We start from the raw sequence: 57671 nt of genomic DNA on the forward strand, positions 1-57671 counted from the left end.
TCGGCTGCGAGGAGTATGCAGGTGCTGGAACGACCAGCGAAGGGATCAGCTCTGGGCGGAGATCAAGCGGATCCGCGGGGGAAGGGGTCAGTAGCGTACGCTTCGGTCTGTTCGTCGGACGCCGCCAGACAGTCGTCGAGTTCGTCGGTCACGGCCGCTTCGTCGAGGTCGCTACCGATGAACACTAACCGCGTCGCCGGGTCGTCGTCTCCCCATTCGCCGATCGGGCCAGCCTGAACGGACGGACCGGCCTGACTCACCCCGAGAACCGTCTCCGGGCGACTCGCAACCCACGCGAATCCTTTCGCGCGGATAATCTTGCCGTCCCAGTCGTCGAGCCACGCGTCGAACCGCTCGGGGTGGAAGGGACGCTCTCGCCGATAGACGAACGACTCGACGCCGTGGGCCTCGGCCGCCGAAACGGCATCGTCACCGTGGTCGTGACCCGGATGCTCGTTTGCTGCTTCTCCGGACAGCGCTCGCTTCCAGCCTTGTTGCCGCCGTGCCGCTTCGAAGTCGAACGATCCGGTGTCGAGAACGGCACTCGGGTCGACATCGCTGTACGTCGTTCGATGAAGCGTCGCACGCGGCTGGAGTTTACGGATGGCAGCCTCGATAGACTCCCGCGCATCATCGGGAACCATATCGCATTTGTTCAGCAGCAACACGTCGCAGAACTCGATTTGGTCGACTAACACCTCGGTCAGCGGGCGCTCCGGGTCCGGGGCAGCATCCGGGAGGGATTCCCCGGAATCGAACGCTTTCCAGAACCCGTAAGCGTCGACGACCGAAACCGTCGTATCGAGGCGGAACCGGTCCGGAAGGCTGTCTTCGTTTGTCCCCTCCGTGAGCGCACGAGCGATGGGAACCGGTTCGCTGATTCCCGACGCCTCGACGACGAGGTAGTCGAACGAACGCTCCTCGGCCAACCGCGTCGCTTGAGCGACGAGGTCGTCCTGGAGCCGACAGCAGATACACCCGTTCGAGAGGTCGACGACACCTTCTTCCGTCTCGTCGGCGATCAACTCCGCGTCGACGTTGACCTCGCCCATGTCGTTGACGATGACGGCGATTCGCCTCTCGCCGGGGTTGTTCAGCAGTCGGTTGACCAGCGTCGTTTTACCCGCACCCAGCGGTCCACTGATAACGGTGATCGGAATCTCCGATGGAGACGTGACCATTCCGTATGGTATTTCATGTCGACGGATAATGAATCTCCCGTCATCACCGAGAGTGATGGTTCGGCGTCCGCTCCAATAGCGGCGATACAGGGGCCGTTATCGAAGTTCTGTGTTCGCGGCTGGCATCGAGTCAGAACGGGGACACGTGCGCTATAGACTTGTTCGAACCGCCCACAACAGGTGATCTACTTGATGTGTTGTAAAGAACGGGAAAACGTGCCGTTTCGTCTATCCCGATACGGAGAGAGCTCGCGCTCTCGTCGCCTCTGAGCAATTACGCCTGCTTTCGCATGTACTCGACGACAGTCGCCGGTTCCTCGTGCAATCCGCCGCCCTGCGTACCGGTCGTACTGACTCACGCGCGACCATCGAATCAATCCAATCTATCGAGTGAGTAAGACGATACTGAGACATGCGAACGCGATTCCAGCAAATCTCGTTATCGTAACCTCGTCTCCGAGAACGACGATACCGAGGACGGCCGCGACGACGAAGTACATGGCACCGAGGGTAGAGACCAGTGTCGTTGACGCCTGGGAGAATCCGATGTGGCCGATTCCAGCGAAGGATCCGGCCGCGCTAGCAAGCAGTCCTCCTCTCGCAGTAACGGCGATCGATGCATCCGAAACGACGATCGAGCCAAGTGCGAGAAGACCCGCTACGAGATACGTGATCGCGGCCGCAGTCCTCGGATCGATGGACTGCGATGCACCGTTACCGAAGATTATCCAAATACCCCACGACGTCATTGTAATTAAGCCGAAGAGAATTCCCGAATACATTCCGATAAATCCCATCGGTAAGGGCCTCGGGACGCTATTTAGAGAAAAGCCAGGTTCATCATGACTGGTGTTTAAATACTCGCTGCTGAGGTTGTTGTTCCACGTCTAAACAAGGCCCTTCCCACGTGATGTCCTGAGAATTCCGGACTACCTCGTTTCCCATTCGCTCGAACGTGACAGCGTTTCCATCGCCGGGATCGCGGTCAGTTTCGAAGTCCAGGCGAACGTTCTCCGATCCGACATCGAACCCGCCGTGTCCAGGGTCCTCGAACAGGTTTCATCCCGCACCGTACACCGAGTGACTCGCCGTCTGCGCTCGCGTGCAGTAGGTCCGGAGCTCTTCGTCAATGCGACCCGTAACGGCTTCTCCCGCTTCGAAGTCAGGCTCGGTCGCGAGGGTGTGGATGAGTCCCTGTCTCGTTTTCACACGTCGGTGACGACACCGGCCAGAGTCCCGTCCGCTAGATTGCTCATCGAGTCGGTAGTCATAGCGGGGATCTCACCACACACTTTCGTAAACACCACAAACACCACGGTGCTCGTAAAGCGTGAGACGCAGTTCGCCGGCGGAGAGTTACCTCTACCAGAAGATGCAGCCAGTCGGTCAGCAGAAGCGGTGCGAAACGCGACTCCAGATCGGAGAGTGTCGTCGCGGCAATGCCAGATAACGAATCTCGGTGTTCCGAAAAACGGAACTACATACTCGATCGGAGGAGTCTTCTCTTGCGCTTCGGATCAGTTATGAGTTATAGGCCTCCTGGGCGAGCTGGTGGAAGCGGTGGACGGTGTGTTCGTTGGGGCCGAGTTGGGCCTGGGCGAGCGCGCCCGTTCTAAGTCCCTCCCACTGGCGTTCGACCAGTTCGAAGTCTTCTTCCTGAAGCTGGCGGCTGGTGCGAACGAACTCGCGTTCCTCCTCGGAGAGCTCGCTGTCGCGGAAGTAGTAGTCCGCGATCAGCCTGAAGCGATCGGTATCGATCGGGTCGATAATGTAGGTGCCGTAGCCGTCGGCGGTACCGTACATGTTGACCGTGAAGTTCGGCCAGAAGTAGTGGAACTGCGCTTCGTGCTCGTCGTGGATCCGCATCTCNGGTACCGTACATGTTGACCGTGAAGTTCGGCCAGAAGTAGTGGAACTGCGCTTCGTGCTCGTCGTGGATCCGCATCTCGTCGTCGACGTCCTGGGCGTGCGTGTAGTGGAGCACCCAGTGGTAGTCGTTGACTTCGAGTTCGGAGTCGTTGAGCGAGATGCCCTTGATCCAGTCCTGGTGGTTGGCCTGGCAGTGGTCGCACTCCGAGTAATTGCTCGCGAACACCTTCCAGTTGCACTCGACCTCTGAACTGATCCGGGTGGCGAGTTCGTACTCCTCGAGGGGCAACGCCTCGAGGCGGTCTTTCATCACGCCGGCCTGCTCGGCCAGCGGCATCGGATCCTCGCGCAGGTTGACGAAGATCAGCGGGCCGATGCTGTCGACGTGCACCGACTCCGCATCGGCGAGCGCGTCCGGATCGACGTGTCCGGGATCGGTCATCGGCACGTCCTCGAGGAGCGCGTTACCGTCGCGAGCGGAGAAGTTCTCCACGGCGCGGACGTCACCGTCGTCGTCTCGAGCGACGATTAGGTCGCGGCCGCCGATGGTCCGCGTGAAGTATTGGCCGGGCTCACTGATGCTGTTAGCGTGGCCGGCGTAGACCCAGTACTGCCCGAATATCTTCTCTTTTTCCATCTCGAAGACGTCGTCGTCGGTGAAGTACCGGGCCGGCAACGCGTTCGTCTTCTCCGTGATGTCTGCGCTCACTGCCTCGGTCTGGCTTTGGTTCCATTGCGTCATACAGTAGCACAATTGAGGGCATTACGAAAAAGCGTTAACCAGTTATATAGAATCCCATTATATGTCCGGTCTCCAGATCCGGCTAGCGGATCACGCTGCGACATCGATTCGACCGTCTCGAGCCAGCGGCTCGTCGCTTTACGCGCTTGAAGCGCTTCGATACCCGACAACGAGAAGTCGAACACGATAGGGGCCGAATCGTCAGTATACTGAACCGGTGCCGCGCCGGCGGGACCGAGCGGAAGATCAGGAAAACGGATCGATCCGTTCCTGTCTTTAAGGGTATCCACGATCAGAATGATGACGCAGTTACCGAAGCCACCGAGGTTACAGTGAGGTCGACGTCTGCCTCGACCTGTCGCGGCCGGCCTCGTCAACGAACTGTTCGCAGATCTCCATCGGAGACTAACCCACGCGTCTGTTAGTCCCAGAGCGTCGCGTTTACTGCTATCAACGGTCCGGTATATCGATCCGTCATTTAGTACCCCAAGCGTCTCACATGCTACGTTGGCACAAGACGTGGGATGCGATGTTCGAACTGCGAACAGACGATGGTCGAACCGTACGAACGATCCACGCCGATGTGCGATCACTGGGGCACGTGCCGCCCCGTCGTGTCCGATCGGTACCGCCGTATTTGCGCGAGAGTCTCGCGAAACGAAATCGCGAAACACAAAACCTTAGAAATCGTACCGTTCGTGGATGGGGCACGATCTCTCTGGACTACGGTTTCGAACGGAACTACGACTTCGGTGTGAAAGAGGCGGAAATAGAACTACCGCCGGATGCGTACGATCACGAGTGAACGACGTAGTATCACCCGTACGTTTCGAATGCGTAAAAGCGGACGGTGGGATCGCAGTTCCGGTGTCGCAATTCGCCGCGGCTAGCAGGCTACCACGACCTCGGAGACCGCTTTCGGCCGCTACAGTTCGGTAGGCGATGTCGGGAGTCAGCGGAAGATAATAGCCCACCGCACCGATGAGAGGGAGTAGGTCCGTCGACCGATGAGAACGAGCGAATCGTTCGAACGTCGAGCTACCGATCGGGTTTCGGTCGGCCCGCGTGTAATCGGTCTCGACACTGAGACAGCGGGCGTAAACGCAGCTGATTACAGTAGTACGATCGTAATAGGCCAGGCGAAGTGAGTCGACGTACCGTAGTCGGACGGGAGAGACGACCGAATAGGAGGCCGATTGATGGATCGAAAACGGAACCCGGGAGAAGAGTGCAGTGTCGTCCGCCGACCGTTCGCCCGCTCCGCGAGCTCGATTCGACGCTGTGAGTGGCGAGCAGTCTCGGGACCGAGAGTCATTCCACACGTAGGTGTTATCAGGGTGCTTTCGGGCGATCGTGACGTCAGATCGCCAACTGCGAACGGACGGCGGACGGACGGTTTCGAAGATACGAATGGTATCATTCTCTAAATATTGTGGATCGGCGAAATGGCGAGATGAGAGTCCCAGATCCGCCGTGGTTGTTCTGAGAAGCGAAATTCGAACTAGTGTTTCGATTTGCGAAATGCTTAATTAGTGTGGCATGAATTGACATCACATATGACGGGCCAACCGAAGAATCCGACATTGAAAACGCCCGCCCGCTCGCTGGCGCTAATCGATCGAATACGGGACCGCGGCGGCGCGAACCTCTCCCAGCTCGCCGAGGATCTATCGCTCGCCAAAAGTACGGTATACAAGCACGTGATCACCCTGTACGAATGCGGCTATTTGGTGAGAGAGGGCGACGAATACCACATCGGTCCGAAGTTCCTCGACCTGGGCGAACACGCTCGGAGCCGAAAGGTGGGTTACCAGTTCGCGGACGACGCTGTAAGAGAGCTGACGGACGCGACCGACGAAGAGGTCGATTTCGTGATCGAGGACCACGGGCGCGTCGTCACGATCTCGGAATCGTACCACAAGTGGGTGAAATACCCGGACAAGAGCGATTCGAACCGCTACCGTGCTCGAATGGGGACGTATTACCACATGCACGCTACCGCATCCGGGAAAGCGATTCTCGCCGAATTGCCCCGGGATCGTACCGAAGCGATCCTCGACCGATGGGGACTACCGGCGAACACGGATAACACGATCACCGATCGACAGGCCTTCGTCGAGGAACTCGAGCGCGTCGACGATCGGGGATACGCGATCGACGACGAGGAATTTACCGACGGATTGCGCGGCGTCGGGATGGCGGTCGACCGAACGGACAGTCCTCCCATCGGTGCCATGAGCGTCTCGGGACCGAGCTATCGCATTACCGACGAGGTGATCGAGCAGAATATCGTCCCGGTGCTCGAGCGGACCGTCGAATCGTTCGAACGACGGTTGGTGAACGACCGAAGTGACGGTCCGTAGCGGACCGACGTGGCGCGTCGAAGCGGCGTCGGCGTTCTCCGGCGGATCGAGCGCGGTCCCTCTCCCAAGACGACCGGCTTGCGAAGTCGATGATCGACGATACTCGAGGTCCGTTTCCACATTCGAAACTCATCAGAACGGTTACTGTTCAGTTACCAGACATCGATTGTATGGATGGCTAACGAGAAGGACGGAGCCGAGAGTTCCTCCTCGAGCGAGCAGAGGTCCGAGTAGTGCGGACGGCGGACCGATCCACCGCGATCGGGGCCCAACCGGTCACACGGGCACGGACACGGCGTTCGCGAAACCGCGGCGGGTGTGACCTGACACTAAGAGTTATATACTGGAATATGGAATCCTCGGTTGGAATGCGAGAGAAAGACACCCATGCGGATCGAGAGGCGTCCATAGATAGTACGGCTACGGAATCACCCGGCATTCTCGACGCGAAACGCGAGGGTGAGCACCAATGAGCCTTGGCGACTACACGCTCACCTTCCCGATCTGGGTCGAATTCGGGAACGGATCCAGCGAGAACATCGGATCGATCGTCGATTCGCAGGGCTGGGAGAAGGCGCTGATCGTCACGGATCAGGGAATCCTCGACGCCGGCCTGGTCGACGGGATCCGAACGTCGCTCACTGCCGAAGGCATCGAGTACGCTACCTACGACGGCGTCGAGCCCAACCCGACGGCCGGAATGGTCGACGAAGCGACCGAACTGTTGGAGAGCGAGGGGTGTGACTTCATCGTCTCCGTCGGCGGCGGAAGTTCGATCGACGTCGGAAAGGGAGCGTCGCTGATGGCGACCAACCCGGGAGAGATCGCCGATTACGAAGTGACGTCGGCCGAAGAGGTGATGGAGGAACCGATCGAGAACCACCCCCTTCCGCTGGTGACGGTACCGACGACCGCCGGAACCGGCAGCGAGGTCGACTACTGGGCCGTTATCACCGACGAAGAACGCGAGTTCAAGATGGCCCTCGGCCAATCGCCGCTGTACCCGGGCGGACCGTACCTGGGCGCCGAAATATCGCTGGTCGATCCCGCCCTGACGGAGACGCTACCGCCGAGACAGACTGCGGCAACCGGCTTCGACGCCTTCTCCCACGCGCTCGAGAATCACGTGTCGTCCGCCCGCCCGCCCCTCGTCGAACCGCTGACCAAACACGTGATGGGACTCGTCTCGGAGCACCTCCCCGCCGCCTACGAGGACGGTGAGATGGCGGCGCGCGAGCAGATGATGTTCGGCTCTCACGTGGCGGGAATCTGCGAGAACTTCGCCGGGTTCGGAGCGATCCACTCCCTGGCCGAAACGACCGGCGGAATGTATCCCGAAATTCCACACGGTGAGGCCATCGCCGCGTACACGCCCGCAGTGATGCGATACAACATCGAAGCCGTTCCCGGACGATACGCCGAAGTCGCCGAAGCGATGGACGTGGACGTGTCCGGGTTATTCGACGAGGCGGCCGCGATGGAAGCGGTGGACGCCGTGGAGGACCTCATCGACAGGGTCGACCTCCCCTCGAGCCTCCGCGAACTCGGCGTCGCGGAGGACGATCTCCCCGCGATCGCGGAGAAGTCGTTGGACACGATCGAGATCCACGACAACCCCCGAGACGCGGACGCCGACGACCTCTTGGACATCGCTCGGGACGCGTACTGATCGTCGCGGATCGCGAAACGCAGCCGATCGAGGGAGTTGACCCCGGTCACCGTCGACTCGGCCGAGCACGTCCTTTTCCGATACCGCCGGAGTGGTCCCGTTTCCGCCGCCTTCTGGCGGACGGTGAACGCGCGGACCCGGAGACTCGAAGGGAGCGACGGACGACCGGTGGTGCGTCGGTTTCGACGGAAGAGACGAACAGTTCCGAACGGACGCGACTGTGTCGGCCTCACCCCTCCGTCGCGGACGTCGGTCAGCGGTAGTCTCGTCGATCATCGGGAACGGTGTCGCAGGGAGTTTCGTTCGCCGTTCCGGTTTTCGAACTCGAAGCTCTAGCGTCGATGGGCCTATACTAAGATATATGAAGGATGGTAACAAACCACTTCCTGGAAATGGCATCAGAGAACGTTAGCGGCCAGTTACGGGAGAATCACGCGGAAGCGAGGGACCGAGTCGAGGATATCAGCGCGTTCGATTCGTGGATCGACGGGGCTCGATACGAGACCGACGCGGTCGTCGAGACCGTCGATCCCGTCGTCGATGAACCGATCACCGCGATTCCGCGCTGCGGTCCGACGGAGGTCGATACGGCGGTCGACGCCGCGTGGAGCGCGTTCGACGAGGAGTGGTCGGAGACGACCCCTGCCGAGCGATCTCGGCGCATGTTCGAGTGGATCGACGTGCTCCGCGATCACGTCGACGAACTGGCGTTCCTGGAGTGCGTAGACACCGGGAAACCGATGTCGCAGGCTCGAGGAGAGGTCGAAGGGGCGATCGGAACTCTGGAATACTACGCCTCGATCTGCCAGGGCCAGAGTCAGGACGGGAGACAGGTGTCGACGTCCGAGGATCTGCACCTCTACACGCGGAAGGAGCCCTACGGCGTGGTCGGACAGATCACGCCGTGGAACTTCCCGATCTGGGCGGCCGCGTGGAAGCTCGGGCCCGCGCTCGGGACGGGGAACGCGACCGTGCTGAAGCCGTCGGTCGAGGCCCCGCTGACGACGATTCGCATCGCCGAACTGTCCGAGGGCATCTTCCCGGACGGCGTGCTTAACGTCGTCACCGGGACCGGATCGGCGGTCGGCGGCGCACTGACGGAACACGATCGCGTCCGCAAAATCTCGTTCACCGGCAGCGTCGGCGTCGGCCAGCGAGTGATGCAGGCGGCCGCCGAAAACGTCGCTCCGGTCACGTTGGAGCTCGGCGGGAAGTCGCCGTTTATCGTGTTTCCCGACGCCGACTTAGAGAAGGCGGTTTCCGCCGTCGCCGACGGGATCTTTTACAGCACGGGGGAGATCTGCGACGCGTTCTCTCGAGCGATCGTTCACGAGAGCGTCCACGAGGAGTTCGTCGACCGGTTCGTCGAGAAGGCCGAGTCCTACACGCTCGGCGATCCGCTCGACGAGGAGACGACGATGGGGCCGCTCACTACCGAGTCCCAGTACGAGACGGTCACGGAGTACATCGCCGCCGGCGAGAGCGACGGTGCGACCCTGCTTACGGGCGGTGGACCGCCGGACGATTCCGACCTCCGGGACGGCTGGTTCGTCGAACCGACGGTGTTCGATGACGTAGAAAACGACATGCGTATCGCTCGAGAGGAAATCTTCGGGCCCGTACAGACGATCAACACGTTCTCCAGCTACGACGAGGCGATCGAACTCGCGAACGACACCGAGTTCGGACTCGCGGCCGGCATCGCGACCGAGCGGACGTCCGTCGTCCACAACGCGGCGGCGGACATCGAAGCGGGGCTCGTGTACGTCAACGAGTACGGTCCGATCCTGCCGCAGGCTCCGTACGGCGGCTTCAAGGAGTCGGGTATCGGAAAAGACCTGGGAACGGAGGTGCTCGACCACTACCAGCAGACGAAATCGGTCTACGTCAATCTCGACGAGCCGGAACTCTGACGGGAGGATTCGGAGAGGTGGGAACGATACGGCCGCGCTCGAGCGATCCCGAATACGAGAGATGGTTCACGGGACCGAATTCTCCGTCGTTCTCGCCGAAATCGTGTGCGACGACGGTTCTCGTTTCGATGTCCGTTCCGAATGTTTCGACCGAATCGTCGACATGTCCGAAAAGTATAAGTACCGTTCCGTTGGGATAGCAGATGCACTGGTAATACATAACATGAGTCACGCATCGGACTGGGGATCGATTACGGAGACGCGTAGTTCCATCATCGAAAAACAATGAACTTCTGGCACGTATTCGGCCTGGAAAGCGCAGACACCGGTGAGAAACTCCTGTTCTTCATCACGGGAGGGGCGTTGCTGGCGTTAGCAGCGATCGGTATCCGGAGTCCACAGGTCCTCAACGATACGTTCAACGAGGCCTTCGGATGGGTGTTGACCTACTTCGGTTGGTGGTTCATGTTACTCGGGATGGTACTGCTCGTCTTCTCGACGTACATGGTCTTCTCACGATACGGTCACATTCGGATCGGCGGACAGGACGCCGAGCCGGAGTTCGATCTGTTCTCGTGGCTCGCCATGGTGTTCACGGTCGGGTACAGCGGCTCGATCATCATTTGGGGGGTTGGCGAGCCCATCTCCATCGTGAACAGTCCGCCTCCGGAGCCGCTTCCGGTCACGGGGGCCTCGATCGAAGCGCTCGCGCTCGCGTTCATGTTCATCCACGAGGTCTTCCCGGGACTCGCCATGTGGTATCCGCCGTTCGCGTTGGCGTTCGGACTGATCATCTACACGCGCGGCACGGACTCGTACAAGTTCAGTTCGATGCTGAAGGTGTTCCTCGACGACGACCGGTACAAGCTCCTCTACTGGACCGTCGACTTGGCGGCGCTGATCGCCATTATCGGCGGCGTCGCGGCGGCTATCGGGTTCTCCGCGCAGGTGTTCGCCGCCCTCCTAGATACGGTGTTTGGCGTTCCCCCGACGCTGTTCACGTACGGGCTGTTCGGCGTCCTCGGACTGGTCTTCCTCGGAGACGTCTGGTTGGGGCTGCGAAGCGGAATTCGAAACGCCGCTCGAATTACCGTCGTCCTCATGTTGGTCACGTTCGCGCTGCTCCTCGCGGTCGGACCGACGCTCTTTACGATCAACCTCGGACTCGACGCCGGCGGCGTGTGGCTGAACAACATGTTCCGCCTCTCGCTGTACTCCGCTCCGACGGCTGCGGGCAATTGGCCCCAACAATGGACGAGTTTCTGGTGGGCGTGGTGGGCCGCGTGGGGCCTGTTCGTCGGCAGTTTCGTCGCCCGTGTGTCGAAGGGTCGAACCATCCGCGAGACGTTCGTCTGCCTGGTCGTTATTCCCGGCATGTTGCTCTGGATACAGCACTCCATCGTCGGCGGCTGGGTGCTCGCGCCGGGATACGTCGGGCCGGTCAGTGACGCGTTTGCCAGCGGCGGTATCCCCGCCTCGATCGCGACTGCGGTCACTCTCACGCCGCTCGCACCCCTGCTGGGAGTGTTGCTCATCTTGGTGATCGCCGGCTACGTCGTGACGTCTCTGGACTCGGCCGTGTACATCCTCTCCTCGATAACGCTCGGCACGGAGGAGCCGAACGCTCGAAACCGGGCGTGGTGGGGAGTTCTGCTCTCCTTCCTCGGCGTGATGACGCTGGAGCTCCCCGTGTTCGATGCGATGCAAGCGTTCCCCACGGTGCTCGCGCTCCCGTTCACGCTCTTCCTCCTGGCGATCGCCTACGCGAGTTACGTCACCGCTCGCGAATACTATCGGGAAGAGTCCACGCTGGCGAACGAGGACACGTTGATCACGTCCGCGAACACCGATTCCTCCCTCCCACAGGGGCAGGACGACGATGACTAGCGCGTCGGTTCGGTTCGAAGGAGGAAGCGAGGCGTCATCGAGACCGCGACCGGAGACCGGTGACTGCTTTACGGCGTTCGCGAACTCAAGCAGTAACGAACCGATCACGATGTGTTTCGCGAGCGAACGCGATCCGCTCGACTCGTCCGCGAGCTCGACCAGTTCGCGACCAACGCGATAGCGATACCGGCCAGGAGGATTCCCGCGGTATCAGTCATCTGCAAGGGTTCTCCCAGAAAGACGACCGCGATAATCGCCGCGACGACGAGCGTCCCCGCCGCGTAGGAGAGTCCCATCGCCGTCTCCGGAAGGATGGAGTCCGTTGCGAGCCCGGCGACGACCGCCCACAGGCCCCACGCGATCATCGTTACTAACGCGAGCAGTATCAGACGTCCCATACAGTGGGCAGTCTCACGAACCACCATTACCGTTAGCGCACCGACAGACACGTCACGTAGCCGAACCGCGACCGGTTTCCGGGAGTTCGAGTTGAACGGCTCTGCGAGCAGTGTGGGTACCACCCCTCTCTCGGAGCGGAGTGACGATCCCGGTCTCGGGTACGGTCAGTCGGCGTGATTCGCCCGCCCGTCGATCGGAGCAGTCAGCTATTTCCGTCGACGGGAGCGAGAATCGAGTATGGACGACAGGAAACAGGCCACGTTCGGCACCGAAGGCGAGCTCCGGACCGACGAGACGGACGCGACCGACGACGATTCCGACTCCGGCCCCGAGCGCGACGACTTCGGCGACGAACTCGGTGAGAATGCGACCAAGTCCGGGGCGAATCGGTACGTCGTCTCGAGTCTCCTCCAGAAGGCGGTTCGGCGATCCGACGAGGAGGTCGCGGCGTGGGCCGCGTGGGAACTGGTCCGTTCGGGCTACGCCTGGAACTTCTGGGACCGAATCAACCTCTACGTCGTCGAGGACCTGCGCGCCGGACACGAAGTCGCGCTCACGGTGGCTCGCTACGAGGAACTGGCCCGCGAACGCTGGTCCGAGGAGTCCTGGCGCGGGCGGCTCTGTGCGGTCCACGCGGCCCTGGCGGCCGCTCGAGCGCCGTCGTCGCGCGAGGCCGCACACGCCGACGATTACTTCGGCGAACTCTCCGACGAACGCGCTGCCGCACGCGAGGAGGGCCGCGAGCCCCGCTACGACCATCCCGTCGACGAACTCGAGCCCGGCGGGACGTACGACGCCGTCTTCGACCAGCACACCTACGAGGGGAAGCGCCTCGGTCGCGGTGGAGCGTTCTTCAGAACCCACGGCGGGCGAGTCGGGCCCGAGAGCGAACCGGAACTGAGCCGCCAGTGGCGGATCCGGAGCATGCGACTCGAGGACCGCGACTACACCGAAGACGAACTCGTTCGCGCGGTGGAACCGATCGATCCCGACGAGAAGTGGCCCGAGACGGACGCGACCGATCGCGAGGAGTAACCGTCGCGACGAGCGACGGCGGTGAGCGGGAGCCGTCCGGCGTTTCGAATCAAATGCGAGTCAGTGGGCTGGGGACGAACGAAAACGGTTGGTCAGAACGCACCGAGGTGGTCGTCCTGCGGTTCGTATAGACCGCCGGTCATCCGTACGTCGTGGATCTCATCTAACGTCTCGCCGATCGATAGTCCGCGGTCGGACATCACCGCCGCGACGACGCCGATCGGGACGCCGTTCTCGTACTGCTCTTGGAGCTGCCNCGCCGATCGATAGTCCGCGGTCGGACATCACCGCCGCGACGACGCCGATCGGGACGCCGTTCTCGTACTGCTCTTGGAGCTGCCAGACGACGTCCTTGAGATCGTCGCTCGTGACGTCCTCGTCTAACTCCAACTGTGCGCGTTCGAACTCCACGTCGTGTCCCGTCACGCGATAGTGACGGCGGTAGAACTCGACGATCTCGTTCGGTGTCTCGGTTCGTAGATCGACGTCGCACTCCGGACAGGACGCGACGTACGGTGCCTGATCTTGCGTGCTCATAGGTGTCGAATTTCGGATTCCGTTTCGGGTGCTAGCGAGTGCTGGTCGGTGAGCGATGCGATCACGAGTCGTAGGCTTCCTGGGCGAGTTGGTGGAAGCGGTGGACGGTGTGTTCGTTGGGTCCCAGCTGGGCCTGAGCGAGCGCGCCCGTTCTGAGNGTGGAAGCGGTGGACGGTGTGTTCGTTGGGTCCCAGCTGGGCCTGAGCGAGCGCGCCCGTTCTGAGGCCTTCCCACTGGCGTTCGACCAGTTCGAAGTCTTCTTCTTGGAGCTGGCGGCTGGTGCGAACGAACTCCCGCTCTTCGTCGGAGAGGTCGCTGTCGCGGAAGTAGTAGTCCGCGATGAGCTGGAAGCGGTCGGTGTCGATCGGGTCGATGATGTAGGTACCGTAGCCNCCGTACATGTTGACCGTGAAGTTCGGCCAGAAGTAGTGGAACTGCGCTTCGTGCTCGTCGTGGATCCGCATCTCGTCGTCGACGTCCTGAGCGTGCGTGTAGTGGAGCACCCAGTGGTAGTCGTTGACCTCGAGTTCGGAGTCGTTGAGCGAGATGCCTTTAATCCAGTCCTGGTGGTTGGCCTGGCAGTGGTCGCACTCCGAGTAGTTGCTCGCGAACACCTTCCAGTTGCACTCGACTTCCGAGACGATTCGGGTGGCGTGTTCGTACTCCCCGAGGGGCAGCGCCTCGAGGCGGTCTTTCATTACGCCGGCCTGCTCGGCCAGCGGCATCGGATCCTCGCTCAGATTGACGAAGATCAGCGGACCGATGGTGTCGACGTGCACATCGTTCAGGGCGTTCTCTTCGGCGTCGAACTCCTGGACCTCCTCGTCCTCGAGGTCGGGGTTCAGACCGGCTTCGTCGAAGCTCTTGGGCGTGCTTTTGAGCTCGCCCTCGAGGTCGTACGTCCAGAGGTGNCGCGTGAAGTACTGGCCAGATTCCTCGATACAGTTGGCGTGGCCGGCGTACACCCAGTACTGGCCGAACACCTTCTCTTTCTCCATCTCAAAGATTTCCGGGTCAGTGAAATACTTCGCCGGTAACGCGTTCGATTTCTCCGTGATATCTGAACTCACTGCCTGCGTTTGTGATTCGTCCCACTGTGTCATACAAGGCCACAAATGACACACCTATAAAAAACAGTTCACCTGTGATACTGAACATCAATATAAACCAGTGAGAATTCGGGGGTGTGGACGAGCGGACGGAACACGGTCCACAGAGATGGAAGCGTATTCTTGATTCCAGCCCGTGACCAGTCGATACGTTCCGGGCGATCATCAGGAAGGCGTCTCAGAACAGCGCTATCTCGTCAATCGTGACACCGTCACTCACACCGTTCTGATGGTCGAGACGTTTTCGGGAACGTACTCATCTACCCCCGGTAGCATCGACGGGAGAGCGCTATTTGTACTCCCCCGTCGTCTGTGATCGTCACCGCCTGAGATGGCGCTTCAGTTCCAGTTGCGTACCGATGAGTGTCTCGAGTCTTTCGTCGATCAGTCGTCTGCCGTGGCCGCTTCCTCTTTGATGAGTTCGTTCCATCGTTCGACGCCAGCTTCGGCGACCTCGCGGTCCTGGCTCACGGCGCCGCCAGAGACGCCAATCGCGCCGACGACCTCGCCGTCTCGCTCGAGCGGATAGCCGCCGCCGAAGATGACGATCTGGTCGTCGTCGGTCGTCTGGAGACCGTACAGGGAGTTGCCCGGTTCGGAGGGCTCCGCCAGTTCGTGTGTCGGCATCTCCAGGGCAGCCGACGTGTACGCCTTGTTACGCGAGATGCTCACAGAGGCCAGCCAGCCGCCGTCCATGCGGTGCTGGGCGATGAGGTTCCCCTCGCTGTTTGCAACCGTGATCACCATCGGATTATCGATCTCGTCCGCTTTCTCTTCTGCCGCTTCTATCAGCTGTTTCGCTGTCTCCAGCGGAATGGACTCTACCATGCAAGAGAACGATAAGGAGTTGGCGTGAAATAAGTTGCTATTATTTCCTTGGCATGTGGTATGATTTCGGGAAACTAATGGAGAATTATGCCCTGCAAGAGACTCTGTGTGCAGATAACTAGGGTTCGCTTGATTGATTCGGGTAGCTGCAAAGGGAAGCCGCCACCCCGCGATTCAGCGTTACTATCGCCAAAAATAGTATTTGAATTTCATTTTGTGCTTCTCCGTGACTTCGTCGATATCTCTGACATCTCTGACGGCCGTTGGCGTGTCCACACACGAAATTAAGCGTCGCCGCTCGCGATGGTACCGTAGGATAACAGTGATATCACAGTTATCCGCAGCCACCTCGAAACTCTAATTATAATTCTTCGACCACGTTTTGGTGAAGATATGGGTGAGCGATAATTATATTTGTACTCGACTGGCACCACGGAGTGTACAATTATGAACGCAGACGACAGCTTGCCGGACCAAGCAGACACTGTTATTGTCGGTGCCGGTATCGTCGGGTGCAACCTGGCGTACCAGCTCACTGAACTCGGCCGAGACGATGTCGTCGTCGTCGATCAGGGACCGATGCCAACCACTGGCGGGTCTTCCAGCCACGCGCCGGGGATCATGTTCCAGACTTCCGAGTCGAAGATCCTCTCGAAGTTCGCCAAGCACAGCCGTAACGTGTACTCGGACCTGGAGGACGACAACGGGGTCCAGGCCTACAAGGAAGTCGGCGGTATCGAAGTTGCACGCAGCGATGAGCGGATGGACTTCCTCCAGCGCCGCGTTGAGTATGCCGAATCCTGGGGACTCCCGAATCCGGAGATCCTGTCGCCCGAGGAAGTAGAAGAAAAGCTGCCGCTCGTCGACAGCGACGTGATCCAGGGTGGCTACTACTCGCCGACCGACGGCCAGGTGTCCGGCGTCGTCGCCTGCGCTGCCCTCGCCAGAGAAGCCATGGACCGGGGAGCGAAGTTCGTTCCGCATACCCGCACCGAAGACATCGAGACCGAGAACGGGTCGATCAGCTCGGTTATCACCGAAAACGGGACTATCGAGTGTAACGAAGTCGTCATCGCAACGAACATCTGGGCGCGTCAACTGGGCGAGAAACTCGACGTTCACCTCCCGGTGACGCCGGTCGAGCACCAATACACGATGACCGAGCCGCTCGAGGAACTCGCCGACAACCAGATCGACGTCAGCGATCACCCGCTGTACGAGAATTACAAGGACGTCTCCGGCGAGAAGACTGACCGCCTGCTCGCGGGCCCCGACCGGCCGATCCTCCGCGATCAGGACAACGCGATGTACTTCCGGACGCACGGAGACTCCTACGGGATCGGGTCGTACAACCACGAACCCGTCGTACCCGACCCGCGAGAGCTCGGCGGCAACGAGGAAGACGCCGAACAGGGCTCGGTCCACGAGTTCACCGAGTACCACATGAACAACGCGACGCACCCGGACCGGCCGGACAAGGCGCCCCGCCAGGCCAGCGACGAACTGCTGCCCGCCACGGAGGGGAAGGAACTCGAACACAAGTACAACGGGATGTTCGCGGAGTCCCCTAACGGCCTGCCGGTGATGGGGCCGGTCCAGAAGTACGACGGTCTCTGGACCGCGGCCGCCATCTGGGTCACTCACGCCGGCGGCGCCGGCAAGGCGCTCGCCGAGTGGATGGAAAACGGTGTCCCCCGCCTCTCCGACGGACCGATCGATCTCCGGCACTGCAACGTCAATCGGTTCGACGCCCACGAAGGCAGCTGGGACTTCGCGCGAGACATCGGCGGCGAGGAGTACCGCATCGTCTACAACATCATGCACCCGAAGTGGGTCTGGACGGATCATCAGCGCGACATCCGCCGCACGCCGATGTACCACAGCCACAAGGAACTCGACGCCGAGCTGTGGGCCGAAGCCGGGTGGGAGGAACCGCAGTGGTTCGAGTCCAACGCCGACCTGCTCGCCGAGTACGGCGAGCAGATCCCGGACCGTGAGGGCTGGGAGGGCAAGTACTGGTCGCCCATCGAGGGCGCGGAGGCGCTCCACGTCCGCAACAAGGTCGGCCTCCACGACATGACGTCGTTCAACAAGATGGAGGTCGTCGGGAGCGACGCCGGAGACTTCGTCCAGCGCCTCTGTACGAACGACATGGACATCGACATCGGCGACGTCCGGTACACGCTCATGTGTAACGAGGACGGTGGCGTCCGCGCGGACATCACCGTCACGCGCGTCGACGACGACCGCTACCTCCTGCTGACGACGGGTCGCGAGGTCGGAAACAACCACGTCGCGTGGGTCCGCGAACAGTCTCCCGAGGACGTGGTCGTCAACGACGTCACCTCAAGCCTGGCGGCGATGGTCTGTACCGGTCCGAACGCGCGGAAGGTACTCTCCGAGGTGACGGACGTGGACCTCTCCGACGAGGCGTTCCCGTTCTTCACGAGTCAGCAGTTCTTCGTCAAGAACGTGCCAGTCACCGCGCTCCGGGTGTCCTACGCCGGCGAACTCGGCTGGGAGCTGTACACGCCCGCCGAGTACGGCGAGCGGCTCTGGGAGCATCTCATGGAGGCCGGCGAAGAGTACGACATTCGCCCGTATGGGAATGGTGCGCTGAACGCGCTGCGCATCGAGAAGGGCTTCCGGCTGTGGGGCGAGGACCTCCACACCGAGCACAACCCCTACGAGACGGATCTCGGATGGGCCGTCGACCTGGAGACCGACTTCATCGGGAAGGAGGCGGTCGTCGAAGCGGCCGAGGGGAACAACATCGACCACAAGGTCGCGTGCCTGACCCTCGACGACGAAGCGGCGACGATCCTCCCCCACCGGCCGATCTTCGACGGTGACGAACCGATCGGCTACGTACACAGCGCCGAGTACGGGTACACGGTCGGCGCCTGCGTCGTCTACACGTACCTCCCGCCGGAGTACGCGGAACCCGGGACCGAACTCGAGATCCAGTACGAGGGCGAACGGTACGACGCCACCGTTCGCGAGGAACCGCTCCTCGATTAAAAGGAGCGCACTCGACGGCGCAACGCGATCTCGCGTCCGACTTTTCATTTTCTCTCGATGGGAGCGACGCTCTGTCGTGCGATCAGGGAGACCATCGTCAGCAAAACAGGATAGTATATTCACACCTCGATCGGGGACCCTCAGTCCGCCCGGCAGTTGACTGCGAGTTCGTCAGTGACAGTGGGAGCCCGATTCACGACGCAACGTATCAGAGGAGTCCTCAGCAAGGTCGGTACCCGTCTTGTCCAGTTCGCCGAAGCGCGTCGAACGGCCGCCGGCGATTGGGGTCCGCAAGCAGACACGGTCGTCCGCGCGGTGCTGTACGTTCGGAGACGAGATACCTTTTTACACCGCAAGGGGATACGTCAAACCAATGAACCTTCGCGCGCCCGACCGACTCCTCCGCGTGGATCTCTCGGCGGAGTCGGTAGACCGCGTTTCCGTCCCGGACGAGTGGCGACGACGCTACGTCGGCGGCAAGGGGCTCGGAGCGCGGTACCTCTACGAGGAACTCGACGCCGATACCGATCCGCTCGAGCCGAACAACGTCCTGCTGTTCATGATCGGCCCGGTCTCGGGACTCCTTCCGGGAGAGAGTCGCTACGCGGCGATCACGAAGTCCCCGCTGACCGGGGTCTTCCTCGACTCGTACGCCGGAGGGACGTTCCCGGCAGTGCTCGCGGGCGCGTTACACGATGCTGGCGGCGTCCTCGTCACCGGCCGGGCGTCAGAGCCAGTCCGACTCGTCGTGGCGGACGGAGACGTGGATATCGAATCGGCCGAGACCTGGGGAGCAGATACCGTCACCACTGACGAGCATTTTTCCGACGCCGCGGTCGCCTGCGTCGGTCCCGCCGGGGAGAATCAGGTCGCCTACGCGACCATTTCGTCCGACGCCGGCGACCACCACGCCGGTCGGGGCGGCGCGGGCGCCGTGATGGGTGCCAAGCGACTCAAGGCCGTCGTCGCCTGGGGAGATCCCCCGTCGGGCCTCGAGAAGCTGCGCGAACGGTACGCGGAACGCTATCGCGAATCAGACACCGGGAAGTGGCTGCAAGCGAGCGGTACCCTCGAAACGGTCGACTTCGCCAACGAGACCGGCGTCCTCCCGACGCGCGGATGGCGAGACGGGCAGTTCGAGGGCGCAGACGATATCGGCATCGCCGCCGTCCGCGAACTGGCGCGAGAGCGGGAGCACCCGGACGACGAAGATCCCGGTGGGTACCGCGTCGAGACTGACGCGGGCGAGAGCGTTCCCTGCGGTGCGACGGCGATGACGCTCGGCGCGGGTCTGGGCATCGACGATTTCGACGCCGTGGCGGAACTCGGGGCGACGTGTGACCGATTCGGTCTCGATCTGATCAGCGCCGGAAACACCGTCGCGTGGGCCGTCCGTGCCAGCGAGGCGGGCCTACTGGATCACTCGTTTACGTTCGGTGATCCCGACGACGCGCGATCACTGCTCCGCGACATCGCGACTCGAGAGACGACGCTCGGAGACACACTGGCGGAGGGAGTCGACGCGGCGGCCGAGCGGTTCGGCGGCGACGATTTCGTCCCGACGGTCAAAGCGATGGAACTGCCCGCGTACGATCCCCGGGGCGCCGAAAGCATGGCGCTGGCCTATGCCACAAGCGATCGCGGCGCCTGCCACCGACGAGCGATCCCGATCGAGCGAGAGATCTTCGAGAACTGGAGTCCGGGGCGGGCCGCCCGCGCCGTCGCAACTGAACAGGACCAGCGATCGATTCTCTGGTGCCTGATCGTCGACGACTTCGTCGGCGACGTCTTCGAGGATCTCGGCGCCGAGTGGCTGGACGCCGTGGGGTTGGACACCGACGGAGACCTGCAGACGATCGGGGAGCGCATCTGGACGCTCACCCGGTTGTTCAACGTTCGCGAAGGGATCGCTCGAGCGGACGACGAACTACCGATCGCGCTCCGGAAACCACTGGAGTCGGGGCCGAACGACGGGCAGGCGGTCGACGAGGACCGCTTCGAAGCGATGCTCGAGGCCTATTACGCGGAGCGGGGATGGGGAGCCGACGGTCGACCGGCCCGCGAGACGGTCGATCGTCTCGGGTTGGACGAGGTCGTCGACGACGAGACGCCGCTGGCCGAGCAACCCATAGAACGGAAATGAGTGTCACGACGGCCACTGCTCCGTCGGGACGCCGGACCGTCTCGGCCAGCAGTCGCGACCGAACCGTTTCGGCGCTCGTCCGGCACCAGTCCGGACGAAGCCGGTCGTTTGGTACCTACGGCGGCCAGTCGTCGGCAACGTCCAGAAGCGGACGTAGCTCCGCAGCGTTCCGTGTTAGCGTGACTGTGTTCTGGACCTGATCGTACTCGACGATATCCGCGGCTGCTAGTTTCGGAACGTCTGCGTGATAGAGCGACACGTAGACGTCTTTCGCGTCCGCTTTCGAGACATCGGTCGTCCCAGTGTCGTTCTCCAAAGCGGCGACTTCATCTGCCAGGTCCGCTAACGCCATCGGGTTGTCGACCGGTAGCAGGCATCGAAGCACGCACCGACGGCGCTCGTTCGACAGAGCCTCGAGCGCGGTATCCGCTGCTATTGATTCGATATCGGTGGGATCCGGTCCCGGGGCTGCAGTCGAACAGGAGGTATTGTCCGGCATTGCAATTACGTACCTCCGTATTGCACTAAAATATATTGGTGAAATAGATTTCTTATTTATCGATAGAAGAATAAAGTATTGGAGAAGCAGATATTATTGGTATTGTTACATTTTGTAGTCTGCACCACGGAACAGCGTGTGGCCGCGTGGAGCGAGCGGATTCAGTCACGAAATTTCGGCTGTCAAGCGCTCACCGAAGTTCCGTTTGCTCGGCGCACTCGGCTGCGGAATCGGTTATCTCCTCGACAGGGCTGTCGGAACGGTCGGTGAGTACGCGCACCAGCATACCGAACTGAACCGCTGTGGCTTCCCGAAGTTCGTTGTTTCCTCGGTATCGGTGCCGAAATAGTACTCGTGGCCGCCGTTCTCGTGGACAATACCGGTGTACACCGAACGGGGATCGTTACCGGAGACTGCCGCCGCAGCTTCCGTTTTGGCTTTCTGGAATCGGGGGTTCGTCATCATACCTAATAGTAGTTCAGAGATTCCTCACTTCTTTGATAATCTAAGTGAATGATTGGCGGGGGCCGACTTGCGTCGATCCGTTGAAACCAGATTGGCTGTGAGCGGGTACGGGAGAAGGATCTGTAACAGGGACCACCAACAACCCGATTGTGATGCACCCACAATGTCGGCCATGGGTTTAATCCTGACATCACGTAAAAAATAAGTATAGTAATTCGGTCATGAGAGTTTTTATCCCTGCGATTCAACGGTATAACCAATGGAACGAGGCGCAAGTACCGCTGATCGCTCACCGCTCGTCCGTGTCGCGACCGACGTAGCGGCGAACGGTGACGAACAGATTGTGACGGCGATGCGAGACGAAGCCGATTCGATACCGGTGGTCCGCACGGGGCCGGTCGGTGTGCTGGGGAGCGAACCGCTCGTGATGGCGACGCGCGAGGGCCGGACGGCGTTCTTCGCCAAACCGGAGCCGTCGACCGCACGAGACGTCGTCGACACGCTGGAAGACGGACTCATCCCGGCGGATGACGCTGATGCGGTCGTCGAACACGGGCCCGAGACGACGTCGCTCCCGATCCCGAACACGGGCCCGCTCTCGGTCGGTCAGCGGTCGGTGCTCGCCCGGTGTGGATGGGTCGATCCGCTCGATCCGAACGAGTGGCCGATCGTCTCGTCTGACCGAGCCGCCGAGGCGGTGACCGATACCGGACTCCTCGGTCGGGGGCGCGGCGACGCCGCCGCCGATGGCCCCGTCGCCGACGCGTGGGAGACCGCGCGGGACGCGGACGGAGACCCAGTCGTGGTCGCCAATGCGAACGAGACGCGCGACGAACAGCGAGCGGACGAAGTGCTGCTCGGGGGAGCGCCGATAGCCGTCCTCGACGGGATAGCCGCCGTCGCCGAGTACGTGGGTGCCGACGACGCCGTCGTCTACCTGAACGAGGAGGATAGCCACCTGCATCAACACCTCCGCGAAGCGATCGAGGCAGTCGCGGGCGAACTGCCGATCGTTCCGCAGCTGGTGGCCGGTCCCGACGAGTACCGCGCCGGCGCCCCGACGGCCGCGCTCGAGGCGATGGAAGGCGCCGACCGCATCGAACCGCGTCTCCAGCCGCCGTCACCCGCCACGCACGGTCTCTACGGACGGCCGACGGTCATCCACACGCCGCGGACGTTCGCACAGGTACGGCGGGCGATTCGCGATCCGGACGCGTTCGACGCGGACGCCGCCGATCCGGGAACCCGGCTAATCACCGTCGCCGGCGACGTCGCCGATCCGGCGACCATCGAACTCCCGTCAGACAGTAGCCTTTCGGTGGTACGAGACGCCGTCGAACTGACGGGCTCGTTCAAGATGGCCTGCGTCGGCGGCGTTCTCGGCGGCGTTACGCGAAGCCTCGACGTCGCTCCGACCGCACAGTCGCTCGCTGCGGCCGGTCTCGGGACCGACGGCGTGGTCGAACTGCTGAACGACGACCGGTGCGTGGTCGCCGACGTCGGCGAGCGCGCCCGATTCGCGTCCACCGAAAACAGCGGCCGCTGCGTGCCCGGCCGCGAAGGGACGAAACAGCTCACCGAACTGCTGCGAGACGTCTATCAGGGATCGCTCGAGACCGACACGATCCGCGAGCTGGGTCGAGTGATGACACGATCGAGCAACTGCCAGATCGGCGCTCACGCGCCCCGCCCCGTGACGACCGCGCTCGACGAGTTCGAACCGGAGTTCCGCGCACACGCCGACGGTCGCTGTCCCAGCGGCACCTGTACTGAGAAACTATGAGCACTGACGACACACTTCCGGGCGTTCCCGATATCGAAGACTCGCAACCGAATACGCCGGTCTCCGCCACGTTCGAGACAGGGACCGCGAACGATCCCGAGGCCGGCACCCGCAGCGACGAGCCGACGACGGTGACGATCAACGGCAAACCGGTGACTGCTCCACCCGGGTCGACCATTATCGACGCGATGCAGACCGTCGACGACGAGACGGTTCGTGTCGATCCCGGCGCGGACGGCGTTGATGACGACGCCGACGTCCCCGCGCTCTGTTACTACGACCGTGACGGCGACTGCAGCGGCGAGATCGGGCCGCGCAGCGAGTGCCGGACCTGCATGGTCGAGACCGACGAACACGGCCTCGTTCCCTCGTGTTCGTTCCCGGCCGAGGAAGGGCTCACCGTGGAGACAGACACCCCCGACGCCGAGGAGAGCCGCAGCGTCAACCTCGATCTGGTCCTCTCGAATCACAACCTCCGCTGTACGACCTGCAACGGCAACGGCCGCTGCGAACTACAGGACACCGCGATCAGCGAGGGCGTCGACCATCCGCGCTACGGCGTCTTCGGCGACCGCGACGAGTACGAACCGCTCGACGACACCTCGTCGTTCATCCAGATCGACCGGAACAAGTGCATCCTCTGTAACCGGTGTGTCGAGGGCTGTAACGACGTGCAGGTCGAGGGCGTGCTCCGTATCGAGGGTCACGGCGAGGACACGCGCATCGGCTTCCAGTCCGACGCCGAGACGATGGCCGACTCCGACTGCGTCTCCTGCGGTCACTGCGCGACCGTCTGCCCGACGGGCGCGTTGACGGAGAAGGACATCGGCGGCGCTGCGACGCTTCCGCTTCCAGGATTCACTCAGCGTAACTCCATCGGGACGGTTATCGAGCACGAGGAAGTCGAAACGCTCGACGACACGACGGCACCGAATCGCTCGCCCGACCCCGGCGGAGAGAGCCGGATCGGAGCCGGCCCCAGCGTGAGTCCGGACGATCGAAGCGGCGTCGCACGGTTTATGTCACAGAGCAGGCGCCGTGCGATGGACCTCGCCACCGAGTACGGTCACAAAGCCATGTTGGCGGGCGAACACACCGCCGAGAACATCGCGACGAAGGTGCTCCCCGAGGGGAGATTGTTCGACGTTGCGTCGACCGTGAGCGACTACCGCCTCGGCAAGATCGACAAGGAAGAGACGACGTGCGGGTTCTGTGCTGTCGGCTGTCGGTTCGAGATGTGGGGCAGAGACGGTGACGCGATCGGTGTCCAACCCGTCGAAGACCCCGCGAAGGCGCCCGCTAACAACTTCTCGACCTGCGTGAAAGGGAAGTTCGGCCACGAGTTCGCCAACAGCGACGAGCGGATCACGGAACCGCTCGTGCGCAACGAGGACGGCGAGTTCGAGACGGCGTCCTGGGACGAGGCGCTTGATCGCGTCGCGAGCGGGCTGCGCGCGATCCAGGACGAACACGGCGTCGACGCCGTCGGCTGTCTCGCGTCCTCGAAGGGGAGCAACGAGGAGGCGTATCTCGTCCAGAAGTTCGCCCGACAGGTCCTCGGGACGAAAAACATCGACAACTGTGCGCGGCTCTGTCACTCGACGACGGTGGCAGCGCTGCAACAGACCCTCGGGTACGGCGCCATGACCAACCGCATCAACGAGGACATCGGCGAGGCCGACGCCTACCTCATCACCGGGTCGAACACGACGGAGTCGCACCCGGTTCTGGCGACCCGCATCAAGCAAAACGTCCGAGACGGGGCCGACCTGGTCGTCTTCGACCCCCGTGAAGTCGGCATCGCAGAGCACGCCGACCAGTACACGCGGACCAGACCCGGGTACGACGTCGCCTGGCTCAACGGTCTCATCCGGTACATTATCGAGAACGACCTCCACGACGAGGCGTTCATCGAGCGCAACACGAAGGGGTTCGAGAAGGTCGAGGAGAAGGTACAGGCGTTCACGCCCGAGAAAGTCGAAGAACTGGCGGGCGTTCCGCCCGAAGAGCTGAAGTCCGCCGCCAAGACGCTCGCCGACGCCGAGACCGTCGTCTTCGGCTGGGCGATGGGAATGACCCAGTCCAGCCACGGTACGCAGAACCTCCTCGCGATGGCCGATCTCGCCCTCGCGCTCGGCCAGGTCGGCAAGCCCGGCGCCGGACTCTCACCCTTCCGGGGGCAGAACAACGTGCAGGGCGGCGGTGGTGACATGGGGACGCTTCCCGGAAGCCTTCCGGGCTATCAGGACCCAGCGGAACCCGAGGTCGCCGAGAAGTTCGAAGAAGCGTGGGGCGAGCGCCCGCCCGAGGAGCCGGGGCTCAAGGTGCCGGAGATGCTCTCGGAGGCCCACGAAGGTAACCTGCGGGGAATGTACGTCGTCGGGGAAAACCCCGCGCTGTCCGAACCCGACATCCAGCACGCCGAAGCGGCGCTCGAGAAACTGGAGTTCCTCGTCGTCCAAGATATCTTCATGACGGAGACGGCGACTCACGCGGACGTGATTCTTCCCGCAGCGACGTCGCCGGAGAAACACGGCACGTTCACCAACACCGAGCGCCGCATCCAGCGGGTGCGGCCAACTGCGACGCCGCCCGGGGCGGCGCGTCAGGACTGGGAGATCACCCAGGACCTGGCCAACCGGCTCGGGTATACCTGGGACTACGACCATCCGCGGGAGATCATGGACGAGATCAGCGACCTGGTCCCGATCTACGGTGGCGTCAGCTACGATCGCCTTGAGTCGGGCGACGAGCACGGGCTCCAGTGGCCCTGCTGGGACGAAGACCACCCCGGAACGCCGTACCTCTACGATTACGAGGACGGGGAGTTCAACTTCGACGACGGGATGGCGCGGTTCGTGCCCGCGGACGGTGGACACCCCGGCGAGCTGCCCGACGAAGAGTATCCGCTCACGCTCACCTCCGGGCGGGTCCTCTACCACTGGCACACCGGCCAGATCACCCGGCGCGTCGAGGGGCTCATGAGCCACGTCGGCGAGAGCTTCGTCGAGGTCAACCCGTCGACGGCCGACGAACTCGGCGTCGCCGACGGCGAGTACGTCCGGGTCGAGTCCCGCCGCGGAGAAATCGTCGTCAAGGCGAACGTAACCGATCGCGTCGGCGAGGGAACGTTGTTCATTCCGATGCACTTCGCCGCCGGCGCGGTCAACAAGCTCACCCAGGAGAACTTCGATCCGCACACGGGAATTCCCGAGTACAAGGTCTCGAGCGTCCGCGCCGAGCCGCTCGGACCGAACGCCGATCCGGACGTGTTGCGGGCGCCCGACGCCGGAGTCGATAGCGACGGCAGCACCGCCGCCAGCGACGACTGATCGTCGCGGGCGTCTCGCTCGTCGACTGCTTCGGTTCGAGCGAATATCTTGTGTCGGGGCTGTCACGAAGTCGCCGACCCACCGCCCGATTCGGGCGCTCTCGATCGCACGAGCGGAAAACGAACGCTGATTAGCGAACCTCTCGCCGGTCGTATCGCCAAGACTCGGTCTGCCGGTTCGTTCGACGGATTCCCCTGTACGGCCTCGTCTCGCGTCTGGTCGGGGAGTCAGCCCGATTTTTCTCGGCGGGCACGGCCGGCGTGACTGACGACGGAGATCGCCGCGTACGCTCGGAACTCGGATGGGAAACGTCAGCCGAGTCGATCCGTCAGGACGCGCCGTAGCCGACGTCCTCTCGAAGTTCGTCCCACGATTCGTGGAACCCGTACGTCGCCTCCGACTCTGTACCGATGGTATTCTGGTACACGTCGTCGTACTGTAATAACTGCGTCCAGCCGTCGTGGTACCGGTAGCTACAGTATTGGCACATAGACGAGCATATACTGCCAGGGGAAAAAGGGGTATCGGTAAAACCGAGCTACGACTGATGTACCGGAGTCGAACCGAAGCTCGACCGAGTGATTGCGGTGAAATCTCCATACATGCTACGGACAAGCGATCGCACCGATAGTAGCCACTGAAACGAGTTACATACTGATCGCGGAGCCATCCCGCGATCAGGCGTGCAATGACTGTCAGTGGCTACTGTAGTCGACTGGGATTACTCGACTACCGCGAGCGCCTCGATTTCGACTGCGGCGCCTTTGGGAACGCGGCCGACCTCGACGGCGCTTCTGGCGGGCGGCTCTTCGTCGAAGAACTCGCTGTACGCCTGGTTGAACTCGTCGAAGTCGTCGATATCGTCGAGGAACACGGTCGTCTTGAGGACGTCGTCCATCGATCCCCCTTCGGACTGGAGAATCGCGCTGACGTTTTCGAGACATCGTCGAGTCTGTTCGTCGACCGAGGCATCGTCGAGGAGTTCGCCGTCGGTCGTCAGCGGGAGCTGACCCGCGGTGAAAAGCAGCTCACCGTTCGTCGTTGCCTGGCTGTACGCGCCTACGGCTGCCGGAGCATCGTCGGTACTGATTGTGCGCTTCATAGACACCGATATCCGCTCCTGTCTCTTAAAGCCAGGTAGTGCGCGAGTTTACCAGCATATAACGTCAGATATATTATTTTTTGAGGTTGAATATCCGCTGCACGCAAGATACTTACCGTCCATAATCGACGTCTAGATATGGCGTTCAAACAATCGCTCGAGCAGATAGATCCGAATACGGCCGAGGCCATCGACCTCGAGCGTGAACGGCAGGAATCGACGCTGGGGATGATCGCCTCCGAGAATCACGTCTCGAAAGCCGTGCTCGAAGCACAGGGGAGCGTCCTCACGAACAAGTACGCCGAGGGGTATCCCGGCGGGAGATACTACGGCGGCTGCCAACACGTCGATACGGTGGAGGAGCTCGCTATCGAACGCGCGAAGGAACTGTTCGGGGTCGACCACGTCAACGTACAACCCCACAGCGGCACGCAGGCCAACATGGGCGTGTACTTCTCCGTGCTCGAACCGGGCGACAAGATCCTCTCGCTGTCGCTGTCACACGGCGGCCACCTCTCGCACGGCCACAACGTCAACTTCTCGGGACAGCTCTACGACGTCGAACAGTACGAGGTCGATCCCGAGACGGGGTACATCGATTACGACGAACTCGAGAGCCACGCGCGCGAGTTCGACCCGGACATCGTCGTTAGCGGCTCCTCGGCGTATCCCCGCGAGTTCGAGTACGACCGTATCGGCGATATCGCGGACGCGGTCGACGCCTACCACCTCGCGGACATCGCTCACGTGACCGGCCTCATCGCGGCCGGCGTTCACGAGTCGCCAGTCGAACACGCGGAGTTCGTCACCGGAAGCACGCACAAGACGATCCGCGCCGGCCGCGGCGGCATCATCATGTGCGACGAGGAGTTCGCGGACGACGTCGACTCCGCGGTGTTTCCCGGCGCGCAGGGCGGGCCGCTGATGCACAGCGTGGCCGGCAAGGCCGCAGGGTTCGCAGAAGCCGAGACCGACGAGTTCCAGTCCTACGCCGTCCAGACCATAGCTAACGCGAATACGCTCGCCGACGAGTTCGACGACCGAGGCCTCTCGCTGGTGAGCGGTGGAACGGACAAGCATCTCATGCTCGTCGACCTCCGCGACTCTCACCCCGACATCACGGGAGAGGAGGCCGAAGAGCTACTGTCCGACGTCGGCATCATCGTCAATAAGAACACCGTCCCCGGCGAGACGCGGTCGCCCATGGTGACCAGCGGGATCCGCGTCGGCACGCCGGCGCTCACGACCCGAGGATTCGGAGAAAAAGAGATGAAGACCGTCGCCGACCTCATCGTGGACGTGCTCGACAATCCCGAGGACGAAGACGTTCACGACCGAGCCGCCTCGACGGTCGAACACCTCTGCCAGGAGTTTCCCATCTACGGGTAGCGAGAGGGTATCGTCCCTCGAATACCCGCAAGTACGCGCTGCTCTTTTCACGCGGTTCGACCAGTAACGCCGTTACGGTCGGTCTTTTCGAGAGAGGAGACGATCACCAACCACCCGTGACTCCGGACTGCGTTCGAGGCACATCGTGTCCACGATGACTCGAGCCTGCCGCCTCGAGCGACGGACGCTCTGACCGAACTGCGCGACGCTGTTTGCCGCCGTGCAGTCCAGATTATCGTGTCCCGCCGTCGGTAGCGGAGTGAGGTGAACAGGCGGCACCGTCAGTGAGGACAGATAGTCGTGCAACGAGAAGGAGAACCGGGGCGACGTCGTCTGCACTGATGTACCGATGCGTTCCCGTCGCCGCGACCGGACGGCCGACTCTCGATTTCGGCTAATCGTGCCTCTCGGCACTACCGCTCTCGTCGTCAGGCGTGTTTCTGTGAATCCCGGTACAACCGCGAGAAGCGGGGCACAGCAGTCCGAGGGTGATCAATCATCATCCGACTCTCGAGCTGCTGTCCCCCCTGAAGCGTCGAGTCTCGTGGACCGATTCGACGCGGAATCCGAACGATCAGTGTCGAAGAACACCGGGTAGATATCGTGACAGGGATAGCTGATCGCCACCACCGCGAGGATGGTGATGACGGCGAAGGGACCGCCGGTGATAATCGACGCCGCCTGAAGCGCGTCGACGCCGCCGACGACCATCAGCAGGGACGCCAGCGCCCCGACCAGGGCGCCCCAGATCACGCGGTTGATCGTGGACGGCTCGAGTTCGCCGCCGGTCGTGAGCATTCCCAGCGCCAGCGTCGAGGAGTCCGCCGATGTGATAAAGAACGTCGTGATCAGCAGCAGGAAAAGGAGGTTCAGTACGTCGCCGGCGGGTAATGCTCCGAACAGCGGGTACCCGGAGCCGGCGACGCCGTACTCGGAGATGACCTCCAGGATATCCGCCGCGTTGGTCGATTGTTCCGAGATCGCGATGCTACCCATGATCCCAAACCAGGGGATCGTCACCGCCGTCGACGCCAAGACGCCGGTGACGACTACCTGACGGATCGTACGGCCCCGCGAAACGCGGGCGATGAACAGCCCAACGAACGGCGTCCAGGAGAACCACCAGGCCCAGTAGAAGATGGTCCAGTTACCGACCCAGCTCGAACCGTTGCCCGCGTTCATGAAGAAACTCATCGCAACGAACTGATTGATATACTGTCCGAGTGCTTCCGTCGTGACCGACATGATGTACGCTGACGGGCCCAGCACGAACGTCAGAAGCATGACTACCACGAATAGTCCCATGTTGAACCGGGACACCCGACGGACTCCCTTCTCGATACCCACCGTTACTGACAGCGTAAACGCGACCGTCAGGCCGACGATCGCCAGAATCGTCCCGGCGTCACCGACCGATACCCCGGTAGTGTACTCGATACCGGTAAGGAACTGACTCCCGACGAACCCGAGCGTCGTCGCGATACCGCCGAGGGTGGCGAACACCGCGAGGATGTCGACCAGTTTCGCCCAGACGCTGTCCAGGTTGTCGATGCCCAAGAACGGAGTGAGCACCGTCGAGACGCGCATGGGCGCGTCGTGCCGGTACGTGTAGAACGCTATGGGAAGCGACATGATAGCGTACGCGGCCCACGCAGAAAGCCCCCAGTGGAAGAACGTGTACTGGACGGCACCGACCGCTGCGTTGGCCGTCTGGGACTTGGCGCCGACGAGCGGCGGAACCGTGTCGTAGTGGAAGATCGCCTCCGCTGGGCCCCAGAACACGATCCCTGCACCGATTCCGGCCGAGTACAGCATCGCGAAGTACGACACGAAACTGTACTGTGGCTCCTCGTCCGGCTTGCCGAGCTTGACGTTCCCCCACGGACCGAACACCAGGAAGAGCGCGAACGCCACGACGAAGAACATCGCGAGGAGGTACATCCAGCCGACTTTTGCCTCCACTAACGAGTTTACACGCTTGACGGCGCTGGCGGCGGCGTCCGGCATCAGAGCGAAGGCAACGACTGCTACCAGCGCTGTGAGGAACCCGACGAGAAACACGGGGACGTCGAGCTCGTTCGCGAACCGCGCGAAGCGACCGTCAGGATTAGAGTTACCCATACGAAGTCAGTTGTCCTGATCGTGCGCTGTGTGCGTCGGCGTGAATTCGAACGATCTCGCGACACTGTTCTCCCCTCGCACGTCCTCGACTCCTGTTCTCTCCGCTTGCGCGGCGCTCGTGTCTCGAGTTAGCATGCGACGATTCTATCTCCTAGCGTTCCGTGATAAGATATAAACCCACCGGAGCTGTTATTACCAAACATATTCTGTCAAAAATTAGGGAAGCGCCCCTTTTCGCAGTGGACCGTCCACTAATTGTACGTTCACCCCCACTTTCGATTCACGTCTTCGACCGTGTCTCCCTCGGATCCGATCGCCCGAATGGTGGACGCAGCGTGTCCGGCACCGCTCGTTTCGACCCGGAAGAGTTCACGATCATTCCGGAGATCTGTTTCATCCTACCCGGGGCATCGTTACGCCGCACGCACAGTCAAAGGATCTGTTTTCGGTCGGTGAGAGCGTGGACGAGGGCCGTCTGGACCATTGTCATGTCGAGGTTCCCGCCGCCGAGTAGCGGCATGGCAGTCCCGCCCCGAACGTCGAGTTCAGGGTTCAGGACTGCCGCGACGGACGCCGCCACAGCACCTTCAACGACCTACATCGCGCGCTCGAGCCTTGTCTACCGTTTCAGCGCACCTGTGAGTGGGATTAGCCGGGTTTGTTGGCTCACGTCGATAATCGGTTCTAACAACAGGCCAACGGTTGGACCACCGAGGTCAGTAGTCGCAGAGCAGATCGAACAGAGTGCCGCGAACGGCACCTGAAGGCCGATATACGAGGTTTAGAGAACACGGATCGGCCAGCGAAGGCGGCGATGTTAGTCGTCGTCGTCCGTGTTCGTCGCAAACACGGGCGGCGACTGTTCGTCGATTTCGGCGGACTGATCGTCGGTGTTCGTCTGCAAGACCGGACGGATACGCTGGAACTCCAGACACATCCCGACGATAGCTAAGGCGCCGATGACGGCAAACGGTCCGCCGGTGATGATAGCCGAGGAGCGCAACGCGTCGAGGCCGCCGCCGACGATGAGCAGCGACGCGAGACCGCCCATCAAGCCGCCCCAGAGCACGCGATTGATGGTCGAGACTGGTTACGCGCAAGTCTCGGCGCACCTACCTCTGCCCGACGCGATTTTGAGGGTATGAAGCCACTTTTCGATGTGGTTTTGTTCCGTATAGTTGACCAGACAGCCCAATCCCTACTCGAGTGAGGGCAGTCCGAAAGCGGCACCGTCTAGTTAGGTCAAGTTGAGAAATGAGCAGGTCGCAGAGTTTGTTTGGACCACTGCTCGCAGACCTGCTCATTGCGAGCTATGAGACAGATTTAGGGGAAACTTGGGAGAACGAGTGGACGGCGGTTGCATCAGAGTGTTCGCCGTCCGCCTCCATCAGACCAGTTGTTCGCTTCGAGAGACAACACGATTCTCGCTGAATCAGGCGTTGAGGCTCTCACGGAGCAGTTTGGAACAGGTTCATCGGCTGGCTGACAGCGGACGCGACCCGCCGACGTCCACGAGAGCGAAGCGCTCGTGCGGCCTCTTGGAGCGCTTTGCGCTCCAACGGTCGGCGAATCGAAGATTCGCCTCGACAGCAGAACGCGAAGCGTTCTGCGGACGGCTTCGCTGTCGCAGGTCGCCATTGATGGAACCGCTGTCAAGATTACCGGCAACTGGTCTTCGGTATACGATGCAATAGACCTAGATTCGCGACTAATTCTTGATGTCGCAGTATTCGGACGACGAGGCACTGATTCAGCCGCTGCATTCCTGCATCGATTGATCGAGAAACACGATCTCTTCGAGATGATGTTTCTCGTGGGTGGACGGTTGTGTGAGTGTCAGAGAATTCCTTGAATAATTTGTACACTACTACAACACACAACGACCGTATCAATAACTCAAGTAACAAATGTCAACGGAGGTGCGAAACTAGACAGTGTCTACGCTTCCATATAATAATCCATCTCACATGGATGTCGATACCAGTTATAACATCCAAATCGTTTATGTGCTATGTCTGTGTATGAAACCGAAATCGATTAACAGAAACTCCTCACACCCCAGTGATTTATCATACGGAACGACAATGGGCAACCGAGGACAAAGCAAATGACAGCCATCACAACAGACGATCATCTAGTTATCCGGGTCGCTGCCGGCGATCCAGACAGAGATCCCTCTCTGTCCACCGCTGGCTTCGACGGTTCTATCGTCACCGTCGGCCCAACTGGAGTGCCCGCACTCGAACCGCTTATCACAGTAACTGCCGCGGGCCGGACTGCGCTTTACACACACTGTTCGACAGTCGATCTCAAGTCGATCACAGCAAGCGTCGAGGAAACTGGGGATGTCGATGGTGCAGACCCAGATGCCGTCGTTTCGCACGCTCCGGATCGAAACCGGTTGCCGACCGCACCGTTACCGGGACTGCGAACTGGCGATCGACGCGTGCTCGGGGCATGCAGCTGGCGACGTCCGACGAGCGTCGCAGACCACGAGGCCGTCGGCGGGTTCGCTCCGAGTGATGCGGAAACGGTATTGAAGGTCGGCAACTCCCTGAACGGTCGCGGGTGGGGTGATCTGTGTCAGGACGACCCCCTCGCCGAGACGTGGCGAACAGCCCGCGCGACGGATGGCGATCCGGTTGTCGTGGTGAATGGACACGGATCACCCGCTGACACGCTTTTGCTTGCCAGCGCGCCGTTCGAGGTCCTTGACGGCGCGTCGGTTCTTGCGAGCACCGTCGCCGCCGACCGAATCATCGTCTACGCGTCGTCGGAGGACGAGAATGCGGTCAAGACAGTTAGTTCAGCAGTCGACACCTACCCGGATCCCGCGGCCCCGATGGAGGTCGTCACCGGTCCCAAGGAGTACCGGGCAGCCGAGCCGACGATGGCGATCGAAGCCATAGAAGGAAACCACCGACTGGAAGCTCGTCTCCGGCCTCCAGGACCTGAACGCGTGGGGCTCGACGGTCGGCCGACGCTCGTTCATACGCCGCGGACGCTTGCACACCTCGCCGTGGGTCTGCGTGAGGGCATTGACGAACAAACGCGCGTGATGACCGTCCGTGGCGATGTCGACTCCGTCGCGACGGTCGAACTCTCGGAGACACAGACGCTGTCGGAACTGGTCGAGACTGTCGGTGTTGATGGATCGTTCAAGGCCGCTTGCGTCGGCGGGCGATTCGGCGGGATCACCCGTGACCTTGATGTCGAGATTGGAGTAGAAGCCCTCAATAACGCCAACCTCGGAACCGATGGAATCGTCGATGTCCTCTCTGACGCCCGGTGTCTGGTCGAGTTCGTCGGCCAGCGTGCAAGCTTCGCCGCCGAGGAGAACTGCGGCCGATGCGTGCCATGTCGAGAGGGAACGTCGCAGTTGGCGTCGTTGCTTCGGAACGTCTACGACAGCGAGTTCGACGCTCGAGCCATTGCGGAACTGGAACGTGTGATGGCTACTTCAAGCATCTGCGTGTTCGGTGAGCGGGCAGGTCGACCCGCCCGGACCGCCATCGAAGCGTTCCCATCGGAGTTCGAGGCGCACGCGGAGGGTCGCTGTCCCGCGGGGACCTGTCTCGAGCCGCTGGAGGCCTAACCTATGAGTTCGGAAAACCCACAACAGATCGATGCACCGCCGCTGACAGAGGAAATCGCGCCCGGAACGGCGACGGATCCCCCAGTTGGGAGTACCGACGTGGCGACCGTGACCGTCGACGGAGCTACCATCGACGTGGCGGCCGGTGCAACGCTTCTAGATGCGATCAAGGCGGTCGAGACTGACGATTACGTTCCAGCATTATGTAGCTACGATCGCCAAGAGATCGGTCCACGAAGTGAATGCCGAACTTGTATGGTGGAGACTGATGAACACGGCGTCGTACCGGCGTGTAGCTTCCCGGCCGAGGACGGCCTCACCGTTCAGACCGGCGCAGCCGATGCCGCCGAAGCTCGAGACGTTAACCTCGATCTCGTCCTGTCAGATCACAATCTTCGATGTACAACCTGTGGGAAGAACGGGCGGTGTGAACTGCAGGACGCGGCTATCGAACAAGACGTCGAAGAACCACGGTACGGCGTCCTCGACGACCGCGACGAATACGAGCCGATCGACGACTCCTCGTCGTTCATCCAGATCGACCGCAACAAGTGCATCCTCTGTAACCGCTGTGTCGAAGCTTGCAACGATGTGCAGGTCGAAGGTGTCCTCCGCATGGAGGGCTCTGGACAAGACACCCGAATCGGGTTCCAGAGCGACGCAGAGACGATGGAGGAGTCAACCTGTGTCTCATGTGGACACTGCGTGACCGTCTGTCCGACTGGCTCCCTCGTTGAGAAAGGGATCGAGGACGCAACGACGATCCCCCTCCCCGGCTTCACACAGAAGAACAGCGTTGGGAAGACCGACGAGAGCACTGGAACGTCGAAGGGACCGATGACGCCGAAGAAGCGCACCGAACACACGCCCGAGACACCCACGACTGAAATGATCGACTCTCCGACTGATGACGGCATATCGAGCGATACATGGAGCGACGACCAGAGCGGAGGTGACTGGTTGTGAACGATGACCTCGACGGTGTCGCGGGATATATGCAGCAAGCTAAGAACCAGGCAATAGAGAACGTCGAACACGTCGCCGAGGGTGTCGCCGCCGAGACACTTCCCGAAGGCAAACTGTTCGAGATCGCGCAGTCGATTGGTGACAAACGGCTGGAGGAACTGAACGTCGAAGACACCACCTGTGGCTACTGTGCGGTCGGTTGTCGGTTCGATCTCTACACCGACGGCGAAGCGGTCCTCGCAGCGCGTCCGACCGACGAGGAGGACGCACCCGTCAACGGAATCTCGACATGTGTGAAAGGGAAGTTTAGCTACGATTTCGTAAACTCCGACGACCGGCTGACCGCGCCACTGGTCCGTGACGAATCCGGCGAGTTCCGCGAGGCGACGTGGGACGTAGCGCTCTCGAGGGTCGCCGAAGGACTCGGCAGTATCCGCGACGAACACGGCGGCGAGACACTTTCGGTTATCGCCTCCTCGAAGGCGACGAATGAGGATAACTACCTGATGGGCAAGTTCGCCCGACAGGTGCTCGGCACCAATAGTGTCGACAACTGCAATCGCTTGTGTCACTCCTCGACGGTCGCTGGGCTGGCGAAAACCTACGGATACGGGGCGGCGTCAATCAGCACTGACGATCTCGAACTCGCCGACTGCATCCTGCTGACTGGGTCGAACACCACCGAGGCCCACCCCGTCCTCGCAACGCGGATCAAACAGAACGTGAGAGACGGCGGCGATTTGATCGTGTTCGATCCGCGGGAGATCCAGATCGCCGAGTACGCAACGCAGTACACCCAAATCAAACCCGGATACGACGCCGTTTGGATCAATGGGATCACGCGTTACATCATCAACAATGACCTCTACGACGAAGAGTTCGTTCAGGAACGGACCACTGGTTTCGAGGACGTCACGGAGACAGTCCAGGAGTTCACATCGGAGCGCGTTGCGGAGATAACGGGTGTCCGCCCCGAAGCGATCGCTTCCGCCGCGGAGACGATCGCCGAGGCAAACCGGTGTATATTCGGGTGGACGCTCGGACTCACCGAGCACTCACACGGCACCGAGAACGTAATGGCGATGGCAAACCTCGCAGCGATCACTGGCAATCTCGGAACGCCCGGTGCGGGGGTCTCGCCGTTCCGCGGCCAGAATAACGTCCAAGGTGGGGGCGGCGATATGGGACCGCTCCCGGACAGTTTCCCGGGGTATCAGGATATTGCCGACGACGAAGTCCGTGCCAAGTTCGAGGACGCTTGGGACTGCGAAATCTCACCGGAGTACGGCTACTACACCACCCAAATGTTCCTCGAAGCTGACGACGATAACGTCCGTGGGATGTATATTATCGGTGAGAACGCAGCGCTCTCAGAGCCCGGGGTGAACCATGCCGAAGAAGTTCTCGAGGATCTCGACTTCCTCGTGGTCCAAGATCTCTTCATGACCGAGACTGCACAATACGCCGACGTCGTCCTCCCCGCTTGTTCGTTTGTCGAGAAGACAGGGACGTTTACGAACACAGACCGCACGGTTCAGAAGGTCAACGAGGTGATGGAACCGAAAGGCAAATCCCGGCCGGACTGGCAGATTCTCCAAGCCCTCGCAAACCGAATGGGACGCGAGTGGGACTACGACTCGGCGGCCGAGATTATGGACGAAATTAACTCGCTCACACCGCTGTATGGTGGCGTCACTCACGAGCGCGTCGAAGCTGAGGGCGGCCTTCAGTGGCCATGCTGGGACGAAGACCATCCCGGTACAAAGCGTCTCTATACGGAGGAATTTGATACCGAGGACGGAATGGCACACCTCCACGCTGTCGGATACAGCGAACCTGCGGAGACGCCGGACGATGAGTACCCGTTCACGCTCACTACCGGCCGCGTCCTGTATCAGTATCACACCGGAACGATGACCCACCGCGAAGAGGGCATTATGCAGTACAACCGGAGTGACTTCGTCGAAATCAACCCGAAGACCGCTACCGAGTACGGAATCGAGAACGGTGATCCGGTTCGGATCGAATCCCGACGCGGCGAAACGACTGTCCCCGCGCAGGTGACCGACCGCGTCGGCCCCGAGAACCTCTTTGTTCCGATCCACTTCGCCGAGAGCGCCGTGAACCGCCTGACCGACGAAGACCGCCTCGATCCGGCCGCATCGACGCCGGAATTTAAGGTTTCAGCCGTGAGGATCGCGGCCGTCGAAGACGATATCGACCGAACTGGAACTGAAGCGGTCGAGACAACGGGGGACGACTGAGATGGCAAAGCCACAGTCGTCCTACCCCGAGTCAGCGACCAACGGAGCGCGGAAAGAACGTCCCGAGAGCAACGGCGAAGCGGCCGTTAAGGACGCCCTCGCAACCCACGGTGACGACATCGCCGCAGCGATCGAGCAAAGCGACGAACTCGCGGACGCGATCACAACCGCGATCCTCGTGATCGCAAGTGCCGACGACGAAGAGGTCGGCCACGTCACGGACTCGGCAGCTAACCTCGTCGCCGCCGCTGACGGCCTCTCGACGGACGGCGCAGCGGAGCTCGCAGACGAGTTAGGTGAGAACGCCGACACGCTTTCGGAGTCGCTCGACGTCATCCTCACATTCCAGCGCGAGGGCCACCTCGAAGACCTCGTGACCGTCGCTGCCTCGGTCTCCGAATCGCTCTCGCCCGAAGAAATCGAGGAGCTGTCGACACTGCTCGAAGACAACGGGTCAGAACTCGTCGCCGTCCTCGAGACTGTACTGGAACTCCAACGCGAGGGCCACCTCGACGACCTCGTCGAGACGGCAAAGACGCTCTCGGTGCTGGAGATCGACGAGGATGCCGCCCGCGGTATGAACGAGTTCTTCGGCGCAATCGGCGATGCCCAGCGGGACTCCGAGCCGATTGGCCTGATGGGGTCGTTGTCGGCGATGTTAAATCGGGACGTTCGGTTCGGCCTCGGATACCTCGTCAGCTTCCTGAAGGCCAAAGGACGGCGCATTAGGGACCGATCCTGAACAGTGACCACCAACGACGACGCTCTCGACCACTCGACAGTCTGTCCACTCTGTGCGGTCGGCTGTCGGTTGGAAGCCGGTGACGGATCACGTGCTGACGGTGTTTCGGGTCCAATGAATCCGAACGGTCGGCTCTGCCGAAAGGGCATCGGCGCACTCGATGTCGACGCGGAAGATCGGCTTACGCAACCACTACTCCGAGATGAAGGAAAACTTCGGCCAGCGTCGTGGGACGAAGCCTATGAACGGATCGTCGACGGGATCGAAGCTACGCTCGACCGGTACGGCCCCGACGCAATGGGGTTCTTCGGTGCGCCACACTGTACCAACGAGGAGAATTATCTCCTCCAAAAGCTGGCACGGATGCTTGGAACGAACAATATCGATAATCGGGCCCGACTCTGTCACGAATCGACAACTCGGTGTCTCGAGGCCCGCGTTGGATGGCCAGCAGCAACGAACGGGCTCGCTGAACTGAGCGACGCCGACGTAATTATAATCGCAGGGGCTAATCCCGCGAAACGACAGCCAATCGCGTTCAATAGCTTCGTCCGGCCGGCGGTCAATAACGGTGCGACGCTCGTCCACATTGATCCGATCGGGAATGCAACGACTCGCCTCGCAGAGATCCACATAACTCCTCGTCCAGAAACCGACGCACTGGTGTTCGATCTGTTGAGTGCTCGGCTCCTCGACGGAAACGATGTCGACCGAGAGTTCATCCGTGAGCGCACCCGACAGTTCGAATCGTTCGCGGCATCTCTGCAAAATCTTTCTCCAACGCAGGCAGTGTCAGCGGCGGGCGTCGACGAGACACAAATCGATCGCCTCGCGGAACTCATCGCGACGGCGGACGGGGTCGCAGCGCTAGTCGGGACAGGTATTGAGGGCGACGACACGAACGCCCCCGAAGCGCTCCTCAATCTCCTCCTTCTCACTGGGAATATCGGACGACCCGGTGCTGGACTGTACGTGCTCCGCGGCCTCGCCAACGAACAGGGAGCGACCGATACCGGCTGTGTCCCGGACCGTCTGCCCGGTCACCAATCGGTGACTGCGACCGACGCTCGTGAACGGATCACTGAGGAATGGGGTATGAGACCACCATCCAGCCCTGGGAAGAATGTGCGGGAGATGCTTGCGGCCTGTGGTAAGGAAATCCGCGCAGCGGTTGTCGTCGGCGAGAATCCGGCTATTTCGAAGCGCGATCCCGATTGGACTCGTAATCGGCTCGACACACTCGACCATCTCGTTGTCCTTGACCTGTTTCTCAGCGAGACTGCAAGCAACGCGGACGTCGTGCTCCCGGCCGCTGCTGGGTTCGAGAAACGGGGAACTATAACAAATCTCGAACGACGGGTCCAACGCGTTTCGCCAACGACACTCCCTCCTAGTTCGGCCCGCTCGGATTTCGAAATACTCCGTGATCTCGGGGCACTGTTACTCCCCAACTCGAACGCTTTTGAATACCAAACGGTAGCCGACGTGTTCGATGAATTGACCCGTATCGCACCTACGTATGAAGGACTGTCTTTCGCCGAGCTTGGACCATCCGGTCGACAGTGGCCAGTCGACTCCGATTCGACACTGTACCGCGACAGCTTCGAAACGGCTGACGGGCGGGCAGTTTTCAGTAATGACCGATCGGGATTCACCTTCGATTCCGCAAGTGGACTCTCTTTGATCGCCGGCGGACGGGTCGGAGAGACACAAGGGGATGGTAGCGAGACTAAACGCCGACTCAGAATGCATCCAGAAGACGCCCAAGATCGAGATATCGAAGAACAGGATCTCGTTGCAATCTCGAACGAGAAACAGACGATCAAGGCCAGGGTCGAGTTGGACGAGAATGTTCGATGCACGACGGTATACTTGCCTGCCCAAGTTGCGGATCCCCTCGTTCGTCGTGGCACAAGCGCCATCACAGTTGAGTCAATTTCCGAACAAGAAAATCTCTAGAAATATGTACTCATACGTCAGTATCCGGTGTCGTTACACGACACTGTCTAGATAAGCGAACCCGATAGAAAGCAGTCCGGTGGACGAGGTGCAAACCATGGAAAGCCAGTGTCTTCCGACTGAGACGAAGAAGCGAGCACCAATGAGCGACGTGAATTCGCTAGTCTCGCCGAACGTTTCGACAAATTTTGGGAAAACTCGTTCCGGTCAGAAACGGTCGGAGAATCGCTGCGCTACCCATTCGTTCAAGAATTACGTAACTAGACAATGTCACAACTACCGATCAGTCACTCAACGGACAGACGCCAGCAGCGGTGCTAAACTAGACAGTTCCCTATAGGGAGAATTTTTCTGAGGCACCGTCTTCTTCAGAGTTCGCAGGAAACAAGGGGAGTTCGAGTTAGCACCATCGTCCGCGCTCCGGTGCGACGACCTCGGACCAGCGCGTCAGTGCGATCGAGCACCGACCGTTGTACCAGTTCTTCGCCGCGGCCCTGAACCGTACTCGCTGACTTCCGTTGACCGTCGGTTGCTTGCTCTTCGTCCAGACCGTGAACTTCGTTCGTCCCGTCTCGTCTTCGATCAGCCCGACCTGTTGAATCGCCGGACTTGCAAAGGCCCACAACTCGACGATACGGCCCTCGACGGTGACCTCGCCGCGATCGATCTCCTCGAGGCGTCCGATTGTCGCGACGCATCTTCTCGATCTTGTTTCGCGTGCGCCACGCTCGCCCCGTCTGCTCTCCGAACTCGGCCTGGACACTGATCCGCTCGAGTTCTTCCTCTCTGGCCTTGATGCGCTCTTCCTGCTCGAGAGTGACGCCGTGAATCCGGTCCTCGCTCGTATCCGCGATCCCGACCGGGTGGTTCGCATCGACCTTCGCTTGCGTCTCCTGCTTGACCGTCGCCTCGAACGCCGGCGTCTCGTCGACCACCGGGAAGTCCTCCTCAGTGACCATCTGTCCGCCTACTTATTCGAACGCTTGTTCATCGACCGAACGACCCTGCTGCTCGGATTGTTTCTAGACAGTGGATCGCACGGATCCGCCCGGAATGGACGGTCGCGAAACGGCGACCATCGGGATCCATACGCGACGCGGAGGACGAAAGCGACGAGCGGGGCGGGCCGTTGTACACTACGGGTTATTCGGCTACAGGCTACAGCGCTCGGCAAAGTAGCCGCTATCTTAGTGGACGTAGAAAGGGCGAGGCCGTCCCGGTCGTCCCCGACCCACAAGCACCACAGGAACGAAGAGCGCAACGGCGTCCTCGTGAGCGAAGCGAACGAAGGTCAGCGAGATTGCGTCTCGCGCGGTCGCGGGATACCAGGCGACCGAGGGCTTTCAAGAGCCGTCTCCGCAACTGGGTACTCTACTCACCCGTCAGTAGAGATGGAGCTGAGTCTAGCACGTTTCCCGAGACACTCGCAGTACGGCTATTCCTCAAGACGCTGTAGCAATTGGGCGACGTACGGACTGTCGTCCCAGCTTCGATGCGGGCTAATCGTCGTGATCAGCGTCCTCGCTTCCGCTCGGGTTATGTGTCCGTTCCGGGCGTAGTCACAGATGAGCCGCGGCGTCGGCACGATCCGCGGTCCCTGGAGCACCGCGTGGATAAGCGGGAAGTTTGTCCCCCCAAATTCGTCGGTCAGAAAGCCGTCGATGTCGAGTGCGTTCGCGAGAACAATCCCATCGGTCTCTCCGTCATCGAGGCCGAACGTCGGCCGCGTGTTCGGTGTGTCGTCGCGCTCGTATGGATCCGCGATCGTGTAGTGGTTGCGGGCCGTGAGAACGTTGCTCGCAGCGGCGGCGTGGATGTCCTGATACTGCGTGATGTCGCGGAGTTCCGCGACGACTTCCGGTGGCACGAATGCGTCACACGACGTAAGGAGGTACCGGAGCGGGTCCGGGACATCATCGGTGTCGGCGGCCGCGTCCGCACGGGGTACGGCGAGACTGACGAGTGCACTGGTGTCGGCAACGACCGTTCGCAGTCGCGGACCGCTCATCGATCGTCGTCTGCGGTGTCGACTGTGGTCGCGTCGTCCTCGTAGACATCGACATCATCGGGCGCGGCGAGATCGAACGGTTCGTCCTCGAGATCTGCCTTGAGCAGGCGTAGTCGCTGGGCGGTCTCAGCGCCCACCAGTTGCTTGACGGTCTCGAACTCGAGCTGGTCGTCGTAGTACTTCGTCGCGACTAACTCTTGGAAGGTCTCACTGTCGGCGGTCTCTTCGAGATACTCGCGGATAGCCTCGACGAGCAGGTCCGTTCGGTTCGTGTCGTAGAGCTCTGCAATCGCATCGAGACGTTCAACGAGATACTTGGGTGACTGGAAGTGAACCCGCCGCGGATCGTCACTCGCGCTCATTCTATGTGTGCATTCTGCACATAGATGGATAACGGTTTCGGCGGATGCACAGGCCTTGCACACCATCCCAACTCGACTACGTTGGGGTTGTCGGCGGGTAATAGCTCGTCTACCCCTCCGGCTGAATGAAGGTGATATCCTTCTATCGGACGAATCAGCGAATTGCGTTGCTGACTGTTTGGCGGCTACCCATCGCGACGAACAGGTCGACGAAACGCTCGAGATTGGATAGGAACGCTAAGCGTCTGAGAGGATCAAAAGTCCCAGCGGGCCGGGGCAGACCCACGGGAACTGAGCGACGAGCTCGCGGTCAGGGGGAGGTGGGATGGTTGGATCGCTATGTCGCGTGGGAGAGGTACGCGACAGTAGAGATGGTCGGCGCAAGTACTATCAACCCAGCCACGATTCCAACACGCTCAGAATCGACTACGTAGACCCGGTCACTCGCGATCTCGAGGCAGTTACTCATCTGCTTGATCCGCTTGAGACGGGATCTCTCGACCCGTTGCGGGATCCTCCAGCGTGGTAACTCGGTCATACGGAAGCGATTGGATCGTGAAATAGAATATGGACATCTCAAACCTGAATAGTGGGGAATAGTTAGATTGTTTAGAATAGTTGGTATAGGAGAGATAGGTACAATAGGTGGAATAGGTGCGATAGCCCCCTATTGGAGCGAATGCCAGCGACAGGACAGTATCGTTCTGAAGGAGAATGGATAGCGGGAACGGTTCAATAACTCGACGACGGTGAAAAGTTACGTCTGCAACGGGTGGAGTTCCCTGTCTCCTTGAAGGAGGGCATGGCAGTCCGTGGTACGTGATTTAGCCGAGAACGATTACGTATTCGTCCAATTCGGTCACAACGACGAGTAGCTTCGAAAGAACAGTGCACGACCGAAGAGGGATTCGGAGTCAACCTCGAGAGGTTCGTCGAAGAAACGCGGAAACAGAGGACAAAGCGTACGTTTGGCTGATCGATGGTTCACGGATGTATTATTCTATCCAGTACTAGCGGCCATCAGGGGGACACAGGTCCACACTTGAGAGAACATCTTCCTTGATGTAACGGATCGATTCCGATACGCTCGTCTGTTTCGGATTCGGCGATTCGCACGGAAATCGACGGACAGCGAACTCGTCCCCCCTCCCACCCCCCGTGTGCGATATGAATTGGCCGCGGTCGAACGGATGGGACACCGTGTGAGAGATGAATTGGTTGCGATCGAGCGAACGAGACCCCGTGTGCGAGATGAATTAGCCTCGGTTGGAAGGGTAACACCCCGTGTGCGAGATGAATCGACTGCGGGCGAACGAATGAGACCCCATGTGCGAGATGAATTTCGGGGTTCGCTCAGGGTAGGCCCCGTGTGCGATATGAATTGGATGACCTGTTATTCCCGACTACTGTAAGAGGTCCACGACTACTGTGTGAGAGATAGAATCACTTGTTACTCGACAGCAGTCAGTTCCCTTCGAAGAAGTCGTTGATCTGCGCATTGACGACGGACTCGATCAATTCTTCGTTGTTCTCGATTTCCTCGAGGCGGATATCCTCCTGCAGCGTTTCCGCGACGACCGACGGATCGTCCACGAAGGTGTACTCCTTGTGGACGCCGCTTCCGTAGCCGCGGCCGCGTTTCTCCGAGGTGACGAAGTTGTACGTCTCGGCTTCGGTCATATACCGGAGATACGAGTCGCGAGACTTCTGATCAGCATCGAGGAGATCCGCGATGTACTGGTAGACGCGAAACGCCACCGTGCTGGGAACGGCGTTGAGGTTCCGGTTCGAATAGACCGGAACGATCGCCGTCGCATAGAGGGAGAGTTTCTTTTGCGTCGAAAGCCCCTGCATTTGCGTGAGCGTCCGGTCGCGTTCGGCTTCCTTCTGGGCGTCTCGAACGTGTTCCTCGCGGACCGTCCCCTCGCCTTGTCGGTCGGCCAGTTCGCCCGCTTTTCGGAAGAGATCGATCGCTTTCCGCGCGTCCCCGTGGTCCTGTGCCGCAAACGCGGAACTGAGCGGGATAATCCCGTCCGCGAGGACGTCGTCGCGATACGCGTCGCGGCGTCGATCCAGGATCGCCTGCAACTGATTCGCGTCGTAGTCGGGAAAGACCACGTCCTGCGGATTGAACGAACTCTCCGCTCGACCGTCGAGGTTCTCCATGAACCGCGGGTCGTTCGTCAGCGCAGCGACGGAGATGTCGCCCTCGATCCGACCGAGTTGTGAGGCTCGAGAGAGCTGGTAGAGGAGTTTCGAGTAGGCGGGTTCGTCATTCGGGTCCCGCTGGCGGCCGACCAGAAGGTCGACCTCGTCGAGAATGATGATAACCGAATCGAAGTACTCGCTCAACAGTTCGTAGAACCGACGGAGTTTCTGATCGGTAGAGATACCGCTCTCGGGAATCTCGGCCGCAACTCCGGCCTCGGCGGCGGCGTTTTCGACGAGGCGATAGACGGCACGGTCGTGGGATTTGATCGTCTGACAGTTGATCTGGACGACGCCGAACCGGATGTCTTGGGCCGTCGCGAGGTCGGAGACCTGTTCGCAGACGGCGTTGATGATCAGCGACTTGCCGGTTCCCGACGGGCCGTAGAGGAGCATGTTCGGCGGGCGATTGCTCTGAAGGATCGGTCGGAGATACGTGATGATATCGTCCAACTGTTGATCGCGACCGACGATTCGATCCTCATCGATGACGGTATCTGGATCAAGCAACGCCTTCTCTCGAAAGACGGAGTTTTGTACCCCCTCCTGAAGACGACCTTTGATAGACTGGGAGAGAGACTGTTGGTCGTTGCCATCAGTCATAGTATCGGAATAACGGCCAGCCCATAAATAAATGTGGGATACCGTGTGCGAGGTTAAATGTAGAAGAATGTCGAGATAGAAGCCTTCTATCGCAGGATGGTTAGATAGTCCGATAACCGTGGGCAAAATCAAACCGGACTGAATGCGGGATGGCACACCCCGTGTGCGAAATGAAATCCGTCTCGACCGATCGGGTGCAAGTCTGAAAGCGGATCACAAGGGGAGAAGAGTAGATCAGAGGGAGAAACATAGTTATGGAGAAGGGAATCGAACCCCCTCCCCCCGTGTGCGAGATGAAATCCGTTCGAGGGTGGGGGAGGGGGGTGGCGGTGTTAGCAGCATGAGCGGGCGCAATTCGGGAATCTCTGAGAAAGAGCGGTTCTACACTAGATATAAGAATTAGTCTATATGCTAGGGAAGATTTATAATGGCAGGCTAGAAACAGTAACCGCACTGCAACTAGCCTTGGAGAACAGATATTGACTATAACTATAGTTAATATCTGTCGTCGAAGAAGATTCTTAGCGTAACCAAATCTCGAGCACGGCGTTTTAGCAACTCATAGTAGCTAAAGCAGGATTCTAGAAACTCTTCCCAACTTCAGCCCTTCCGATCTCGATCAACGGTCCCCTCTCGGTCTCACCGATTTCATTTCGCACACGGGGTGGGGGTGTCCCCTCACTACTCATCTCTTCCTCTCTTTCCAAGGGCTCTTCTCGAAAGGAGGTTTCCCTAGATACGTTGGAGTCGACTATGTTGTGATCCTCGCCGCTCTCCGTATCGATCCAGGCTCTCGGTGAGTCCGTTGATTTCCGTCTTGAATAATAGTTGTCTGAGGTCGGTAATCACGCTCGAGACTTCCCTCGAGTTCCAGCCCTGCGTTCCTGTGATTAATCCTCGGAAATGGTAATAGAGAAATAGTGCAGCATGGTCTCCACCTCTGATGACTTCGTTGCTCGATTCTTCACTTACTACTACCATCTTGGACGGATATCTCCCTACAATAGGTACCTTTCTTCCAATAGGTTCTTCCCCCACCTTCCCTATTACACCTACCGGGGCTATCTGTGCTATTGCACCTATTCTTCCTATTGCACCTATTCAACCTACCTTAGTTCCAGTAGGTAGAATTAAGGTTCTATAGCAGAATCTAATCACCACCGGCTGAAATAGAACAATTCAGAACAATAGGTCCCTATTCCGGCCCTCTCAGCGGGTGAACGCGATAATGAACGACACAACGTCCGAGCCACGCGCCGTAAGCGTGGTCATCCTGAAAGGTGGCGTCGGCAAATCAACGACCTCGATGAATCTGGCTCGTCAACTCGCCGAGCGCGGAACGACCCTCTTCGCCGACCTCGACCCGAACGGTCACGCGACGAACGGTCTCGGCTTCGAGGACGCGTACCAGGGCGAGACCAATCTCGGGGACGTCATTCTCGAGGGGACGGCGACTCCCCACGACCTGATTCGCCCGACCGATCACGGGTTCGATCTCCTCCCGTCGTCGGATACGCTCGAGGACGTCGAGAAAGACCTCGCGGGCGCGATGCAGGGTTCGGCGCGAATCAAGTCGAAGATCGTCGATCCGCTGCTGGGCGACGAGTACGACTACGTGGTCTTCGACTGTCCGGCGTATCCGGGGATGCTCAACAACAATGCACTCGTCGCGACGGGGAACGTGATGATCCCGATCGAACCCGGCTCGAGTGCGATCGGTGGCTACAAGCGAACGATGGAACGGCTCATCGAGCCGGCGCGGGAGTACATCGACGTCGACGTCCTCGCCGTCGTGCCGAACAAACTCGGTGACCGAATCGATCAACAGACCGAGGACCGAGAACTCCTCGAGAATCTGAACACCGCGACCTACGAGGTCAATCCCGATCAGCCGCTGCAGGAAGCGGTGCCGGAGTTCGCCCGGATCACGGCGGAGGAGTTCGACGAGATCGACGCCGGCGAGATGACGCCACCGAAGCCGGGCATCCGCCATCGGTCGGCGCTGTCGCGATCCTTACAGCACAACCAACCGCTGCAGGATTACGACCCGGAGAACGACCAGATCGCCTGTTACGAGCAACTCGCCGAAATCGTCGCCGCCGGAGGGATCGAGCGATGAGCAACCCGTTCGACGATCTCAAGGAAACCGAAACGGAGTCGCCCGAGTCGGACGATTCAGAGACTCCTGAGAACGATCCGGAGGCACCTGAAGACAATCCGGAACCGATCGGGAACGACTCGGAGACGTCCGATACTGAATCCGCGACCGCGGTCGAGTCGACGACCGACGTCGCGGACGCTCCGACCGCTCGCTCGACGGAAACGCCCACCGAATCGTCGACGGTGGCAACTCCCGACACGAGTACGAGCAATGAATCTACGTCGGAGACGAGCGCCGAACCGGTCGCGGACACGCCCGTTGACCGCAGCGAACCCACTGAGTCCGAGTCTGAATCGGATGCCGCCGAACCGGTCTCGCCCGCGGAGACGGGGCCGGCGTTCGAATACAGCGCGGTCAAACAGAAGCCGTTCTACGCTCGGAACGAGACGGTAGCCGAATTCGAGAACGCGATCCGGACGACGATCCTCCCGACGCTCGCCCGAGCGGAGGTGCTCGACGAGGAAACCCGCGAGATTCACGATGCGGTGCTCCGCCTGGCGAACGAACAGCCGGAACGGGTCGCCGAACTCGTGCTCGAAGAGCGGCGCCGGTCCGGTGAACCGTAAGGCCGTTCGGTCGGTCCCGAATGCGGTCGTTGTCGGTCTTTCCCATGACTGGTGGGCGATCCGGACGGCTTAGTCGAGATCGACGTACTGATTCTCCCAGTCCCGTCGCGCCTCGAGTTCGCGCGTGCCGCGTCGCGTGACCGAGTAGACGTTGGTCCGTCGGTCCTTGGTCCCTTTTTCGACCAGTCCCTTGTCGACGAGCGTATCGAGATTCGGGTAGAGACGACCGTGGTGGATCTCCTTCTCGTAGTAGTTCTCGAGTTCCTCCTTAATCGCGAGCCCGTGCGGTTCCTCCTGACCGGCGATCACGTACAACAGGTCGCGCTGGAATCCCGTGAGATCGTACATACATCTCTAGTCTCGCTCCTGTTATATAAAATCCCATCTATGTCCCGTAACGAGTGATACGGGGTCCAGATCGCCGATACCGTGTTTTTGAAGGAACTAGTACTTCCCAAAACAGCGTGATATCAGGGGTCTGTCGGATATTCAGCGGCCGCCGTATCGACTCCGAGAACACCGTTCTGCGCCGGTTGAGAACAAACTGTTCCACCACAAGCATTGAAACTGGATATTCGAAAACTCCTAGTATAAGGAGTAGTTCATACCCTACAATGGCCTACGAAAACTTGGATGAAGACTTAGTGAACGAACTATTGAACGATGGACGTGCAAGCCTTCGGAGCCTCGCCGAAGAACTCGACGTCTCCGTCACGACCATTTCGAACCACCTCTCCGCCCTCGAGGACGAGGGCGTTATTCAGGGTTACACGCCCATCATCGACTACGATGCGCTCGGATACGACGTCACCGCGATCATGCAACTCAAAGCTGAGGGGAACGCGCTCCCCCAGATCACCGAGACGCTGAAGGATCACGATCAGATGATCTCGGTCTACGAGGTCACGGGCGACTACGACATTATCGCCATCGGGAAGTTCAAAGACACCGACGACATGAACGATCGGATCAAGCAGCTGCTGACCGATCCCGACATCAATCAGTCGAATACGAGCATCGTTCTCAACGCCGTCTCGGAGAACGAACAGTTCGAACTCGAGACCGACGACGAGTAACCACAGCGTCGCGTCGCTGTATCGACTGCTTCTGCCTGCCCGACTTTGACCGGAACCGAACTCGAGCAGTGTCTTTCATATCGCTATCACGTATTTTCGGAAAACGGGGCACGACGATAATCTATCTTCTACTCTTCCACTCTGACCTTTCCATCTAACTACCAGATATTTTATCTAGTGGTTATTCCAGCTAGGGTATTTGGAATATAAATGGATATGTTGGATATTAACGCCTTTACAGGCATAAGGCGCGCCAAAATCTCCATTTATACATTCGTTTGGTCTACAATTCGACAAAGAGAAAGATAAATAATACGGCGTTTTTGAAACTGGTGACGGAATGGGGCGCCATTTTATTGGCGTGAAAATCGGTCTAACGGCCTGTTTAGGCCTGATATTTGGCAATTCTATCGAAGGTATTCGCAGTTCTAATTCCTCCCTCTCTATATACTACTATTCACAAATACCAGATTCATAATCATCTATTGATTCTGGTATTTAGGCTGGATATCTCTATTTCGATCTGAGAGTAGCGCGGCGCTCGTTCTCGAGCCACTATCACTCGAGTCAACCGACCGACCCGACCAAAACGGATCCCTCGACGAAACCTCCCTGGTGCTACCGCTCGAGTTGCTGGTCCAGCCAGTCGTAGGCGCTCTCTCGTACCTCGGTGGGGAACTCGTGCCCGCCCTCGAAAAACAGCGTCTCGAATCGCTTCGGGGCGCCAGCGTCGGCGTAGGCCTCGGAAACGACGTCGGCGAGGTCGCGAACCGACTCCGGCGGGAAGATGCGATCGTCGGTGCCGTGGGTTACCAGCAGCGAGCTCGGCGCGACGTCCGCCAGGACGTCGTCCGTGTCACCGACTGTCAGGAGGTCGGGTACGTAGAGCGCAAAGTTGTGAGTGATCCGCTCGCGTTGAACGGCGGCGAGTCGCGCCACGCCGCTCGAGACGACCGCGGCGTCGATTCGATTGTCGAACCACGAGAGCCAGGCGGCTTCCTGACCGCCGAGCGAGTGGCCGATCGCGCCTAACGCCTCGGAAGCGACTAGATCGTGGGCTGCGAGGACGTCGAGCGTGGCGACGAGGTCCGAGAGATACTTCGTTTGAAGTGAGGAGCCGCGCAGCAGGCGATCCATCGCGACGAACTTCTCGTAGTTGGCACCCGCGGGCGCCGTCCCGGCCGCCCGCTCGCGCTCGGACGGCCGTCGGTCCTCGAAGGCGAGCAGGTCCGGACAGCAGACGACGTATCCGCGCCGGCAGAGTTCGGCGCCGTAGTGGTACGGCTCCGTCTCGCTCAGCCCAGCCGGATCCGATTTTCCGACGTCGAACTCGCCCGCGTGCGGATGTATGGCGAGGATTCCGGGTCGCTCCCCGTCGATATCGTCGGGGACGAGCAGATACGCTCGGATCCGTTCACCCGGTTCGACGGCGTACTCGAGGAGTCGGCGTTCGAACCCGTCGGCGGCCGCGACCGAGACGGTTTCGACGGCCGGATCGGGCCGGTCGGGGAACGAACCGAGGCAATCGAGGATCGCGTCTCGAGTCTCGTCTCTCTCAGGAGCGTCCATATCGGCTCGACGGACGGCGAGATCATAATTCGGTCGGGTCGAGCGAGCTCGCAGCCACCGGTTCCAACTGCGGTAGGACAGGACCGCCGTCGTCAGATCACCGGTACGTAATCGCTCGACGGACTGTCTCCTGTCGCGCTCGAAGCCGTTCGCATCGTTCCGTAACGGCCGCCAACAGCGGAAAGTCGTCTTCGAGAGATTCGTAGAGGTAGAGCTGCAAGAACGGGTAGCCGGTCTTCGACCGGTAGGCGTCGTTCGAGTGGATCTCGTGCTGTCGGTCCCGGTGCAGTTGTTCGTATCGGCTGAGACAGCGCTGCAGTCGCCGTTCGTACTCGAAGAGTTCCGTGAGGGAGTACGCCGAGAGGGGCGAGTCGTCCTCCGGACCGATCGAATCGTCGGCGACGGTTTCATCGATTTCCCGGAGCTGATCCCGATTTCGCTCGAGCGCGTCCCGTTCGGCGTCGATGGCGTCCAGCAGCGATTCGCGGCGGGACTTGGCCAGTCGCGACTGCTGTATCACCGCCTGTTTGAGCGGTTGCGTGAACTGGTAGCCGTCCGCGACGGCCGACGCGACGTTTTCGGTCAGTTCCAGCGTCATGTTCTCGTAGAGTTCCTCCCCGTACTCGCTCTCGTAGTGATCGACGTCCATGACGGTTGATCGGTAGGCGTCTCGGACGTCCTGGAGGTTGCTTCCGGTGGCAGTGGCGTTTCCGACGAGAACCGTGGAAACGCCGTCTCTGCTATCGGTCTGTACGGTGATTGATTTCACCGCCGACGCGAACCGGTCGAACGCCTCGCACTCCCGTTGCAGTTGCTCGCGCTCCCGTTCGACGGCCCTGGTCGCCGCGGGAAAGTAACTGCCGATCGCAAGGGAACTGGCAACTAGATCCATCCCGCGACCGCCTCCGGCCAGTCGCTCGATACCCGGCCCGCTGTTCGTCACTGCGAGAGCCGCCACTGCCAGAACTCCGAGCACGGCGACGCCTCGAATAGCTGGCCCGATGGCCCGCAGGCGATCGACTCCTTCCGGTCTGAATACTCTCGTCATTGTTCCTCACATGCTCTTTCTTTGGTGTTAGTTATCACACTTTCTATCGAATATATTATTATACTTCCCGGACGACAGTAAGGTCGGCGAATCGCGACCTCGATCGACAGCAAAAGCTACCCGCTCGTTCAACTCGCCGCGGACGCGCCGGCGTCATCAGCCGTCGACGGGTCCGGCTCGACGATTCGAACGCGTTTGATGCGCGTCGTATCGACGGTCTCGACGGTGAGATCGACGCCGTCGTAGGCGAACGTTTCGCCGGGTTCGACCAGCCGCCCGGCGAGATTGAAGACGAAGCCGGCGATCGTCTCGAACTCTTCGCCCTCCGGCAGGTCGATCTCGAGGGCGTCGTTGACGTCCTCGACGTTCACCTCACCGTTGACGCGGACGGTTCGGTCGTCGACGACCTCGATCGGTTCGTCTTCCTGGGTCTCGAGGATCTCGCCGACGATCGCTTCGACGATGTCTTCGGTGGTGACGATCCCTTCCGTCGTCCCGAACTCGTCGATGACGACGACTTGTTCGACGCGTTGCTGGCGCATCTCGCGAAACAGGTCGTCGATCTGCTTGCTCTCGGGAACGTGCAGCGTCTCCTCTAAGTACATCTCGAGGGTTTCGTCTTCGGTCTCGCCGTACTGCCGGTCGCGGACGAGGTCGCCGAGGGTAACGACACCGACGACGGTGTCGAGGTCGCCGTCGTACACCGGGAGGCGGGTGTGACCGCTTTCGACGCACTTCGCGACGGCTTCGTCGACGGTCGCCCCTCGAGCGACGGCGGTAACGTCGAGTCGCGGCGTCATCACCTCCTTGGCGATGGTATCGGTAAACCGGAACACCCGCTGGAGCATCTCGCGCTCGTCGGCTTCGATGATTCCCTCGTTCTCGCCGGTTCGAATCAGATTCCGGAGCTCCTCGCGGGTCACGTACGACTCTTCGACGGCCGTGCCGCCGCCGGTCAGCCGGTTGACCACACGTGTCAACCAGTCGAACGTGATTACGAGCGGGAACAGCGCGTACTTCGAGAGCTGCAACGGGCGGGCGACCGAGAGCGCCCACGATTCGGTGTTCTCAATGGCGTAGGACTTCGGAGCGCTCTCGCCGAACAGCAAGACGACGGCCGTCACGCCGAACGTCGCCGCTAGCACCGCCTGGCCTTGACTCATATACATCCCGAACAGGCCCGTCGCGATCGAGGACATCGCGATGTTGACGAGGTTGTTCCCGACGAGGATCGTCACCAGCAGACGGTGGGGATCGTCCTTCAAGGTCTGGACGGTCTCGGCGCCGGGCGTGCCGTCCTCGACGAGCGCCTCGATTCGGTGCTGGGCCAGCGAGAACATCGCGATTTCCGCCGAGGAGAAAAACCCCGACAGGACCAGTAATACCAGCAGTGCCCCGATGCCGGCGGGAGCGACGAGTCCCGACGGGAGCAGGCCACCGGTAATGGCGCCGACGAGAGTCGTCCCGAACCCTGTCATGACGCGTCACCACCGGGTGCGGGAGTCGGCGGCTGCCGGCAACCGTCGCGACCGGTTCTTGGTACGACGGACGTGCGATCGTCTGCGGCGCTGAGTTCGGATAGACGTCGGTGCATTGATAGTAGTGTCCGTTTCGTACTGAAGACTGGTATAGGTTGGTACCTCTTCGGCTCACTCGCACGCCGGCGCGTGCGACTCGTTCCACGGGAACTCGTAGCTCGGATCGTTTACGAACCGATCGAGTGCCGCCGACAGCGAGACTCGAGAGCCGCTCGGGAGCGACACGCGGATCGCGTTCGACTCGGGCCGCCCGCGCTCGCCGCCGTGCTCGAGGGTCGCGAACTCGTGTTCGCCGTAGGCGCCGGCTTGGACGACGAGGTCGCGGTCCGCGCCGCCGCCGTTGACCAGCGTGAGGTCGACGCCCTCGTCGGAGACGTCCTCGACCAGCGCCGAGACGCCCGGCGGGAGCCCTGGCCGCTCGCGCTCGGGATCGAAGTGACGAACCTGCGCCATCACGAGCCCGCCGTAATAGACGGGTTGGGGCGCGCCCATCGTGAGCTGGAGGAGCCCGCGGTGGAAGACCGGATTCCGGTCGCGGAGGTAGTCCTCGTCGAGGTCGTCGCCCTCGGGGACGCCACCTTCCTCGCGCACGAGCGCGAGGTGATCCCGCACGTGGGCGTGGTTGGCCTCCATGATCCGCTCGGGATAGGCGGGGAAGTCGCCGTCGAGGTACGACAGCCAGGCGTACTCCTCGCCGGCGCCGTGTTTGTTCGACGCCCGGAAGTCGACCTGTTTCCAGTCTTGACTGCCCCAGTCGCGCAGTCGGTCGACGCGCTCGCGATCCTCCTCGGCAAGGGACATGTACCAGAGGTGGAAGACGTACGGATCGTCCCGGTGGGGCTTGAACTCGTACCAACCGTCGCGCCAGAGCACCTCACCGTCGTTCTCCGTGAGTACGCCCGAGGCATCGTAGTGGTAGTCGCCCGGATCGCCATACTTGTGGGGAACGTACAGCGTGTCGTGGACCGGATCCTCGCTGACCTCGATCCCGTTCTCGATAAGGACGTCGAGTTGCGAGCGCGGGAACTCGAGGTACTCCCGATCGCCCTCGAGCAGAACGGCGTTCTCCGCGGCGACCGTCGGTCCGATGCCGACGTAGTGCCAGCCGCCCCACGACCAGCCGTAGAAACCGCCGTACCACTTCCCGTCGGTGTACTCTCCGATCTCGCCCGAGAGTCCGACGTTGTCGGGGATGATCCCGCCGTTTTCGGCGGTGCGCTCGCGCCACGATCGGAGGTATTCCGTCACCCACTTCCGGTACCGGTCGTCGCCGGTGTGGAGGTAGGCGTTGGTCATCAGGCTCGTGATCCCAAGGTTGAGTGGGATGTCCCCTCGAGAACAGCGTTCGCTATAAATCTCGTAGAGTCGCTCCTCGTTGTCCGGATCGAGCAGGTCGGCCGCTTCGTCGAACTCCGTGTCCCGCCACGGGAGTCCGTGACTCGCCCAGCGGTAGTCGGAGCCGTAGCCGCCGAAGGTCGACTGATCCCCGAACACCGATAGATCGCTGTATTCGGGGCCCATGCTCCCGTTCTGCGGCGCTCGAACGAGCCGCTTCTCGCCATCGTAGTTGTTCGCCTCGGCGTCGTCGAAGTAGAGGCCCGCGAACCGCTCGGCCCGGTCGACGACGGTCCCGTCGTCCGGCGCTGCCAGCCCCATGTTGTAGGTGAAGAGGTTGCCCTCGCCGAGGTGGAACCAGTCGCGACACTGCTCGAATTCGTCGACGACCATCGGGTGGCCGAACGGCGTCTCGGTCTCGCTGCCCCGTTTCAGCGCGCCCTCGTAGGCCTCCCGCGCGCGCTCGAGGAAGCGCTCGTCGCCGCCCATCGCGTACACCAGCGGCCAGTTGTAGAACCCCTCGATCACGTCGTCGAAGCCGTCGACACCGACGTGGTCGTCGGGCGGCCAGTAGGGCTCGCCGTTCTCGTCTACGTATTCGTCGGCGAACCGGTCGACGGCGTCGGCCATCGTCTCGAACAGGTCGCGCTGTAACGTGGCCCATTCCGGCGGTCGTCTGAAGGTGTCGCTCGCCCGAATTCCGTACATATCGGTGGAGTGTCTCTCGGACGGATTAATATTTGGGTGTCGGTGACACCCACCGGCGCCGGCTACGCCTCGAGGTTCCCCTTCGAGTCCAGAATCTCGGTGACGAGGTCGAGGAACAGCGATGTCCGCTTGGGATAGCCGTCGTCGGTCCGCTCCTCGAGCGGCGCGAAATCGTGTCGTCGCTCGTCTTGGACTGGTGTCGATACCCTCGATTACCGAGAACGGCCGAATGCGGTCAAACAATTCGCCCGTGAGCAGATATGTCGTCTTAACGGCTAATTCAACCGCTAACCAACAGTTCGATCCATTCCTCAGACCGTGACCGATTCTGACTGTACCGCGACATACGGCAAAGCGCCTCTCGCGCATTGTCCTCGCGAGCACAATGGTTCCTCGAACAGACGCGACAAAAGCGAATCCCCCATCCGCGTTCGGGCTACGAGAACTTGGTGTTGAGTTCGATGACGTTGGCCGCCCGCTGGACGCTCTCGGCGAGTTCGCCGTGGAGATAGTCGTCCGTGATCCGACTGGCCGGACCGGTGACGCTAACGGCGCCGACGACCGACGTTCCGTTTCGAACGGGCGTGGCAACACAACGGAGTCCCTCGATGTTCTCCTCGTCGTCGATCGCGTACCCCCGCTCGGCGATCTCCTCGAGTTCCGTGTAGAGACGGGCCGGGTCCGTGATCGTTTTCGGTGTCTTTCGCTCGAAAGTCGTCTCGCTGACGATCTCTTCTTGTCTGTCTGGGGGGAGAAACGCGAGGATAGACTTCCCGAGCGAGGTCGAGTAGATCGGTTGTTTCCCACCGGCGCGCGAGGCCGTCTCGACGGCCTGATTCCCCCTCGCCTTGTAGAGATACGACACTTGCCCGTGTTCCTCGATTCCGAACTGTGCAATCTCCCCTGTTTCGTTCGCCAGTTCGTCGACTGCGTCGACGATCACGTCGTAGTTGGCAACCTGATTCCGGACGTCGTTGGCCATGTCCAGCACCTGCAGGCTCAGTCGGTAGCCGTCGTCCTCGCGGACGATGATCTCCTCGCTCTCGAGGGTCTGGAGGTGGCTATAGATCGTACTCTTCGAATGGCCGAGCTCGTCGGCGAGTTCGGTTATGCTGGGCCGGTCGTTTTTCCGCACGGCGTCGAGAATCGTAAAGGCAATCTCGACTGATTGGATCCGACGTCCGGTGCGTTCGTTGGGAGCGTTTGCCATACCAGGACATAGTGGGTTTCTCACACATAAGTATGTTCCTCAGAGCGGAACTCTTCACCATTATATTCACCAAATATCGAATGAGGAAAACCGGTTGTTTGACGTCGCCATTCGTCGACAATTCCCGGCTCATATGGGCAGGACACCCGATATCAGTTACGTTCCGGCTACCACCGCTCTTCGGATACTCTTCGAATGGTTCTGGTTGTCTCTGCAAGACCGAATTTAGTATTCCTCATACGAGAATACCCCTGTAGCTTTCGAATACACCTGTTCTAAAGCATAGTAGTGCAGGGAACTGAATTTCTGACGCGCTATATATCGGCCGAACCCCTCAGAAATTACAACTGTACTAATGTAATCGCC

The 57671-nt window shown here is 60.7% G+C and carries 39 protein-coding genes and 6 pseudogenes; 20 read left to right on the plus strand and 25 right to left on the minus strand.

Going from position 1 to position 57671, the window contains the following annotated elements:
• Window positions 1-62 precede the first annotated feature (62 nt).
• The 3 genes and pseudogenes from C477_RS17255 to C477_RS17265 form a co-directional block, all read right to left on the minus strand.
• Entirely contained in the window at window positions 63-1181 is a 1119-nt protein-coding gene (locus tag C477_RS17255) for a CobW family GTP-binding protein (RefSeq protein ID WP_008895815.1), read from the minus strand.
• A gap of 383 nt (window positions 1182-1564) precedes the next feature.
• Complete coding sequence (locus C477_RS17260) at window positions 1565-1978, minus strand: EamA family transporter (protein ID WP_049914639.1); 414 nt, start codon at window positions 1976-1978, stop codon at window positions 1565-1567.
• A 724-nt stretch (window positions 1979-2702) separates the two neighbouring features.
• Window positions 2703-3792, minus strand: a pseudogene (locus C477_RS17265) (SRPBCC family protein).
• Window positions 3793-5348: 1556 nt separating this feature from the next.
• Between C477_RS17265 and C477_RS17270 the strand changes: the two are divergent.
• The 4 genes from C477_RS17270 to C477_RS17290 all read left to right on the plus strand — a co-directional run bounded on the left by C477_RS17270 (window position 5349) and on the right by C477_RS17290 (window position 11624).
• Window positions 5349-6155 (plus strand): IclR family transcriptional regulator, encoded by an 807-nt coding sequence (locus C477_RS17270; protein ID WP_008895817.1) that lies wholly within the window; start codon window positions 5349-5351, stop codon window positions 6153-6155.
• A gap of 469 nt (window positions 6156-6624) precedes the next feature.
• Window positions 6625-7824, plus strand: a complete 1200-nt coding sequence (locus C477_RS17275) for an iron-containing alcohol dehydrogenase (protein ID WP_008895818.1) — start codon at window positions 6625-6627, stop codon at window positions 7822-7824.
• 392 nt (window positions 7825-8216) lie between these two features.
• Window positions 8217-9737: an aldehyde dehydrogenase family protein gene (locus C477_RS17280; protein ID WP_008895819.1), complete on the plus strand. Its 1521-nt coding sequence runs from the start codon at window positions 8217-8219 to the stop codon at window positions 9735-9737.
• A 285-nt stretch (window positions 9738-10022) separates the two neighbouring features.
• Window positions 10023-11624, plus strand: a complete 1602-nt coding sequence (locus tag C477_RS17290; protein WP_008895821.1) for a BCCT family transporter — start codon at window positions 10023-10025, stop codon at window positions 11622-11624.
• 104 nt (window positions 11625-11728) lie between these two features.
• Here C477_RS17290 and C477_RS17295 read toward each other — a convergent pair whose 3' ends face one another.
• Window positions 11729-12022, minus strand: coding sequence for a hypothetical protein (locus C477_RS17295; RefSeq protein WP_008895822.1), 294 nt, complete (start codon window positions 12020-12022; stop codon window positions 11729-11731).
• 238 nt (window positions 12023-12260) lie between these two features.
• On the opposite strand from C477_RS17295, the gene C477_RS17300 reads away from it, so the two are divergent.
• The gene (locus C477_RS17300) at window positions 12261-13058 is read left to right on the plus strand and encodes a hypothetical protein (RefSeq protein ID WP_008895823.1); all 798 of its coding nucleotides are present in this window, start codon (window positions 12261-12263) and stop codon (window positions 13056-13058) included.
• A 92-nt stretch (window positions 13059-13150) separates the two neighbouring features.
• Here C477_RS17300 and C477_RS25065 read toward each other — a convergent pair whose 3' ends face one another.
• From C477_RS25065 to C477_RS17315, 4 genes are all read right to left on the minus strand, one after another.
• The gene (locus tag C477_RS25065; protein ID WP_449404404.1) at window positions 13151-13258 is read right to left on the minus strand and encodes a hypothetical protein; all 108 of its coding nucleotides are present in this window, start codon (window positions 13256-13258) and stop codon (window positions 13151-13153) included.
• Window positions 13218-13595 carry a hypothetical protein gene (locus C477_RS23680; protein ID WP_008895824.1) on the minus strand — a complete coding sequence of 126 codons (378 nt, stop codon included), beginning with the start codon at window positions 13593-13595 and terminating at the stop codon, window positions 13218-13220. The genes C477_RS25065 and C477_RS23680 overlap by 41 nt, the downstream gene beginning before the upstream one ends.
• Window positions 13592-14698 (minus strand): aromatic ring-hydroxylating oxygenase subunit alpha, encoded by a 1107-nt coding sequence (locus tag C477_RS17310; protein ID WP_083870321.1) that lies wholly within the window; start codon window positions 14696-14698, stop codon window positions 13592-13594. Before C477_RS17310 ends, C477_RS23680 begins: the two co-directional genes overlap by 4 nt.
• Before the next feature lie 390 nt (window positions 14699-15088).
• A complete protein-coding gene (locus C477_RS17315; protein ID WP_008895826.1) occupies window positions 15089-15532 on the minus strand; it encodes a GlcG/HbpS family heme-binding protein in 444 nt (147 codons plus the stop codon).
• Window positions 15533-15979: 447 nt separating this feature from the next.
• Between C477_RS17315 and C477_RS17320 the strand changes: the two genes are divergently transcribed.
• Together C477_RS17320 and C477_RS17325 are read left to right on the plus strand one after the other, a co-directional pair.
• Window positions 15980-18553: a GcvT family protein gene (locus C477_RS17320; RefSeq protein ID WP_008895827.1), complete on the plus strand. Its 2574-nt coding sequence runs from the start codon at window positions 15980-15982 to the stop codon at window positions 18551-18553.
• 373 nt (window positions 18554-18926) lie between these two features.
• The gene (locus C477_RS17325) at window positions 18927-20696 is read left to right on the plus strand and encodes an aldehyde ferredoxin oxidoreductase family protein (protein ID WP_008895828.1); all 1770 of its coding nucleotides are present in this window, start codon (window positions 18927-18929) and stop codon (window positions 20694-20696) included.
• Between the two features lie 115 nt (window positions 20697-20811).
• Here the strand turns inward: C477_RS17325 and C477_RS24615 are convergent, their stop codons facing one another.
• Together C477_RS24615 and C477_RS24965 are read right to left on the minus strand one after the other, a co-directional pair.
• Entirely contained in the window at window positions 20812-21195 is a 384-nt protein-coding gene (locus tag C477_RS24615) for a DUF7344 domain-containing protein (protein ID WP_239641898.1), read from the minus strand.
• Between the two features lie 190 nt (window positions 21196-21385).
• Window positions 21386-21660, minus strand: a pseudogene (locus C477_RS24965) (hypothetical protein).
• 259 nt (window positions 21661-21919) lie between these two features.
• Here C477_RS24965 and C477_RS17340 point away from each other — a divergent pair.
• Together C477_RS17340 and fdhF (C477_RS17345) are read left to right on the plus strand one after the other, a co-directional pair.
• Entirely contained in the window at window positions 21920-23443 is a 1524-nt protein-coding gene (locus C477_RS17340) for an NADH-ubiquinone oxidoreductase-F iron-sulfur binding region domain-containing protein (RefSeq protein WP_008895830.1), read from the plus strand.
• Window positions 23440-26775 (plus strand): formate dehydrogenase subunit alpha, encoded by a 3336-nt coding sequence (fdhF, locus tag C477_RS17345; RefSeq protein ID WP_008895831.1) that lies wholly within the window; start codon window positions 23440-23442, stop codon window positions 26773-26775. The genes C477_RS17340 and fdhF (C477_RS17345) overlap by 4 nt, the downstream gene beginning before the upstream one ends.
• 328 nt (window positions 26776-27103) lie before the next feature.
• Here the strand turns inward: fdhF (C477_RS17345) and C477_RS24210 are convergent, their stop codons facing one another.
• Window positions 27104-27265, minus strand: a complete 162-nt coding sequence (locus C477_RS24210; RefSeq protein ID WP_008895832.1) for a hypothetical protein — start codon at window positions 27263-27265, stop codon at window positions 27104-27106.
• 231 nt (window positions 27266-27496) lie between these two features.
• The gene (locus tag C477_RS17350; protein WP_008895833.1) at window positions 27497-27877 is read right to left on the minus strand and encodes a Rid family detoxifying hydrolase; all 381 of its coding nucleotides are present in this window, start codon (window positions 27875-27877) and stop codon (window positions 27497-27499) included.
• A 138-nt stretch (window positions 27878-28015) separates the two neighbouring features.
• Between C477_RS17350 and C477_RS17355 the strand changes: the two genes are divergently transcribed.
• Complete coding sequence (locus C477_RS17355; protein WP_008895834.1) at window positions 28016-29266, plus strand: serine hydroxymethyltransferase; 1251 nt, start codon at window positions 28016-28018, stop codon at window positions 29264-29266.
• A gap of 492 nt (window positions 29267-29758) precedes the next feature.
• Here C477_RS17355 and C477_RS17360 read toward each other — a convergent pair whose 3' ends face one another.
• The 3 genes and pseudogenes from C477_RS17360 to C477_RS23300 form a co-directional block, all read right to left on the minus strand.
• A complete protein-coding gene (locus C477_RS17360; protein ID WP_008895835.1) occupies window positions 29759-31387 on the minus strand; it encodes a BCCT family transporter in 1629 nt (542 codons plus the stop codon).
• A gap of 263 nt (window positions 31388-31650) precedes the next feature.
• A pseudogene (locus tag C477_RS24620) lies at window positions 31651-31982 on the minus strand (threonine ammonia-lyase); the annotation flags it as partial.
• A gap of 222 nt (window positions 31983-32204) precedes the next feature.
• Window positions 32205-32438 (minus strand): BCCT family transporter, encoded by a 234-nt coding sequence (locus C477_RS23300; RefSeq protein ID WP_049914640.1) that lies wholly within the window; start codon window positions 32436-32438, stop codon window positions 32205-32207.
• 233 nt (window positions 32439-32671) lie between these two features.
• On the opposite strand from C477_RS23300, the pseudogene C477_RS24970 reads away from it, so the two are divergent.
• The 7 genes and pseudogenes from C477_RS24970 to C477_RS17390 form a co-directional block, all read left to right on the plus strand.
• A pseudogene (locus C477_RS24970) lies at window positions 32672-32898 on the plus strand (IS6 family transposase); the annotation flags it as partial.
• Window positions 32899-33014: 116 nt separating this feature from the next.
• A pseudogene (locus C477_RS23305) lies at window positions 33015-33209 on the plus strand (DDE-type integrase/transposase/recombinase); the annotation flags it as partial.
• Window positions 33210-33494: 285 nt separating this feature from the next.
• Window positions 33495-34982: an NADH-ubiquinone oxidoreductase-F iron-sulfur binding region domain-containing protein gene (locus C477_RS17370; RefSeq protein ID WP_049914641.1), complete on the plus strand. Its 1488-nt coding sequence runs from the start codon at window positions 33495-33497 to the stop codon at window positions 34980-34982.
• A gap of 3 nt (window positions 34983-34985) precedes the next feature.
• Entirely contained in the window at window positions 34986-35948 is a 963-nt protein-coding gene (locus tag C477_RS17375; protein WP_049914642.1) for a 2Fe-2S iron-sulfur cluster-binding protein, read from the plus strand.
• Window positions 35949-35977: 29 nt separating this feature from the next.
• Complete coding sequence (gene fdhF, locus C477_RS17380) at window positions 35978-38212, plus strand: formate dehydrogenase subunit alpha (protein ID WP_049914649.1); 2235 nt, start codon at window positions 35978-35980, stop codon at window positions 38210-38212.
• Window position 38213: 1 nt separating this feature from the next.
• A complete protein-coding gene (locus C477_RS17385; RefSeq protein WP_008895842.1) occupies window positions 38214-38954 on the plus strand; it encodes a DUF1641 domain-containing protein in 741 nt (246 codons plus the stop codon).
• A 114-nt stretch (window positions 38955-39068) separates the two neighbouring features.
• Entirely contained in the window at window positions 39069-40913 is a 1845-nt protein-coding gene (locus C477_RS17390) for a molybdopterin oxidoreductase family protein (protein WP_239641899.1), read from the plus strand.
• Window positions 40914-41313: 400 nt separating this feature from the next.
• Here the strand turns inward: C477_RS17390 and C477_RS17395 are convergent.
• The 4 genes and pseudogenes from C477_RS17395 to C477_RS17415 form a co-directional block, all read right to left on the minus strand.
• Window positions 41314-41943 (minus strand): annotated as a pseudogene (locus C477_RS17395) (DNA-binding protein).
• Window positions 41944-42348: 405 nt separating this feature from the next.
• The gene (locus tag C477_RS17400; RefSeq protein ID WP_008895845.1) at window positions 42349-42921 is read right to left on the minus strand and encodes a hypothetical protein; all 573 of its coding nucleotides are present in this window, start codon (window positions 42919-42921) and stop codon (window positions 42349-42351) included.
• Window positions 42918-43283 carry a hypothetical protein gene (locus C477_RS17405; RefSeq protein ID WP_008895846.1) on the minus strand — a complete coding sequence of 122 codons (366 nt, stop codon included), beginning with the start codon at window positions 43281-43283 and terminating at the stop codon, window positions 42918-42920. The genes C477_RS17400 and C477_RS17405 overlap by 4 nt, the downstream gene beginning before the upstream one ends.
• 1464 nt (window positions 43284-44747) lie before the next feature.
• Window positions 44748-46094, minus strand: a complete 1347-nt coding sequence (locus C477_RS17415; RefSeq protein ID WP_049914643.1) for an orc1/cdc6 family replication initiation protein — start codon at window positions 46092-46094, stop codon at window positions 44748-44750.
• A gap of 1228 nt (window positions 46095-47322) precedes the next feature.
• Between C477_RS17415 and C477_RS17420 the strand changes: the two genes are divergently transcribed.
• Window positions 47323-48213: a ParA family protein gene (locus C477_RS17420; protein ID WP_193366271.1), complete on the plus strand. Its 891-nt coding sequence runs from the start codon at window positions 47323-47325 to the stop codon at window positions 48211-48213.
• The gene (locus C477_RS17425; RefSeq protein WP_008895850.1) at window positions 48210-48821 is read left to right on the plus strand and encodes a hypothetical protein; all 612 of its coding nucleotides are present in this window, start codon (window positions 48210-48212) and stop codon (window positions 48819-48821) included. Before C477_RS17420 ends, C477_RS17425 begins: the two co-directional genes overlap by 4 nt.
• 69 nt (window positions 48822-48890) lie before the next feature.
• Here C477_RS17425 and C477_RS17430 read toward each other — a convergent pair whose 3' ends face one another.
• Window positions 48891-49169: a PadR family transcriptional regulator gene (locus C477_RS17430; RefSeq protein WP_008895851.1), complete on the minus strand. Its 279-nt coding sequence runs from the start codon at window positions 49167-49169 to the stop codon at window positions 48891-48893.
• Between the two features lie 266 nt (window positions 49170-49435).
• On the opposite strand from C477_RS17430, the gene lrp reads away from it, so the two are divergent.
• A complete protein-coding gene (gene lrp, locus C477_RS17435; protein WP_008895852.1) occupies window positions 49436-49897 on the plus strand; it encodes an HTH-type transcriptional regulator Lrp in 462 nt (153 codons plus the stop codon).
• Window positions 49898-50515: 618 nt separating this feature from the next.
• Here the strand turns inward: lrp and C477_RS17440 are convergent.
• The 5 genes from C477_RS17440 to C477_RS17460 all read right to left on the minus strand — a co-directional run bounded on the left by C477_RS17440 (window position 50516) and on the right by C477_RS17460 (window position 57305).
• The gene (locus C477_RS17440) at window positions 50516-51466 is read right to left on the minus strand and encodes an alpha/beta hydrolase family protein (RefSeq protein WP_008895853.1); all 951 of its coding nucleotides are present in this window, start codon (window positions 51464-51466) and stop codon (window positions 50516-50518) included.
• Window positions 51467-51563: 97 nt separating this feature from the next.
• Window positions 51564-52424, minus strand: coding sequence for a DUF7260 family protein (locus C477_RS17445; RefSeq protein WP_239641900.1), 861 nt, complete (start codon window positions 52422-52424; stop codon window positions 51564-51566).
• A 218-nt stretch (window positions 52425-52642) separates the two neighbouring features.
• Window positions 52643-53992: a hemolysin family protein gene (locus C477_RS17450; RefSeq protein ID WP_008895855.1), complete on the minus strand. Its 1350-nt coding sequence runs from the start codon at window positions 53990-53992 to the stop codon at window positions 52643-52645.
• Window positions 53993-54163: 171 nt separating this feature from the next.
• A complete protein-coding gene (locus tag C477_RS17455) occupies window positions 54164-56095 on the minus strand; it encodes a hypothetical protein (RefSeq protein WP_008895856.1) in 1932 nt (643 codons plus the stop codon).
• Window positions 56096-56531: 436 nt separating this feature from the next.
• On the minus strand, window positions 56532-57305 hold the full coding sequence (locus C477_RS17460; RefSeq protein WP_008895857.1) for an IclR family transcriptional regulator: 774 nt from the start codon (window positions 57303-57305) through the stop codon (window positions 56532-56534).
• Between the last annotated feature and the right edge of the window lie 366 nt (window positions 57306-57671).

The organism is Haloterrigena salina JCM 13891, assembly GCF_000337495.1.
GTDB lineage: Archaea > Halobacteriota > Halobacteria > Halobacteriales > Natrialbaceae > Haloterrigena > Haloterrigena salina.

Excerpts from the sequence above, each read along its gene's own strand:
- C477_RS17255 (WP_008895815.1), bottom strand. The coding sequence starts at position 1,181 with ATGGTCACGTCTCCATCGGAGATTCCGATCACCGTTATCAGTGGACCG.
- C477_RS17260 (WP_049914639.1), bottom strand. The coding sequence starts at position 1,978 with ATGGGATTTATCGGAATGTATTCGGGAATTCTCTTCGGCTTAATTACA.
- C477_RS17270 (WP_008895817.1), top strand. The coding sequence starts at position 5,349 with ATGACGGGCCAACCGAAGAATCCGACATTGAAAACGCCCGCCCGCTCG.
- C477_RS17275 (WP_008895818.1), top strand. The coding sequence starts at position 6,625 with ATGAGCCTTGGCGACTACACGCTCACCTTCCCGATCTGGGTCGAATTC.
- C477_RS17280 (WP_008895819.1), top strand. The coding sequence starts at position 8,217 with ATGGCATCAGAGAACGTTAGCGGCCAGTTACGGGAGAATCACGCGGAA.
- C477_RS17290 (WP_008895821.1), top strand. The coding sequence starts at position 10,023 with ATGAACTTCTGGCACGTATTCGGCCTGGAAAGCGCAGACACCGGTGAG.
- C477_RS17295 (WP_008895822.1), bottom strand. The coding sequence starts at position 12,022 with ATGGGACGTCTGATACTGCTCGCGTTAGTAACGATGATCGCGTGGGGC.
- C477_RS17300 (WP_008895823.1), top strand. The coding sequence starts at position 12,261 with ATGGACGACAGGAAACAGGCCACGTTCGGCACCGAAGGCGAGCTCCGG.
- C477_RS25065 (WP_449404404.1), bottom strand. The coding sequence starts at position 13,258 with ATGTCCGACCGCGGACTATCGATCGGCGAGACGTTAGATGAGATCCAC.
- C477_RS17315 (WP_008895826.1), bottom strand. The coding sequence starts at position 15,532 with ATGGTAGAGTCCATTCCGCTGGAGACAGCGAAACAGCTGATAGAAGCG.
- C477_RS17320 (WP_008895827.1), top strand. The coding sequence starts at position 15,980 with ATGAACGCAGACGACAGCTTGCCGGACCAAGCAGACACTGTTATTGTC.
- C477_RS17325 (WP_008895828.1), top strand. The coding sequence starts at position 18,927 with ATGAACCTTCGCGCGCCCGACCGACTCCTCCGCGTGGATCTCTCGGCG.
- C477_RS24615 (WP_239641898.1), bottom strand. The coding sequence starts at position 21,195 with ATGCCGGACAATACCTCCTGTTCGACTGCAGCCCCGGGACCGGATCCC.
- C477_RS17340 (WP_008895830.1), top strand. The coding sequence starts at position 21,920 with ATGGAACGAGGCGCAAGTACCGCTGATCGCTCACCGCTCGTCCGTGTC.
- fdhF (WP_008895831.1), top strand. The coding sequence starts at position 23,440 with ATGAGCACTGACGACACACTTCCGGGCGTTCCCGATATCGAAGACTCG.
- C477_RS24210 (WP_008895832.1), bottom strand. The coding sequence starts at position 27,265 with ATGTGCCAATACTGTAGCTACCGGTACCACGACGGCTGGACGCAGTTA.
- C477_RS17350 (WP_008895833.1), bottom strand. The coding sequence starts at position 27,877 with ATGAAGCGCACAATCAGTACCGACGATGCTCCGGCAGCCGTAGGCGCG.
- C477_RS17355 (WP_008895834.1), top strand. The coding sequence starts at position 28,016 with ATGGCGTTCAAACAATCGCTCGAGCAGATAGATCCGAATACGGCCGAG.
- C477_RS17360 (WP_008895835.1), bottom strand. The coding sequence starts at position 31,387 with ATGGGTAACTCTAATCCTGACGGTCGCTTCGCGCGGTTCGCGAACGAG.
- C477_RS23300 (WP_049914640.1), bottom strand. The coding sequence starts at position 32,438 with ATGGGCGGTCTCGCGTCGCTGCTCATCGTCGGCGGCGGCCTCGACGCG.
- C477_RS17370 (WP_049914641.1), top strand. The coding sequence starts at position 33,495 with ATGACAGCCATCACAACAGACGATCATCTAGTTATCCGGGTCGCTGCC.
- C477_RS17375 (WP_049914642.1), top strand. The coding sequence starts at position 34,986 with ATGAGTTCGGAAAACCCACAACAGATCGATGCACCGCCGCTGACAGAG.
- fdhF (WP_049914649.1), top strand. The coding sequence starts at position 35,978 with ATGCAGCAAGCTAAGAACCAGGCAATAGAGAACGTCGAACACGTCGCC.
- C477_RS17385 (WP_008895842.1), top strand. The coding sequence starts at position 38,214 with ATGGCAAAGCCACAGTCGTCCTACCCCGAGTCAGCGACCAACGGAGCG.
- C477_RS17390 (WP_239641899.1), top strand. The coding sequence starts at position 39,069 with ATGAATCCGAACGGTCGGCTCTGCCGAAAGGGCATCGGCGCACTCGAT.
- C477_RS17400 (WP_008895845.1), bottom strand. The coding sequence starts at position 42,921 with ATGAGCGGTCCGCGACTGCGAACGGTCGTTGCCGACACCAGTGCACTC.
- C477_RS17405 (WP_008895846.1), bottom strand. The coding sequence starts at position 43,283 with ATGAGCGCGAGTGACGATCCGCGGCGGGTTCACTTCCAGTCACCCAAG.
- C477_RS17415 (WP_049914643.1), bottom strand. The coding sequence starts at position 46,094 with ATGACTGATGGCAACGACCAACAGTCTCTCTCCCAGTCTATCAAAGGT.
- C477_RS17420 (WP_193366271.1), top strand. The coding sequence starts at position 47,323 with ATGAACGACACAACGTCCGAGCCACGCGCCGTAAGCGTGGTCATCCTG.
- C477_RS17425 (WP_008895850.1), top strand. The coding sequence starts at position 48,210 with ATGAGCAACCCGTTCGACGATCTCAAGGAAACCGAAACGGAGTCGCCC.
- C477_RS17430 (WP_008895851.1), bottom strand. The coding sequence starts at position 49,169 with ATGTACGATCTCACGGGATTCCAGCGCGACCTGTTGTACGTGATCGCC.
- lrp (WP_008895852.1), top strand. The coding sequence starts at position 49,436 with ATGGCCTACGAAAACTTGGATGAAGACTTAGTGAACGAACTATTGAAC.
- C477_RS17440 (WP_008895853.1), bottom strand. The coding sequence starts at position 51,466 with ATGGACGCTCCTGAGAGAGACGAGACTCGAGACGCGATCCTCGATTGC.
- C477_RS17450 (WP_008895855.1), bottom strand. The coding sequence starts at position 53,992 with ATGACAGGGTTCGGGACGACTCTCGTCGGCGCCATTACCGGTGGCCTG.
- C477_RS17455 (WP_008895856.1), bottom strand. The coding sequence starts at position 56,095 with ATGTACGGAATTCGGGCGAGCGACACCTTCAGACGACCGCCGGAATGG.
- C477_RS17460 (WP_008895857.1), bottom strand. The coding sequence starts at position 57,305 with ATGGCAAACGCTCCCAACGAACGCACCGGACGTCGGATCCAATCAGTC.